The sequence below is a fragment of the Anaerovibrio lipolyticus genome (assembly GCF_021531495.1).
Taxonomy (GTDB): Bacteria; Bacillota; Negativicutes; order Selenomonadales; family Selenomonadaceae; genus Anaerovibrio.
In genome coordinates this window covers 1-50,574 of sequence record NZ_JADYTY010000016.1, presented here as the reverse complement: position 1 = coordinate 50,574, position 50,574 = coordinate 1, and the positions used below count along the sequence as shown (strand labels likewise).

At 42.2% G+C, this 50,574-nt stretch carries 40 protein-coding genes and 3 tRNA genes; 37 read left to right on the top strand and 6 right to left on the bottom strand.

What is annotated here, in order from left to right; genetic code table 11:
- Positions 1–196 precede the first annotated feature (196 nt).
- On the top strand, positions 197–1,219 hold the full coding sequence (locus I6E26_RS07040; protein ID WP_235321140.1) for an AAA family ATPase: 1,023 nt from the start codon (positions 197–199) through the stop codon (positions 1,217–1,219).
- On the top strand, positions 1,219–1,722 hold the full coding sequence (locus I6E26_RS07035; protein ID WP_235321139.1) for a hypothetical protein: 504 nt from the start codon (positions 1,219–1,221) through the stop codon (positions 1,720–1,722). Before I6E26_RS07040 ends, I6E26_RS07035 begins: the two co-directional genes overlap by 1 nt.
- Before the next feature lie 123 nt (positions 1,723–1,845).
- Here I6E26_RS07035 and I6E26_RS07030 read toward each other — a convergent pair whose 3' ends face one another.
- Genes I6E26_RS07030 through I6E26_RS07020 form a run of 3 tightly spaced genes read right to left on the bottom strand, consistent with a single transcriptional unit; the run spans position 1,846 to position 5,012 of the window.
- Complete coding sequence (locus tag I6E26_RS07030) at positions 1,846–3,351, bottom strand: BCCT family transporter (RefSeq protein ID WP_235321138.1); 1,506 nt, start codon at positions 3,349–3,351, stop codon at positions 1,846–1,848.
- Complete coding sequence (locus tag I6E26_RS07025; RefSeq protein ID WP_235321137.1) at positions 3,348–4,211, bottom strand: NTP transferase domain-containing protein; 864 nt, start codon at positions 4,209–4,211, stop codon at positions 3,348–3,350. The genes I6E26_RS07030 and I6E26_RS07025 overlap by 4 nt, the downstream gene beginning before the upstream one ends.
- 6 nt (positions 4,212–4,217) lie before the next feature.
- Complete coding sequence (locus tag I6E26_RS07020; protein ID WP_235321144.1) at positions 4,218–5,012, bottom strand: choline/ethanolamine kinase family protein; 795 nt, start codon at positions 5,010–5,012, stop codon at positions 4,218–4,220.
- Between the two features lie 520 nt (positions 5,013–5,532).
- On the opposite strand from I6E26_RS07020, the gene I6E26_RS07015 reads away from it, so the two are divergent.
- The 20 genes from I6E26_RS07015 to feoB all read left to right on the top strand — a co-directional run bounded on the left by I6E26_RS07015 (position 5,533) and on the right by feoB (position 33,687).
- Positions 5,533–7,431: a sulfatase-like hydrolase/transferase gene (locus tag I6E26_RS07015; protein WP_235321136.1), complete on the top strand. Its 1,899-nt coding sequence runs from the start codon at positions 5,533–5,535 to the stop codon at positions 7,429–7,431.
- Between the two features lie 214 nt (positions 7,432–7,645).
- Positions 7,646–8,965 (top strand): flagellin N-terminal helical domain-containing protein, encoded by a 1,320-nt coding sequence (locus I6E26_RS07010; protein ID WP_235321135.1) that lies wholly within the window; start codon positions 7,646–7,648, stop codon positions 8,963–8,965.
- A 172-nt stretch (positions 8,966–9,137) separates the two neighbouring features.
- The gene (gene ltrA / locus I6E26_RS07005) at positions 9,138–10,298 is read left to right on the top strand and encodes a group II intron reverse transcriptase/maturase (RefSeq protein ID WP_235321134.1); all 1,161 of its coding nucleotides are present in this window, start codon (positions 9,138–9,140) and stop codon (positions 10,296–10,298) included.
- A 133-nt stretch (positions 10,299–10,431) separates the two neighbouring features.
- On the top strand, positions 10,432–11,379 hold the full coding sequence (locus I6E26_RS07000) for a glycosyltransferase family 2 protein (RefSeq protein ID WP_235321133.1): 948 nt from the start codon (positions 10,432–10,434) through the stop codon (positions 11,377–11,379).
- Positions 11,380–11,448: 69 nt separating this feature from the next.
- Complete coding sequence (locus tag I6E26_RS06995) at positions 11,449–13,158, top strand: glycosyltransferase (RefSeq protein ID WP_235321132.1); 1,710 nt, start codon at positions 11,449–11,451, stop codon at positions 13,156–13,158.
- Entirely contained in the window at positions 13,155–14,675 is a 1,521-nt protein-coding gene (locus I6E26_RS06990; RefSeq protein ID WP_235321131.1) for a tetratricopeptide repeat-containing glycosyltransferase family 2 protein, read from the top strand. The genes I6E26_RS06995 and I6E26_RS06990 overlap by 4 nt, the downstream gene beginning before the upstream one ends.
- Positions 14,668–16,167 carry an O-linked N-acetylglucosamine transferase, SPINDLY family protein gene (locus I6E26_RS06985; protein ID WP_235321130.1) on the top strand — a complete coding sequence of 500 codons (1,500 nt, stop codon included), beginning with the start codon at positions 14,668–14,670 and terminating at the stop codon, positions 16,165–16,167. The genes I6E26_RS06990 and I6E26_RS06985 overlap by 8 nt, the downstream gene beginning before the upstream one ends.
- A gap of 3 nt (positions 16,168–16,170) precedes the next feature.
- Positions 16,171–18,396, top strand: coding sequence for a glycosyltransferase family 2 protein (locus I6E26_RS06980; protein WP_235321129.1), 2,226 nt, complete (start codon positions 16,171–16,173; stop codon positions 18,394–18,396).
- A gap of 14 nt (positions 18,397–18,410) precedes the next feature.
- Positions 18,411–19,112, top strand: a complete 702-nt coding sequence (locus tag I6E26_RS06975; protein WP_235321128.1) for a glycosyltransferase family protein — start codon at positions 18,411–18,413, stop codon at positions 19,110–19,112.
- Between the two features lie 23 nt (positions 19,113–19,135).
- A complete protein-coding gene (locus tag I6E26_RS06970; RefSeq protein WP_235321127.1) occupies positions 19,136–20,947 on the top strand; it encodes an O-linked N-acetylglucosamine transferase, SPINDLY family protein in 1,812 nt (603 codons plus the stop codon).
- On the top strand, positions 20,932–22,545 hold the full coding sequence (locus I6E26_RS06965) for an O-linked N-acetylglucosamine transferase, SPINDLY family protein (protein WP_235321126.1): 1,614 nt from the start codon (positions 20,932–20,934) through the stop codon (positions 22,543–22,545). The genes I6E26_RS06970 and I6E26_RS06965 overlap by 16 nt, the downstream gene beginning before the upstream one ends.
- Positions 22,546–22,782: 237 nt before the next feature.
- Positions 22,783–22,962 carry a hypothetical protein gene (locus tag I6E26_RS06960; RefSeq protein ID WP_235321125.1) on the top strand — a complete coding sequence of 60 codons (180 nt, stop codon included), beginning with the start codon at positions 22,783–22,785 and terminating at the stop codon, positions 22,960–22,962.
- 2 nt (positions 22,963–22,964) lie between these two features.
- Positions 22,965–23,915: a ComEC/Rec2 family competence protein gene (locus I6E26_RS06955; RefSeq protein ID WP_235321124.1), complete on the top strand. Its 951-nt coding sequence runs from the start codon at positions 22,965–22,967 to the stop codon at positions 23,913–23,915.
- A gap of 69 nt (positions 23,916–23,984) precedes the next feature.
- On the top strand, positions 23,985–24,185 hold the full coding sequence (locus I6E26_RS06950) for a DUF3006 domain-containing protein (protein WP_235321123.1): 201 nt from the start codon (positions 23,985–23,987) through the stop codon (positions 24,183–24,185).
- 12 nt (positions 24,186–24,197) lie between these two features.
- Positions 24,198–25,298, top strand: a complete 1,101-nt coding sequence (locus I6E26_RS06945; RefSeq protein WP_235321122.1) for an N-acetylmuramoyl-L-alanine amidase family protein — start codon at positions 24,198–24,200, stop codon at positions 25,296–25,298.
- 15 nt (positions 25,299–25,313) lie between these two features.
- A complete protein-coding gene (locus I6E26_RS06940; RefSeq protein ID WP_235321121.1) occupies positions 25,314–25,886 on the top strand; it encodes a GerMN domain-containing protein in 573 nt (190 codons plus the stop codon).
- A gap of 174 nt (positions 25,887–26,060) precedes the next feature.
- Positions 26,061–26,891: an undecaprenyl-diphosphate phosphatase gene (locus tag I6E26_RS06935; RefSeq protein ID WP_235321143.1), complete on the top strand. Its 831-nt coding sequence runs from the start codon at positions 26,061–26,063 to the stop codon at positions 26,889–26,891.
- A gap of 32 nt (positions 26,892–26,923) precedes the next feature.
- Positions 26,924–27,676 (top strand): exodeoxyribonuclease III, encoded by a 753-nt coding sequence (locus tag I6E26_RS06930; protein WP_235321120.1) that lies wholly within the window; start codon positions 26,924–26,926, stop codon positions 27,674–27,676.
- A gap of 356 nt (positions 27,677–28,032) precedes the next feature.
- Positions 28,033–31,155: an isoleucine--tRNA ligase gene (gene ileS / locus I6E26_RS06925; protein ID WP_235321119.1), complete on the top strand. Its 3,123-nt coding sequence runs from the start codon at positions 28,033–28,035 to the stop codon at positions 31,153–31,155.
- A gap of 147 nt (positions 31,156–31,302) precedes the next feature.
- Positions 31,303–33,687: a ferrous iron transport protein B gene (gene feoB, locus I6E26_RS06920; RefSeq protein ID WP_235321118.1), complete on the top strand. Its 2,385-nt coding sequence runs from the start codon at positions 31,303–31,305 to the stop codon at positions 33,685–33,687.
- A 78-nt stretch (positions 33,688–33,765) separates the two neighbouring features.
- Here feoB and I6E26_RS06915 read toward each other — a convergent pair whose 3' ends face one another.
- Positions 33,766–35,178, bottom strand: a complete 1,413-nt coding sequence (locus tag I6E26_RS06915) for an acetyl-CoA carboxylase biotin carboxylase subunit (protein ID WP_235321117.1) — start codon at positions 35,176–35,178, stop codon at positions 33,766–33,768.
- Between the two features lie 338 nt (positions 35,179–35,516).
- Positions 35,517–36,401, bottom strand: a complete 885-nt coding sequence (locus I6E26_RS06910; protein WP_235321116.1) for a LysR family transcriptional regulator — start codon at positions 36,399–36,401, stop codon at positions 35,517–35,519.
- A gap of 356 nt (positions 36,402–36,757) precedes the next feature.
- Here I6E26_RS06910 and I6E26_RS06905 point away from each other — a divergent pair, with 356 nt between their 5' ends.
- The 8 genes from I6E26_RS06905 (at position 36,758) to I6E26_RS06870 (ending at position 41,894) form a co-directional block, all read left to right on the top strand.
- Positions 36,758–38,242, top strand: coding sequence for an MFS transporter (locus I6E26_RS06905; RefSeq protein WP_235321115.1), 1,485 nt, complete (start codon positions 36,758–36,760; stop codon positions 38,240–38,242).
- A gap of 439 nt (positions 38,243–38,681) precedes the next feature.
- A tRNA-Asn gene (locus I6E26_RS06900) sits at positions 38,682–38,757 on the top strand.
- Between the two features lie 3 nt (positions 38,758–38,760).
- Positions 38,761–38,835, top strand: a tRNA-Glu gene (locus I6E26_RS06895).
- A 33-nt stretch (positions 38,836–38,868) separates the two neighbouring features.
- Positions 38,869–38,944: transfer RNA gene (locus I6E26_RS06890), tRNA-Val, on the top strand.
- 245 nt (positions 38,945–39,189) lie between these two features.
- Complete coding sequence (locus I6E26_RS06885) at positions 39,190–39,456, top strand: NfeD family protein (RefSeq protein ID WP_235321114.1); 267 nt, start codon at positions 39,190–39,192, stop codon at positions 39,454–39,456.
- 72 nt (positions 39,457–39,528) lie between these two features.
- The gene (floA, locus tag I6E26_RS06880) at positions 39,529–40,509 is read left to right on the top strand and encodes a flotillin-like protein FloA (RefSeq protein ID WP_235321142.1); all 981 of its coding nucleotides are present in this window, start codon (positions 39,529–39,531) and stop codon (positions 40,507–40,509) included.
- A gap of 12 nt (positions 40,510–40,521) precedes the next feature.
- Positions 40,522–40,959, top strand: a complete 438-nt coding sequence (locus tag I6E26_RS06875; protein ID WP_235321113.1) for a hypothetical protein — start codon at positions 40,522–40,524, stop codon at positions 40,957–40,959.
- The gene (locus I6E26_RS06870) at positions 40,956–41,894 is read left to right on the top strand and encodes a glycosyltransferase family 2 protein (protein ID WP_235321112.1); all 939 of its coding nucleotides are present in this window, start codon (positions 40,956–40,958) and stop codon (positions 41,892–41,894) included. The genes I6E26_RS06875 and I6E26_RS06870 overlap by 4 nt, the downstream gene beginning before the upstream one ends.
- 223 nt (positions 41,895–42,117) lie before the next feature.
- Here the strand turns inward: I6E26_RS06870 and I6E26_RS06865 are convergent, their stop codons facing one another.
- The gene (locus tag I6E26_RS06865; RefSeq protein ID WP_235321111.1) at positions 42,118–42,519 is read right to left on the bottom strand and encodes a GtrA family protein; all 402 of its coding nucleotides are present in this window, start codon (positions 42,517–42,519) and stop codon (positions 42,118–42,120) included.
- A gap of 195 nt (positions 42,520–42,714) precedes the next feature.
- On the opposite strand from I6E26_RS06865, the gene putP reads away from it, so the two are divergent.
- The 7 genes from putP (at position 42,715) to I6E26_RS06830 (ending at position 50,047) form a co-directional block, all read left to right on the top strand.
- Positions 42,715–44,190: a sodium/proline symporter PutP gene (gene putP / locus I6E26_RS06860; RefSeq protein WP_328228041.1), complete on the top strand. Its 1,476-nt coding sequence runs from the start codon at positions 42,715–42,717 to the stop codon at positions 44,188–44,190.
- Positions 44,191–44,338: 148 nt separating this feature from the next.
- Positions 44,339–45,193 carry a response regulator gene (locus I6E26_RS06855; RefSeq protein WP_235321110.1) on the top strand — a complete coding sequence of 285 codons (855 nt, stop codon included), beginning with the start codon at positions 44,339–44,341 and terminating at the stop codon, positions 45,191–45,193.
- Between the two features lie 2 nt (positions 45,194–45,195).
- A complete protein-coding gene (locus I6E26_RS06850; protein ID WP_235321109.1) occupies positions 45,196–45,654 on the top strand; it encodes a chemotaxis protein CheX in 459 nt (152 codons plus the stop codon).
- A gap of 243 nt (positions 45,655–45,897) precedes the next feature.
- Entirely contained in the window at positions 45,898–46,317 is a 420-nt protein-coding gene (locus I6E26_RS06845; protein ID WP_235321108.1) for a DUF1934 domain-containing protein, read from the top strand.
- 31 nt (positions 46,318–46,348) lie between these two features.
- Positions 46,349–48,010 (top strand): arginine--tRNA ligase, encoded by a 1,662-nt coding sequence (argS, locus tag I6E26_RS06840; RefSeq protein WP_235321107.1) that lies wholly within the window; start codon positions 46,349–46,351, stop codon positions 48,008–48,010.
- Positions 48,011–48,067: 57 nt separating this feature from the next.
- The gene (gene rpoE / locus I6E26_RS06835; protein WP_235321106.1) at positions 48,068–48,403 is read left to right on the top strand and encodes a DNA-directed RNA polymerase subunit delta; all 336 of its coding nucleotides are present in this window, start codon (positions 48,068–48,070) and stop codon (positions 48,401–48,403) included.
- A gap of 39 nt (positions 48,404–48,442) precedes the next feature.
- A complete protein-coding gene (locus I6E26_RS06830; protein ID WP_235321105.1) occupies positions 48,443–50,047 on the top strand; it encodes a CTP synthase in 1,605 nt (534 codons plus the stop codon).
- Positions 50,048–50,574 lie beyond the last annotated feature (527 nt).

Here is a 50,574-nt window from a genome sequence, read left to right as displayed (position 1 = left end):
AATTGTTTACCCCAGTATGGGGCATAAAATAAATCTGCGCAATTACTTTTTACACAAACTATTTTACACTCCCTGAACACATAGCTTTTGATATGTGTTAATTTTGTGCTATAATAAATTCATGGTTATGACTAGAATTTATTATAGCACTAGTTTGTTTACGTATATATGAAGTTTTGGGGAATGGAGGGATATAGTGTATCGGGTAGAGCAATTTTCGTTATCAAATTATGGAAAAATACAATGTTTAAATAATATAAAATGTTCTAATATTAATGTGATTTTAGGTGAAAATAGTACAGGTAAAACTTTTTTGCTAAAGGCGCTTTATGTGGCAATAAAATCCCAAGAAGATTATTTGCGTGGAGATGATACTAACTCGCTGGGAGATATTTTAGCAGAAAAAATAAAATGGACTTTTCAGGTGGAACGCCTTGGAGATTTGGTTACAAAAAACGCCAAAGAACCATTAGAATTTTCGATGGCTGCAAATAAGTCTAAAATGGAATTCAGATTTACCAAGGATGCAAATCGCAAAATTGTAAAGTTGTCTGGTGGTGTCAGCAAAGAGGGAAATTCAATATTTATTCCAGCCAAAGAAGTATTGTCATTGTATTCTATAATTTTGCAATCAAGGGAAATAAATAAAGTTTTTGGTTTTGATGATACTTATTATGATTTAGCAAAGGCTTTGCGAATTTCTCCATCAAGAGGAAAGAATTATTCCACTTTTGCGTATGCAAGGAAGAAAGTTAAAAGTATAATTGATGGTAGTATTGATTATGATGAGAGCAGCGGTAAGTGGTTTTATAAAAATTCCAATAGACAGAAATTTTCTATAGGTGCTACATCTGAAGGGATAAAAAAGATATCTATATTAGATAGATTGCTAGCAAATGGATATTTGACAAAAGAATCGGTTGTGTTGATTGATGAAATCGAGGCCGCATTGCATCCGCAAGCAATATGCGAATTTTTGGATATGATATATGATATATCTAAAAAAATGGGAATACAGTTTTTTATTACTACTCACTCATATTTTGTGATAAAAAAACTGTATTTGCTTGCTATGCTAGAACAAGGAATGGTAAATTGCATATCATTAGAAAATATAGGAAACAACTTTAATTGTGATTTATTCGATGGAATGCCACCAAATTCTATAATAAATACATCTGTAAATTTATATAGACAAGAAATAGATGAGGTGTTGTAATGGGAAAGATCTCTATCGAAGAATCAGGAATGAAATTCAGGGAATATGATGAACGGGATGTTTTTCACATTGAAACAAGCCAACAATATATTGAAACATTAAGGGATAGAGGCATAAAAATATGTGAGTTCTTACTATCTACAGGTAATAAAATTGTATTTGTAGAAGCAAAAACAAATTTTCCCAATCACCTCAATGTAAAAGATTACGAATGTTTCATAGGTGAAGTAGTGCAAAAGATGAGTCATTCATTATCACTGTATGGAAATATTTTATTGGGGCGTTATAGTGACGATGGCGTGCCGGAAAATTTATCAGGCAAGGCTTTTTTGAAGAAACATATCATATTTCTGTTATTGGTTAAAGAAGCAAAAGAAGAGTGGTTAATTAACGTTAGAGATGATTTGAACAGCCGTATGAATGACATTATGCGTATATGGAAAATTCAAAGAATCATGGTTCTTAACGAAGAAATGGCACGGCAGAAAAAATATATACAGTAGAAAATTGTATTTTTTAGTTATATCACTTCGTACGGACAGAATTCTTTGGTATTGTATATACTTTGAAATACCGTTCTTATTGGTTGTTGAAGTTATTGTAGATCTGCGTATGTCCGTAGCTAATTATGATAAATATTTATTCACATCTTTCCAAAAGCTCCAGATAATCATTAGCATAATTATCCCTATGGGAAAGGCGGCGATTATGCTGACGGTTTGGATATTGCTCATGGAGCTATCTGAGAATACCAATGCTGTTGGCAGTAGAATTAGGAGAATGCACCATAATAGCTGAATGGCTTTGTGAGGTGCTTCACCTGATTCTATTTTTTTATAGCTGTAGCATGAGGCGGTATAGGCTATGGAATCAAAGGATGTGGCATAAAAGAGAATCATGGTTGCCAGCACCCAGAGAGTAGCTAAATTAGCTAAAGGCAGGGTGTGAAGCATAGCAATGATTATGGCGTATATATCACCATGGGCAGCGTACTGGGCAATAAAATCAATTGTACCAGTGGTTTGCAAGCCCATACTATAATTTTCCAGAACAATAAAGCTGATTAATGTGGCGCCTACGCCGAAGAAATATCCTCCCGCTATAACCTGTCTGATAGTTCGACCACGGGATATATTGCCAATAAAAAAGGGAGCTGCCACACACCATACCATCCAGTAGGCCCAATAATATATGGTCAAATCCTGTGGAAAATTTGTTTCTCTTAGAGGATCTGTATATGTGGCAAGACTGATAAAGTTTTGCACCATGCGGCCAAAGGATTCCAGGCCTGTTTCTATAATATATTTGCTTTCACCACCGGCCAGTAGAACAAAAGCCACCAACCCACCAAACATATAAATACATAGTTTGGCCAGAATACTGATGCCCTTGAAGCCGTGAAGCAGGGAATAGGTGTAGATAGCACAAGTAAGGAAAATAATAGCAATAGTGATAATATTTCTATCCAAGGAAATTACCAATAGGTTTTGAATGATTATGGAGATCAGTGGGGTTGCTACGGAAAAGGTGGTGGCAGTGCCAGCTAAGAGAGCAAAGACCGCCAGCAGGTCAATCAACCTACCTGGAATACCATCTGCTTGTCTGCCTAGAATCGTCCTGCAAGCCTCCGAAAACCGCAGTCTTTTTCTTTGTCGTACATGAATCATAAAGCCAAAGGCCACGGCTAGAACTAGATAAAAGCTCCAAGGAATAAAGCTCCAATGAAAGAGGGGAAATACCCCTGCCCATGCCTGAATACTGCCTAATTGGGAGATATGGGGATTGGTAGCATATACAATCCATTCGGAAAAGGAATAAAATAAAATATCAGCGGCCAAGCCACAGGTGAACATCATGGAGCCCCAGGTAAAGAATGAGTACCGGGGCTTTTCCTTTTTATCTCCTAATACAATATTTCCGTAATGGGAACAGCAAAAATAAAGGGAGATGAAAAATATCCCCAAACCTATCACTAAATAATAAGTGCCCATAGTATCACCAAAGAAAAATCTAATGGAGCTTAGTACGCTATTGGATTCCTCTGGCATAATAAAAAACAAGGCACTTAGCCCTGAGATACTAAGCATGGGTAATAAGGTAATAACCCAATCAATTTTATGATGATTTATCACTTTACTTCCTCCAATTTCTGCGTTTCATACACATATTTGTATTTTTTGCTACATTCAAAAGTGAAGCCTATAGCAGCATTATTTTCATTCTTTATGGCCTTTATATTATGTATTTTGGCTTCTGTAATTCCTAAATCATGAGCTATATGTTTTAAAATATCAGACCGGGTATTATTCACATAGGATGTATCAAATTTACGCAGTTCATCCAGAGTGTCAAATTCGAAGATGAAATCAGCCGGATACTTTCGTATTTGCATAGGAAGTTCATGGATATGCTCAATATAAATATTTTCCCACAGCTTGTCCTTAGTTTCTCTTTGGTTGTATTCCTGCTGTAAAATAGAAAGAAATTTCTTACTAAAGGCCTCAGACCAAAAAACATGGCCTATCATAATCCAGCTATTGGCTCCACCTATATGCACAGCTTTTATCCAATTATTTTCCTCAGTAATGCACCATTCCGAGGTTTCTCCTTGGGCATAAATGGCAGAATAATAACTTTCCTCCACCTCTGCGGTAAAAGGATTCTTAATAAAATAGTTATCAGAGGAGCAGATATAGCTGTTTTTTAGATAATCTCTCACAGCATAGATGGAGGAGTGATTATTTCTTGTTAGATAATCTTGATTGTGGACAAGCACTACATTGTATTTATCTTTTAAATAAGCAAATGCCTGGGATTTGTAACCAGTGACAATAATGATTTCCGGGATGCCTGCTTCTTTTAGCTGTTTAATCTGCCGTTCAATAAGGACTTCTCCTTTTACTTCTACCAAGCCTTTAGGGATTTCGTAGGAAAGGGGAGCAAATCTGCTGGCTGTGCCAGCGGCTAGAATAATAGCGCTATCTACTTTCATTTGTGACTATCTCCTACATTGTAATTCGTTATGAACTATCTCATAGTATTCCTTGGCATATTCATATTGTCTGCGGGCATAGGTGCCAAATTTTATGCCTAATTTTCTCTTATATTCGCACCAGTTACTCCAAAGCAAACCGCCAGCAGCCATGTAGCAATAAATTTTTAATCTGGTGGCTCTATCACATTCCCCTTCAAAATACAAATCAATCAATACATCTGCTTCCTTTTGGGTATAAAAGGAATAAATGGCGAACATGGCAATATCCACATGGGGATCCTGCATACCAGCATATTCCCAATCTGTTAATTGAATATTATCTCCCGAAAAAAGAAAATTATCAGGTACGGCATCAATATGGGTGAGACAATATTGCTTTGATTGCTTGTCAATATAGGTCTGCAAAGAAAATACATTTTCCTTTACTTGCTGATAGTCAGGATAATGGGATGGAGTACCAGTCCATAGAGATTCATAAAAATCAATTTGCTTGAATATATCAAAGGTATGATTAACCTGCAGCTTCATATTATGAAGAGCATGTAATTTTTCCATACAGAGTTTAACATTCTGCAAATTGCTAGCGTTACAGGTTTTAACCTGTGGCAAGAATTCAGTGATTTTGTAACCATTCTGTGGATTGATGTAAATGGGATTATCGCACAGCCCTTTATCTTTTATGGTTTCATAAACATCAAATTCCTGCTGGCGATTAATAAGAAAGCCAGTGCCTTCTCCGGGGATGCGAATAATATATTTTTGGTTTTGACATGTAAATATAAAAGAGCGATTTGTCATGCCTTGTTTTAATACTCCAATGTTAGCAATTTCACTTTTCTTTGTCCTTAACACATCGCTAATGATGCCAAGAGCTTCCTCCGGTAAATTTTCGTACATAAATATGACCTTTCTATTATGATTGCAATCATTATCCTGTCTATTCTAGCATGAAATGAAGAAAAATACATAAAATAAATTTTGCTAGCAGATATACGGAAGAATATAGTTTTATATTATGCTTAAAAAATATAGCATATTGTTCGATTTATATAGTATCGGTTTAATGGGGGAATCCCGTAAATTTTAGCAATGGTGGTAGAGCATGAAAGAAAGAAAAATAAATGTGGCATTTTGGCCAGCCGAGGAAGTAGAAGGCTTGGCTTTATTTCGAAAGCTTCAGCAGAAGTGGGAGCAAAAGGATTTTGATGATGAATATTTGGCATTGTTAGCAGAATATAAGAAAAAATATCCAGAATCAGAGCATGTGGATATTTTTGCGGGATATTTTGCCCTACATTATGGAGAGGTCAAGGAAGCCTTGAAATATGCTGAAGCAGCTTGGCAAAAAAGAAAATATAATTTAATCATATGGAAGCTTCTTATAGAATGTTATGATAAATTGAATATGCTCATGAAAAAAATAAAATTTCAGGGATATTGCCGCAATGCCTATGATATAGAAATGAAGCTTCCATTTTGTACAGAAGAAATTGCACAAACTTTAACTATGTCTAATAATATTGGCGATTATGCACCATTTTTGATTGATAAGTTTACATTGAATGGCAATAAACTTGTTAGGGATGTGGCTTCTCTGGGAGGAGAATATGTTCCGTTGTCTGCAGATAAAGATGGGTATCAATATTGGGTAGGTGTTTTTGTAAATCAGGAACCTCTAAACAGTAAAGGAAGTTTGCTGTTTAGAGAGAAAGATATACCAGAATTTGCAAGTAGTTATGGGGCAGATATGGTATTTGATATTGTCAAATCAAAAACAGGCAAGAAGTTTAAATTTGATCCTCAAGGGAAAAAATATATAATTTCCTTGGCTGGTAGTGAAGCTAGTCAGGAAATTACCATTGCTTCTGGTAAAAAGGAGTATAATGTCATATTAGGGAATTGGGAATATAGCCACTATAGAATAGAGCAGCCTGTCGAAATTAAGGGGAAAAAAGAATTTTTCATGGGCAAACCGATTCTTTTAGAGCATAGTCCTAAGCGAAAAAAATTGGTATTGAATATTCTGGTAGATGCTTTAAGTTGGCAGGCAATGAAAGAGCAAAATTATGTTTTATTGCCAAATGTTATGAAGTTTTTTGCCAAGGGAGTAATATTTAACAACAACTTTTCCGTGGGAGAATTTACATATCCATCCATACATACCATTGAAACAGGTATGTATCCACATCATTCACAAATTTATAATGAGCATATCAATATGCCGTTATCTCCAGAATATATGGTTATATCAGAGCAGATGCAGAAATTGGGATATTATTGTGTTAACATAATGGGAAGTGGAGATGCTTTGTATACAGGGGGCTATAGGGGATATGATAGGCTGATAACCAATTCCTATGCTACCAGAGCTTATGAGGGGGTGGAGCGTACTATTCAGCATTTGGAAGCTTTTGGAGAATGCGATCAGTTTTTATTTATGCATATCATGGATGTGCATCCTTGGCAAATAAGCACCATAAGTATGCCATTAGCTACTCAGACCTGTTTGTCTTTGGAGGATCGACTGTGGCAAAATCAGGAAAAGGTAGCCAGTGTATATCTGAAATATTCACCTTTATACGCTCATGCCAATATGATGGGGATACAGAATACAGATCGCAGCTTGGGAATTTTATTCGACTATTTGGAATCACATTATAATGATGATGAATATGTAGTCCAACTGTATTCAGATCATGGTGCCTCCGTATATGATAATTATCCATATTTAATGAGCCGTTATCAAACTAGTGCGGCCTATATGGTGCGAGGAGCAGGGATACCTGCGTTAGGAATAGTTGATGAGTTAACCAGTGCAGTGGATATTTATAACGTTATGGCTAAGGTAAATGGTTTTGCGACTCCAGATTATGTAGATGGTAATTTGCCCAAAGCCTTGGGAGGTAAGGAGCGGGAATATACTATTAGTAATTCCATATTCCCTGGACAGACCTATAAGTTATGCATACGCACCAAGCAATATGAATTTCAATTAGAGTCTAAAGAGTTTGTGGATGTGGATGGTACCGTTGATCTGACAGGTGCTTCTATGTATATCTTAGATAGACGATATGAATGGCATCAATGCTATGATAGGAATTTGCTAGAATATTTTATGAATATTGCCAGAGAGCATACAAAATCCTTCTGTACATGGGGAAGAAATTGGCCTGAAATGCGAAAACTAAAGCCTAAATGGTTTGGGGAAGCGGAGTAGAGCTATAGATATTGTGCAATGAGAAATTTTTGATAAATTTTAATTTTTATTTAAGAAGGCTGAAATTTCTCACGATAATATATATGACAACGGCAAAGGACATATTTCAGGTGGCTAGCAACCCAGAAATACGTCAGATATTTGCAAAACAATTTTATACAGTTAGTGGCACGGATGCTACTAACCTTGTTGACAACCAAGGAGGAAAATTATTATGGCAATGGTAGTTAAAAACAACATGTCCGCCCTGTCCACCCTGAACACTCTGAACAAGAACACCAAGGCACTCTCCAAGAGTCTGCAGAAGGTTTCTTCCGGTATGAAGATCAACAGTGCTGCTGATGATGCTTCCGGCTATGCAATTTCCGAGCGTATGCGTGTACAGATCCGTTCTTTGGATCAGGCTAATAGCAACGCCCAGAACGGCGGCTCCATGATGAAGGTTGCTGAGGGTGCTGTAAGCTCCACTGTAGAGATCCTGAAGACTCTGAAGGAGAAGGCAGTAAACGCAGCCAACGATACCAATACTGATGCAGATCGTCAGACCATCCAGAAGGAGCTGGATCAGTCCATCGACCAGATCAACGATAATGCAAATGTTACTTTTAATGGCCAGTATCTGGTAGATGGCTCCAAAAATAGCGCAACTAAGGCTACTTGTACTGCCTTGACTAACCAGAGCTTGGCTGAGAGTACTGGTAGCGAAACTGCGCTGACTGACTTGAAGGCTCGTAATGGCGATAGCTTGAATATTCAGACTAGTGACACTATCACTGTATCTTGGGTAAAGGATGGTAAGACCTATACAGCTTCTACTAAGGTAGGGACTTTGACTTTGGATAGTGCTTTGAAAGCCATGAAGGATGGCTCTCAGACCTTGAGCACAGATATTTCACTTAGTGCAGGCAAAACTTCTTTCATCGCTGTTGATGGTTCCGGCAACAGTGTATATACTGCTTCTGGTGAGAGCTCTATTAGTGTTACTTCTGCAAAGAGTGGTATCGAGAATCAGATTTCTGGCTTTACCATCTCTATTACTGATAATACTGGTGCAGTTCGCAAGTCTGCTAATGCAGCTTTGGATGCTTTTGATGAGACTCTTCGTGCTCAGAACACGTCTGCGGATAATTCCATCAATCTGCAGATTGGTACCAAGGCCAACCAGACCATTAAGGTTGGCTTGACTGATATGAAGGCTCAGGCCCTTGGCCTCCAGGGTAAGAACAACGATACCATTCAGGTAGGTAATCAGGAGCAGGCTAATGCAGCTATCAATGTTCTGGATGCAGCTATTCAGAAGGCTTTGGATCAGCAGACCACTATCGGTGCTGTTCAGTCCCGTCTGGAATACACTCAGAGCAACTTGACTACTGCCAGCGAGAATGTAACTGCTGCAGAGTCCACTATCCGTGATGCTGATATGGCTAAGGAAATGACCGAGTACACCAAGAACAATGTTCTGATGCAGGCTGCCCAGTCCATGCTGGCTCAGGCAAATCAGAGCAGCTCCAATGTACTGTCTCTCCTCCAGTAATATCTGCTATTCCTTATAGGGATATTCAACTAAACAATATTAGAACCGTCCTTTGGGGCGGTTCTTTTATTGTTTGTGCGCCCAGCATGGGCGCACTCTAACGGGTGAAAGTCCCTAGTCAGCCCTAATAGCGGGAATGACATAGCTGAACACCAAGGGTGTCCATCGTGAGGTGGAATCTGAAGGAAGGTGTAGGCAAAACAAAGATACCCTGCTAAGTGAGTTATGGCTGGGCAAGTACAAGCCACAGCCCGTCCGCAGGGTAGAAATACCCAAGGAAGAAAAGGGAAAGGATCGCAAGCTGGGAATACCAACAGTGGTAGATAGGATGGTTCAGCAGGCAATAGCGCAGGTTCTGACACCAATCTACGAGCCGCAGTTTTCGGAAACCAGCTATGGATTCAGACCGAACCGCAGTGCCCATGATGCACTCAGGAAATGCCAGGAATATGCCAATGACGGATACCGCTATGTTGTGGATATGGATTTGGAGAAATTCTTCGATACCGTAAGTCAGAGCAAGCTTATAGAGGTACTGTCAAGAAGTATAAAAGACGGCAGGGTGCTGTCGCTGATTCACAGGTATCTCAATGCGGGAGTAATTCAGCATGGGGTATTTGAGAGGAGCGAAAAGGGAGTACCGCAGGGAGGTCCGCTCAGCCCTTTACTGAGCAACGTAATGCTGAACGAGCTTGACAAGGAACTGGAGAAGCGTGGGCACAAGTTTGTGAGATACGCTGATGACTGTATGATTCTGTGCAAAAGCAGGAGAAGTGCGGAAAGAACCATGTCGGGCATATCCAAGTTTATTGAGAGGAAGCTGTTCCTCAAGGTGAACAAGGAGAAAAGCGTTGTGGCATATATAAGCAAGGTAAAATTTCTAGGATATGGATTTTACATATTCAAGGGAAAATGCCGGTTCAAGCTTCACGAAAAGTCTGAGCGGAAGATGAAGCGCAGACTATGTGAAATACTCAACCGCAATAAAGGAATAAGTAATGAAGCACGTCAACGCAGATATATGCAATACATAAGAGGGTGGCTCCAATATTTCAAGCTTGCCGATATGAAAGCAATACTGAAGAACGTTGACGAATGGATAAGGCGCAGGGTAAGAGCGGTGTACTGGAAACAATGGAAGAAAGTAAAGACAAGATACCGTATGATAAGGCGGTATGGTATTCCAGAATGGAAGGTGCATGAAATGGCAAATTGCCGCAAAGGAGCATGGAGAGCGGCACTAATGCTAAACTCTGTTCTAACGAATAAAGAAATAGCCAGCCAAGGCTATATGCCTATGACCAGCTATTACCTGCAAATTTATAAAAACTAGAGAACCGCCGTGTACCGAACGGTACGCACGGTGGTGTGAGAGGTCGGGAGATTTCATAGAATCTCCCTCCTACTCGATATGTGTATTACTCAGCTTATGGCAGTTGGTAAGGAAAAGTGGAGTTGCAATAATAGTGAAAAATAAATTAGTTAACATTCAAGAAATAGATTCCTCTCATCCTTTAGTAAGTATTATGATACCAACCTATAATAGACCAGAACTATTTGAAAAGACTTTGCAAAGTGTATTGGCACAAAGCTATGATAATATAGAAGTACTGGTAAATGACAATAGCACTAACGAAGATACCAACTCATTAATAAGAAAATATGAATGTGATTCTAGATTAAAATATTATCGTAATATTAATGCCAAGTGCAAGGAAGATAATTTTAGACCTTTTGAACATATTGCAAAGGGAGAATATCTACAGTGGTGTATGGATGATGATGTTCTTCATAAGGATAAATTATCTATGATGGTATCAGTTATGATGTTAAATCCACATATAACATTAACGTCTTCACAACGTGGTTTTATAGATGAAAATGGTAATTTTTTAGAGCCTATGAGGGAAACTATTATTAAGGATGATGTTATAGGAAGGGGCTATAAAGGCAATGCCATTGGTAATTATATGCTAAAGGAGATTAGTAATCTAATTGGGGAGCCATCGGCAGCTCTATTTAGAAGGAGTGATTTAAAACATCATTATTGGCAGGCGGATTGTCGAGGATATAAAACTATTTCCGATGTGGTAATGTGGTTGGAACTGCTGGAAAAAGGAGATTTGTTTTTATTTAAGGAACCTCTAAGCTACTATCGTTGTCACAGTCAGCAGGAGGGACAGCAGCCAGAGATAATATTACTTAGCAGAGTGGAATGGTTGAAATTGTTGCAAGAATATTATGAAAGACATGTCTTTATTAGTAGAGATGACTATATTTACGGACTCCGTAAATTAAGGGAAAATTATCTAAGTATAAAGTATAATCAAAGGTATATGTCTGCGGCTAATTATTCTGCATACTGTGAATGTATGGAGCTGATACCAGAAATAATATTCAGTATAAACAAGTAAATTTAATATTTATGCTATGCTTTTCGATACTATACATAGGTAGTTTTGATGTAGTAAAGGCTGGCAATTATGAAGAAAAATAAATTTTATAAATCGGAAGCAAGTGAAGCTGCTTCCGATTTTTTTGGAATGGATAAGGCACAAGGGATAAGTGTATCTGCTTGTGCCATTATGAAAAATGAAATATCCCACGTGGAGGCTTGGCTGAATAATGTAAGAGTTTTTGCCCAGGAAATTATTGTGGTAGATACAGGCTCTACTGATGGTACTAATGAGTTTTTAGCCAAACAATTTGATGTGAAGCTAATTAGCTATGAATGGCAGCATGATTTTGCACAGGCTAAAAATGTAGCTTTGCAGGAGGCAACAGGGGATTGGCTGGTATTTACCGATGCAGATGAATGTTATTATCAACCGCAAAATATTATTGAATATCTAGAACAAATTGATAAAAAGTCAACTAGCATAGAGGCAATATTCTGCCCTATCGATAATATAGATGCAGATAACAATAATGAGATTATAAATTCTGATGTAGTGCCTAGAATTATAAGAAATCATGTAGGCATTAAATACATAGGGGCTGTACACGAACAGCTAACCAAGGGTAGGGAGCCTTGGCAGGACATAAAATATATTATGGCAGATAGAAATTTGGCAATTCGCCATTCAGGCTATTCTACTAAGATAATTTCTTTTAAGCATCAGCGTAATTATGAAATTTTGCGGCAGATTATGGAAAAAAGCCGTAAACCAGAGATGTATTATGGCTTTCTTAGTGAAAGCCTATTAGGGTTGGAAAAATATCAAGAAGCTCTAGAGTATGCTATTTTGGCTATGGAATCGACTTATCAGCCAGCTATTCAGAAGGAACGCTTTGCTCAGGTAGCTATAGAGTCCATGAATAATCTGGGATTGGCTATTAGTGATATATTTTCCCTGCAGCAGGCAGAAAAAATCTGTCAGACTATATTGAAGCGGAACAAATGGCATGTAGGAACCTTGTGTCAGTGGCTGGATATGAAATTTGCAGTTACTGAGAATGAGCATCAAGAGCAGATACAGAATATTATGCATAGCTTGCAGAATATTTATGGAGAAAATTTGCATGATATACAACAGCTGATTGCTTTGTTGGAGCAAAATGGCTATATTTATTTGGCTAAGGAATTTTCTGCTCATATGAATATAGAAAAAGAAAATCATTTAGAGGAAGTCTATCAACTTTTATACCAAAAGAACTTTGCCCAGTTGGAAAAGAAGATATTGCCACTAATGGCAGAGAATATCCAGCTTTTATTTGTGGCCTTACTAGGCTGTAATTATTCCTACGGCAACTGGTATCAGGAGAAATTACAGCTTTTACCACAGGCTCAGCAGGTACTGGTACAGCTTTATCATGGACAAGTACAAAATGTTGCCTTGGAGCCGGATGAATATATTACTATGCTGGATGGTATTATTCTTTATGGAAGTCAGGAAATGCTATTAAGTTATTTGCAACTGGCTCAGGGAATGCCAGGAAGCAAGTTAAAGAAAATAGGCCATCAGCTTGTAGTTAGGGAATATTATAGTGAGGCCGTGGGGATTTTGGCTCAAATTCAAGCTGAGGATGAGGCTGTGACAGAAGATTTTTGGTTTGACTGCGGTGTATGTTTATATTATTTGCAGGATTATATTAATGCCTTAGCAGCCTTGGAGAGGGCAGCTAGCATGGGGAGTAGCAATAAGGAGTTAGAATCATATATTGCTTGGTGTAAGGAGGCTGTGAAGATATGAAAATATCAGTCTGTGTAATTGTCAAGAATGAAGAAAAAAATATTGGTCAGTGGTTAAACAATATGCGGCAGATTGCTGACGAAATTATTGTAGTGGATACTGGCTCCACAGATAATACCCTAAATATATTAGAAAATGCTGGTATCACTCCTTATCATTTTACCTGGTGTAACGATTTTGCGGCTGCCAAAAATTATGCCATTCAGCAGGCTACAGGGGATTGGATTGTCTTTTTGGATGCTGACGAATATTTTGATGCATCAAGTGTAAAGCGATTTAGAACGGAAATGACTCGTTATCATGCTAATAAAAAAATTGGTGCTATTATGTGTCAGCTGGTTAATATTGATACAGATAATAGAAATAAAATTATTGATACCATGATACAGGTGCGAATTTTCCGGAATAGTAAGGATATTTATTATAAAAATCCAGTACATGAGCAGCTGGTTACTAAGCCTGGTAAGTATATTATGCAAAAATGCTTTGATTTGCAGATAATACATACAGGTTATAGTGCTGGTATTTTGCGCAAAAAGGCAGAACGGGATTTGCCTATTTTGCAGCAGCGGGAAAAGGAGGCCAAGACTCAGAAGGAGAGAGAGCAATTGTATGTATTCTTTATGGATGCCTATAATTGTCTGGGTGTTTTTGATAAGGTATTGTTGTATGCTCAAAAAGCAGTGAAGTCAAATATGAAAACCCTAGGTGGGGATATTCATGTTTATGAGTGTATGATATCTGCCATGATACATTTGGGCAAGGACGATAAGGAAATAATGGCTGTCATTACAGAGGCCAGAAAGAAATTTCCTCGGGAGGTTTTCTTTGCTGTTCAGCTGGGATATTATTATTATGTGGGCAGAGATTATTTACGGGCGGAGCAATATCTATTGGAGGCTCGCAGGTTAAGACAGTTTGCCGAAAAAGATATAAAGGCAGGCAAGGCAGTATCAGATACTTCTTTGAATCTGATGCCTATGCTTTATAGCAGCCTTGGGGATATCTATATACGCAAGGGACAAAAACAGCAGGCCTTGGAGACTTCTCTGGAAGGAATGGCGTATTATAAATATAGTCATTTATTGACAAAGGTATTATACAAATCCCTATTGGGGCGTCCTGTGGTAGAGATTATACAGATATTTGATTGTTTTTATGATAGGAAACAGGATGGGAATTTTCTTATGGAAGCCATAGGTTGGCAGGCAACTGGAGAATTTGCCGCCTATTATTATCCAACCAATGATATTAGGGATAAGGTAAAGCTTTATCTCAAGACAGGAAAGTTTCAAGGAGGCGCAGCTGTTGCGGGACAGCAACTGGATTTGCTAAATCACTCGGCCTTGGCTGAGGTCGTTGTCAAGCAGGAAAATGGAGAAGAGACTCTGCCTAGTGTTTTTGCTATTATGCCTGATAAATATCAAAAATTATCTATGTCTAAGGCAGAGTGCCAACAGGATGTAGATGGTAGAGCAGCTATCCGGCTGAGAAAGCAGATGAAATATTATGAATGAAATAAAAGAAATATTCCAGCTGATGGCCCAGGAGCGTATGGAAGAAGCTGTGCAGCGAGGAATAAAATATTTTCAGTTAAAATTTTCTACAGATGGCCTGGAGCTGGTGGTACCCGCTCAAAGTCCCATATGGAAGGTGGAGGCAGCTGATAGATTATATTTTTATAGTGTTGCAGAAGTGTACTATCAATACTTTGGACCACAGGTTTATGCTTGTGCCTTTTTTAAAGAGCTCTGGCAGTCTACAAAGGATTTGCCTATAAAATGGGAATACTACAGCAAATATCTTATGCAGTGCCATTATTTATTTATATCTAAGAATAGGTATTTTCAAGCACATCAATACTATAATAAATTATTTAAGGATATATGGCAATTTAACTACGACAAACAATTACATAGGCACCATTCTAAAATTCGCATAGGATATTTGTCTGCGGATTTTAATCGTTGCGTGTTGGAAGATTTTATGGGAGTTCTTACAGCTTGTTATAATCAAGCAGATTTTCAAGTATACTGCTTTGCCAATGGCAAAATAGATGATGTAACGGAATTTTATCAGAGCTGTCCTGTGGAATGGGTAGATATTACAGGTTTAAATGCTCCAGATACTGCCCGTGCCATCTATAATAGAGAAATAGATATTCTCTTTGATTTGGCAGGTCACACCCGCTATAATTTGCCTATTTTGGCATATAAGCCAGCTCCTGTACAGATGTGTGGGATTGGTTATTTTGCCACTACTGGGTTGGATCGAGTAGATTACTTTCTTACAGATAAGTATTTATGCCATGAGTATACAAGTAAATATTTTGTGGAAAAGCCATTGCCTATGCTGCAAAGTCATTTTTGCTATTGGCCTAAGGAGGAGATGCCCCAGGAAATTCACGGGGCACCTTGCAATGCAAAGGGATATATTACCTTTGGCAGCTTTAACGATCCGATAAAGGTTAATTCTACTGTATTGCAAACATGGCAAAGGATTTTGACAGCAGTGCCTAATTCCAGATTGCTGCTAAAAGGACGTATGTTTAATGCATATCAGGGTGTTGAGACTATGAAAAATATGCTGCTGAAGGCTGGTATTGAGCTGGACAGAGTGGAGCTGCGAGGCTTTAGCAAGGATTATCTTAGAGAATATTTGGATGTAGATATTGCCCTAGATACCTTTCCCTATCCCGGAGGTGGTACTACCTGTGCAGCTCTTTATATGGGGGTGCCAGTTATAACCTTGGGTGATGGCAGTCATGGGGGATATTTTGGTATCAGTATTTTGAAAAATATTGGCATGGAGGCTTGTTGCAGCTATAGTATGGATGAATATGTGAAAAAGGCTGTACTACTGGCTTCTGATTGGGCGCTTTTGCATGATTTGCACCTTCAGCTAAGAAATATTATGGAAGATTCTCCTCTGATGGATAAAGAAGGTTATATGAGAGATTTGGAAAATAATTATCGAAAAATCTGGCAGAATTATTTGCAGGAGGAATAAGATATGGGTAAGGCAGGGGCATTGAAAATTTCTGCCTGTTATATTGTGAAAAATGAAGCAGAAAATTTGGTGAAATCTATTAAAAGTCTGAAAAACCAAGTTAATGAGATTGTGGTGGTAGACACAGGCTCTACAGATAATACCATAGCCGTGGCTAGAAAATTAGGTGCTAAGGTATATAGCTTCCCCTGGCAGGATGATTTCAGCAAAGCCCGGAATTTTGCTTTAAGTAAGGCTAAGGGCGATTGGTTGGTGCTTCTGGATGCTGATGAATATTTTACTGCTAAAACTGCTGGTAATATCCGTCAGGTAATTCGTCAGGCCCAGCAGGCAGATGGACTTTTGATTCAGATGGTAAATTATGATGTGGATAAAGCAGAAATACAGGATTATTTTTATCAACTGCGGATAGTTCGCAATCAGCAGGGACTACACTATGAGGGAAAAATTCATGAAGAGCTGAAGTTATCTGAGGGCAAGTCAATGAAATTTCTTAGAGTTCTCCCAGAAATGTTGGAGATTTATCATACTGGTTATGCCAGTAGTGTTTCTAGGCAAAAGTTGGAAAGAAATCTCAAACTTTTGCATCAGGCTGTGGATAATGGGCAATCTGAGGCAGATTTGGCTAGATATTTTTGTGATTGCTATTTAGGTCTGGGTGATATGGAGAAATGTACCTATTATGGTTGGCTGGATGTAAAGAAGGGACGACAGTCGGTAAATTTCGGCAGTCGTTGTCATCGAGTGCTGATGGCCTATTATGGTGGTCGCAATGATGAGGAAAGTATTAGTAAAAGGCGGCAGCTGGCAGAAATTTCTACGGAGCAATATCCAGAGGTGCCGGATTTCTGGGCGGAATACAGTGAGTGTCTTTATCAGACTGGGGAATATGCTCAGGCTATAGCTGCCATGGAAAAGGCCTTGAAGCTGATGCAGGATTATCATGGTATGGAGCCTTCTATGCTGGTGGAAGGACATATGGCACCTCAGTTGGAGGCTAGATTACAGGTATTTCGTCAGGCACAGGCTAATTTAATTAATCAGGAAAAATCAACGATAAAACCTACAGAGGATAAATGCAATGGAGGTATTCAAATGGCTAGATTAAAGAACAAAATTAATAAAAATAGAATGAAGAAACGGAATAATCAGGCTAAGCAGGTATTGACCGGCTTGAAGCATGATATGCAGCAGTTTATGGAGACAGAGGATTATGCGGCAGCTATGGATGTTATGGCTGAAATGGCAGCTAATAAGCAGATGGATGGAGAAATCATGTATTGGGGTGCCCAATGCTATTTCTTCACTGGAGATTTTGAGCGAGCTGAAAAATGGGTGAATAATGCTTTAAATAATGGCTATAATGGCGTGGGCGTGAAGATGTTGCTGGCAACTCTGTGTATGACTGAGGAACGCAACAAGGATGCCTTCAAGCTGTGTGATGCAGTATTGACTGAAGGTATAGAGGGAATGTCCAAGCAGGATCAGGAAATATTTGATAACTTCATGGATAATATCAGCTATGGTTATGATGAGCTGGTGTCTGAATATCCTAAGATTAGTGAATATTTACAGAAGAAGCAGGCTGACAATGAGGCCAACTCCCCTGTAAATAAGTTGAAGCAGATCCTAAAAGGCAAGAAAATCGAAGAAGCCAAACCTCAGCAGGTAGACATACAGGAAGAGGTAAAGACTGAGCAGGAGGAAGCTCCTAGTGAAGATAAGGCTCAAGCAGCCTTGGCTCGTTTGAGACAATTGTTATCCAGGAATAAAGAGCAGGGTGTAGAAGAAAATAATGAGGTTCAAAAGCCAGTAGAAACTACTATTATTTCAGAGGCTGTTCAAGAGAAAGATGAAATTACACCTGAGATACAGCGAGTTGAGAAATCTCAGCCTATAGTGGAAGAATCTGATAATGTTCAGCAGAATGAGGTCGAAAAGGTAGATGTATCTGATACCTTGGCCAAGATTGCTGCTAAGGAGATTTCTTTGGTAGAAAAGGTACGCCTGATTAATATTTTTGCTGGAGTATGCTATCAGCATGGAGATTATCAGTCTGCCTTTGATTTATTGTCTGCTGCCTTGGAACTGGATGGTCAGGATGCAGCAACATTGAAAAATATTGCCTATACATGCCTGTCTGCTGGGGAGCAGGAACAGGCTATGTCTTTTGCTGCTAAGTTGCCAGTGGTAGATTTTGCTTTGCTTTATGCCCTTAAGCAAAATTAATCAGGAGTTATTTCATGCTTAACATAAATAAAGACCTTGATGATCATAGTATCTGTTTTATTAGTAATGTCAATAATGAAGCTGAATATGAAGGGGCTAAAAAGGCAATATTAGAGCTGGAAATACCCTCTGGTTATAAAGTAGAGATTTTAGGTGTTCGTAATGCTGCCTCTATGGCAGCTGGCTATCAGCAGGCTATGAATGCCTCTAATGCCAAATATAAAATATATTTACATCAGGATGTTTTTGTTATTAATCCAAGGTTAATAAGTAATATTTTGGAGATTTTTCAGGCTGATTCTAAGGTTGGTATGATAGGTGTAGCAGGTACAGTCAAATTGTTGCATGAGCACCCTGTGTGGTGGGATAGCCCATTAACATCTCTTTTTGGTACTTGTTATGCACGTTTATCTGAAAGTGAAATGGTAAGAAATTACTACGGTGAGGTTCCAGGTGGTCCAGGTGCCTATGTTCATGTGGCAGCTATAGATGGTTTATTTATGGCTACTCAATATGATTTGCCCTGGCGAGCAGATTTATTCCATGGTTGGCATTTCTATGATATTTCTCAAAGTCGGGAATTTATCAACGCTGGGTATAAGGTGGTAATACCACATCAGCAGGAGCCTTGGGTAATACATGATTGTGGATGCAAGCCTTTAGACAATTCTTACTATGAAAATATGAGAATTTTTAAAGAAAACTATAACTGGTAATATGTATATAGGATAGAGGGACAATGGATTGGCAGAATTTGGATAAGAAAATGAATAGCTTGCGGCGGTGCATGGATATGGGGGATTATGCCAAGGCCAGACCTCTCTATGAGCAGTTGCAGGCTGAATATAGTAGTAAGAATGACAGTGGTGTTGAATATAAGGCGATTGGTGGAGAGCTGGCGGAGATTTATGCAGCTATGGTGGTTGAAACCAATAGCCAGCAGGAGATTCCTGCAGCTATTGCTCAGTTGCAGGGGTTTGCAGGAGGGGCTTATCATGGTTTTTTGGTAGCTAGACTGTATTGGCAGGCCAAAAGGCATTTACAGGCTTTAGGGGTGCTGGAAAAACTTTGTCAATTAAGCTGGCAGGAAGATAAGCCGGTGATTCCTCAAGAAAATGATTTTTGGCAGGCTTCTCCTGGGGAAAAGGAAGTTATTCTCAATCTGCTGGGACAGGGATATAAGTATTTTGGCATGGCTCAGCAGGCGGCTCAGTGTTATCGCTTGGCTAGTGAAGTAGCTATTTATTTTCCTGTTCAGGCAGCGGATTACAGCAATTATGTGTTTACCCTGCATTATATTTTTATGCCACAATGGGAGTATGTTGAGGCTCACAGGGGGTATAATGCGCTTTATTCTGTGCTAAAGCCTTTTATCCATGACAGGCGACAGTTGAAGCGTCGGCAAAAAAAGCGAGGCAAGCTGAGAATTGGGTATATTTCTCCGGATTTCCGCCGTCATGTGGTGCTGTTGTTTATTTGGGTTATGGTTACCAAATACAATCGGCAGGATTTTGAGGTATATTGCTTTAGTAACTCCCCTACTGAGGATGAATATAGCAAATACATTCAGAAACAGGTGAATTTCTGGTGCAATATTTCCCAATTGCCTTTGCGGGATAAGGCTTTGTTGGTTTATCAGCAGGAGTTGGATATTCTGGTGGATTTGGCAGGTCATTCCCGGGATAATTGCTTGCCAGTGCTGGGGTATAAGCCAGCGCCGATTCAGATAAGCGGTATTGGCTATTTTGCTACGACGGGCTTGCAGACGGTGGATTATTTTCTGTCAGATAAATATTTAGCTGATGGCTGTGCCATGATTCCTGCTGAAAATAATCAGGTTATTGACGAGAATTTGCAGGCAACTGCCCTTGCCAGCAGTGAGAGTTTTACGGAGAAGCTGCTGGTATTGCCTCATTCTCATTTTTGTTATGTGCCTATTAAGGAAATGCCACCGGTACGGCAGGCCCCTTGTATGTCTAAGGGCTATATTACCTTTGGCAGTTTTAACAATCTTATCAAGGTGAATGATGTGGTGCTGGAGACTTGGGGAGCAATTCTTAGGCAGGTGCCGGAATCCAGACTTTTGCTGAAATGTGCCAGCTTGGATGATGCTGATATACAGGAACTGTTCCGGCAGAAGCTATTGTCCTTGGGGTTGCCAGAGGAGCGGTTCCAGCTTAGGGGATTTAGTGTAGATTATTTGCCGGAATATTATGAGATGGATATTGCTCTTGACACTTTTCCATATCCCGGTGGCGGTACTACCTGCGATGCTCTCTATATGGGAGTGCCAGTGGTGACCTTTGGGGATGGCAGTCATGGAGGAAATTTTGGTATTAGTCTGCTGAAGAATATAGGACTGGATTTTGCTTGCAGCTATTCAGTGGAGGAATATATTCAAAAGGCTCTCTTGCTGGCTCAGGATAAGGAGTTGCTGAATGCCTTGCATTTGGGTTTGCGTAATATGATGGAAAATTCTCCTGTTATGAATGAAAAGCAGTATATGCAGGAGCTGGAGCAGGGGTATAAGCGTATTTGGCAAGAACTTTAGTGGGAGAGTGGCTAATGCAGGAACAGTACAATAAGGCCTATGCATTGTATCAGGCTGGGAAATATAATGAGGCCTTGACTGCTTTGCAGGATCTGTTGGAGCTTTTGAAATCAGCAGAGAATGTACTTTGGCTGAGGCCTTGGCTATTGCAATGCTATATTCTTCGTAATCTGGATTGTCCAGTGCAGGAAATGGAAGTGCTGGAAGGCCTAGTGGAGAATCTGGCCGAGATTGATAACCTGTCCGATGGTGATAGACAGCTGGGGGCAGAGATTTATAGTTTGCTAGGAGAAGTGTGCTGTCGCTTAGGGGAGTGCTCCTTGGCTGTAGAGGCATTTTTGCAATCTGCCAACTGGGAGCAAGATAAAGCTCAAAAGCTGATAGAATACAGTAACGCTATTTTTACCACCAATTATTGTGATAATATTTCTCATAAGAGATGGCATAAGCTTTATGATGGCTATAGAAAGTTGTTGCAGAATATTCAGCCTTTAAATGCAAAGCCTAAGGACCATCAGAAAATACGGATTGGCTATTTGTCTGGGGATATTCGGCGGCATCCTGTGGCATATTTTCTGCGTCCTTTGCTGGAATATACCGATAGGGAGAGATTTGCTGTTTATCTTTATCAGACTAATCAGGGGCAGGACAGTTTGTCGGAGAAACTTCATGGCTGGGCAGATTGTGTCCGCATGGTTTCAGGCAGGTCTCATGAAGAAATTGCTGGATGTATAGCAGAGGATGAAATTGATATATTGGTGGACTTGTCCGGTCACACCTGTGACAATCACTTGCCGGTGCTGGCTTATAGGCCTGCTCCGGTGGAGATTTCCGCTATAGGGTATTTTAACAGTACAGGACTTTCCATTGATGGCTTTCTTTCGGATAAATATTGCAGTCCAAGTTCATACAATGAAGATTTTCAGGAGCCTTTACTGCAACTTCCTGATACGCATTTCTGTTACAGTCCGGATTTTGACTATCCTCAGATAAGTTTGCAATCTCCTTGGCAGAAAAATGGTTATATTACCTTTGGCTGTTATAATAATTTTAGCAAGGTTACAGATGAATCATTGCAGGTTTGGGCACAGATTTTACAGCAATGTCCTCAAAGCAGGCTTATTTTGAAGCATAAGCTATTTGACAGTGTAGAGGGCAGACAATGGACGGTAAGGCGACTGGAAAATTTGGCCTTGCCTGTGGAGAGAATAGAGTTGAGGGGATTTTCGGCAGATTATCTACAGCAATATAATGATGTGGATATTGCTCTGGATACTTATCCCTATACAGGAGGGATGACCACTATGGAGGCATTGCTTATGGGAGTGCCGGTGGTGAGTCGGTATGGCAGTAGGCATGGTACAAGATTTGGTCTTAGCTTTTTAAGTAATATAGGGTTGGATATGCTGGCAGCAGCTAATTGGCAGGAATATGTGCAAAAGACACTGCTGTTAGCGCAAAATCCGGAACTATTACAAGACCTACGCCACCAAATTCCTCAATTAGTAAAAAACTCCCCATTGATGGATGGAAGAAGTTACTGTCAGGCTGTGGAGAAACTATATATTCACTTGTATAAAAATAGAGGCTTGTCATAAAAAAATATGTCTGATAAGGGGCCATTATAGCTATTATCAGACATCTTTTTTATTGTGCCTATCAAGGCATAAGAAAAACCGCCTTAAGCTCCGAAACTTAGGCGGGTGTTTTCTTATTTTGCAGTGGCTAGGGTGCTGTCTTCAAATATGCTATATTGGTGGTGTATGTTCCTGTGGATTTGTGGTATAATATGACGAGATATTTCAGATACTAATCTTAATGAAAGGAGGATGTTTGTGAAGATAAAGGGCTTACAGCTAACGGATATTTTGATTATTGTGCTTATGAGTGCCGTTATTGGCTTGGATATGGATTTTGCCAAGCTGGATACCATAGATTATGTGTGCTTAGGGGCATTTGCTTTTTGGCTTTTGGCTTTGGTGGCCAGACTTTATATTGCTAATAGGAAGGACTAAAAATGAAAAAATATTTGCAGATTATCTGCGGTTTAATATTGTGCTGTACCATGCTGTTAACAGGCTGCGGTCAGAGCGGAGGGCAGTCCTCAGATACTGCTGCCAACAGCAAGGCTGAGGCCAAGGGCCAGCTAACCATTAGTATGCTGGATATTGATCAAGGGGATGCAGTGCTGATTCAGACTGGTGCCAAAAATATTCTCATTGACACCGGTGATGATAAATACTATGAGGATGGCAAAAAGGGCAAGGAAAACACTCAGTTGTTGATCGAGCTGCAGAAGCTGAAAATTGATCATATTGACACTTTGGTAATGACTCATGCCCATGCAGACCATATTGGCAAGGCTGACAAGGTTATTGCTCAATACGGTGTGAAGGAGCTGGTTTACAACGGTATTCCTTCTACCAGCAGGTATTTTATCAATGCTCTTAAGGCTGCCAAGGCCAATGGCACTCAGCAGGTAAAGGTAAAGGCTGGGGATGTGCTGGATTTTGGCAATGGTGTGTCCTTTGAGATTGTTTCCCCTAGTCAAAGCTTGATAGATGAAGATACAGCAGCTATTAAGGCTAAGAAAAAGGTGGATGTAAACAACGAATCTGTAGTAGGACGGTTGACCTTTGGTAATTTTGCCATGCTCTTTACGGGAGATGCCGAAGGGCCTGTGGAGAAAGATATGGTTGCTTCCTATGGCAAAAAGCTGAAATGCCAGGTGCTGAAGGCAGGCCATCACGGCAGTAAAACCTCCTCTACAGCAGAGTTTTTGAAGCTGGTACAGCCAGAAAGCGTGGTTATGTCTTTGGGGGTAAACAACCAATACGGACACCCTCATGAGGCATTGCTGAACAGATTGCAGAAGCAGGGTATCAAGAATATCTATCGTACTGATGTAAATGGCACCATTACCATTGTCAGCGATGGCAGCAGCTACAGTATAACCACGGAGAAATAAATCCCAAGGTTTTTGCTTCCAAGTTGTTGGGGAGTTTCTGCTTTGGGTTGCAATAAAGGGGTGCTGAAAATGATTTCAGGATATATTGATCGCATAGAGGAAGGCGTAGCGGTAATTCTCCTTAATGATGGAGATTACCAGCTGAATTATCCAGCAGAGCTTTTGCCTGAAAATCTAGGCGAGGGGGATTATATTAATCTTTCCATAGAAAAAGACGAGGAAAAACAGGAGGCAATGCTGCAGGAGGCATTGTCCCTAATGGATGACTAAGGAGATGTCGTAGTGCTTTTGAATTTGATTAGACAGAGGCTGTGGCAAATGACTATGGCCGTATTTTTGCTGGTGGGAATGCTGGTGGCTATACCTGGAGTCAATCAGGCTCAGGCGGCAGGAGCTCACGAATTAAATTATTTTAACTATGAAACCTATACCCATGAGGGGCGAAACTGGCTTCGCATAGAGTTGGGCCTTAAGGGTGGAGAGGTTAATTACACTACTAATGTAAGAGAGCTGACACCGAAACAGCTTCATGTAGTGCTGGAGGATACCAGTCGTGGCAAGGTAAAATCCGATATTTCTCTAGATAGAAAAATTGCCAAATACCTGACCATGCGTCAGGAGGGCAGTAACAATCTGGATGTAATGATTTCCTTGAATAAGCCAGTGGCAGACCAGGCCTACAAGGTGTATACTGCTGATAAGGACCGGAAGGCCAAGAAGCCTTATCGGCTGGTAATTGAAATTGCTGCGGACAAGCTGGCTTCTGAATATGAGGTGGAAAAGCCTCAGGTGGATGCTTTTGAGGGCTTGCAGGGACGGAAGATTGTGCTGGATCCAGGCCACGGCGGTAGTGATAGCGGCGCCATTGGCCCTAATGGTCTAAAGGAAAAGGATGCAGCCTTGGCTATTAGTCAGAATGTAGCCAATATCCTCCGCAATTCTGGTGCTATTGTAACCATGACCAGAGATACAGATGTGGATGTATATGGCCCTATGGCCAGCGACCGCAACGAGCTGCAGGCCAGAGTTGATGTAGGCAATCGGGATGCAGGGAATCAGATTTTTGTCAGCATTCACTGCAACGCTTTTACCTCACCTACAGCTCATGGCACAGGTACTTATTATTTTGCCAGCAGCTTCCGAGGTCAGCTTTTGGCCGAAAGCATTAACGATGCTATTGTGGCAGATACTGGCTTGGCAGATAGAGGCCCACAAACCGCTCGGTTCTATGTGCTGAAAAACTCCAATATGCCGGCTGTTCTGATAGAAACCGCTTTTATCAGCAATTATCAGGAGGAGGCCTTGCTGGGAGATGAGGAATTCCAGTACAAGATAGCAGCCGCTATCTGTAAGGGTATTAGTCAATATTTTAGAATGAAATAAAAAGGGGAGAGCAAGATGAAGTTAAAGAGTATTCTGGTTCTGGCACTGACTTTGCTATGTGCAATGGTGCTGGCGGGATGTGATGAACAAAAACAGGGAGAGGCTGGCAGTAAGACCGTGGTATCCAGTAGCTCTAGCTCTTCCTCCAGCAGTTCTTCTCAGAGCGGTTCCAAGGACCAGCTGGTTAATATCAAGGTGTATTATCCTGATGAAAATGCTACTGGCCTGGTGGCTGTAGAAAAGAGCATCAAGGACACAGATAATAAGTACCAGGCTGCTGTGGAGGCTCTTATGGCTGGTACTGAAAAAAAAGGCTTGGCCAATGTGTTCCCCAAGAAGGCAAAGCTGCTGCAGGTAACTGTTAGCGGCAAGGTAGCCAAGGTGAATTTCAGCCGTGAGCTGCAGAAGAATTTCGTAGGTGGCTCTACCGGTGAGGAAATGCTGGTAGGCTCTGTAGTCAACACATTGACGGAGTTCCCAGAAATCCAAAAGGTACAGATTCTGGTAGATGGTCAGGAGGTAGAAACCCTTTCCGGCCATATGGATCTTAGTCAGCCTTTGCCTCGCATGACTGAGCTGTTAAAGTAAATATTTGTGTAAAGGAGGCAGGACAATGGGACTGATTAAAGCAGCTTTAGGGGCGTTATGGCGGACTAGTGGAAGGAGTACATTAACCTATACTTTATATTTTGTGTTTAATATGATATACTAACTCTGCTTTTGTGTTGAAGATAAGGAGGATATAAAGTGGATCTTAGTATTATGGAGTTAATTAAAACAATAATCCTGGGTATAGTTGAAGGGTTGACAGAATGGCTGCCTATTAGCAGTACCGGTCATATGATTCTGGTAGATGAGTTTATTCAGCTGGATGTGTCCAAGGCTTTTATGGATATGTTCCTGGTGGTTATTCAGCTAGGTGCTATCTTGGCCGTTGTGGTGTTGAATTTTGAGAAGCTGAATCCTTTTTCTCATTGGAAAACCAAGCGGGAGAAGAAGGAAACCTTTCAGCTGTGGTATAAGGTTATTTTCGCCTGCATACCAGCTGCCGTAATCGGCCTTACCTTTAATCACTACATGGAGGAGCATTTTATGACTGCTCCCGTAGTGGCCTTTACCTTGATTTTCTACGGTGTAATGTTTATTTTAGTAGAGAATTACAATAAGAATCGTCGACCAGCAGTAAATGATTTGAATAAGCTGAGTTATAAAACAGCCTTTATTATCGGTCTGTTTCAGGTACTGTCTCTGGTGCCTGGTACCTCTCGTTCCGGCTCTACTATTCTGGGCGGTATTCTCTTTGGTGCTTCCCGCTATGTGGCGGCAGAATTTACTTTCTTCCTGGCAATTCCAGTTATGTTTGGTGCCAGCCTGCTGAAGCTGGTAAAATTCGGTTTTCACTACACTGGAGCAGAAATCTTTATTCTGGTGGTAGGTATGGCTACAGCCTTTGTGGTATCCATTATCTCCATCAAGTTCCTGCTGCAGTATATCAAGAACAATGATTTCAAGGCCTTTGGTTATTATCGTATTGTGCTGGGTATTATCGTTATTGCCTACCTGTTTTTGGTAGGAGATCCTACCTTGCAGTAAGCTGATAAAATGTGGTCTTAAGGAGTTTGCGTATGAGATTTGTATCATGGAATGTTAATGGGCTGAGGGCTTGCTTGACCAAGGGATTTATGGAGTCCTTTCGGGAGGTAGATGCGGATATTTTCTGCGTGCAGGAAACCAAGATGCAGCCGGGACAGGCTATTTTGGAACTGCCGGGATATAAGCAGTATTGGAATAGTGCGGAGAAAAAGGGCTATTCCGGTACTGCGGTCTTTAGCCGGGTAGAGCCTTTGAGTGTTTCCTATGGCTTGGGCATTGAGGAGCATGATCATGAGGGCCGGGTAATTACTCTGGAGCTGGAGGATTATTATCTGGTAACGGTTTACACCCCCAATTCCCAGAAGGAGCTGGCTCGCCTCAGCTACCGTATGGAGTGGGAGGTGGCTTTCCGTCAGTTCCTGCAGGAGCTGGATAAAAAGAAGCCGGTTATTGTCTGTGGTGATTTGAATGTGGCTCATACAGAAATTGATTTGAAGAATCCTCGTACCAATCACAAAAATGCAGGTTTTACGGACGAGGAAAGAGGCAAGTTTGAGGAGCTGTTGGCAGCAGGCTTTACAGATACCTTCCGTTACATTTATCCAGATGTAACCGGGGCTTATACCTGGTGGTCCTATCTCCGCAAGGCAAGAGCTAACAACTCTGGATGGCGGATTGACTATTTCCTGACCTCTAACCGTCTTCAGCCTCAGATAAAATCTGCTACTATCTACAATGAGATTTTTGGCAGTGACCATTGTCCGGTAGGTTTGGAACTGTCCTAAAGGACAAATGCTGGGGATATGTACAGGTTTACAGGATTTTGCTTGAAAATTTTTGTCTGCTGTGATACAATACATCGCAGTTGAATATATAAAGCGACGATAAAGAAAGTAGTCTGTGGTGAATACTCCCAGCGAGTCGGAGAGGGTGTGAGTCCGGCAGCAGTAGCGATAGATGAAAATCACTTTGGAGCTGCAGGTCGAGACCATTTTGGTGTTAGGCTGTGCCGGGCTCTCCCGTTATAGAGATAGTGTATGATGGTACATGAAATAGGTGGTTGCAAGGCACCCAATTTTGAATTTTAGCTCTTGTCCTATTTTGGGACAGGAGCTTTTTTATTTTGCAAGGAGGAAAGACTGTGTACAACAAAGTCGATACGAATCTGAACTTCGTGGATAGAGAAGCCGAAGTTCTGAAGTTTTGGAAGGAAAATGATATTGCTAACAAGTGTATCAGTAACCGTGAAGGCTGTGATACCTTTACCTTTTATGATGGCCCTCCTACTGCCAACGGCAAGCCTCACATCGGTCATGTGCTGACTCGTGTTATCAAGGATATGCTGCCTCGTTATCAGTCCATGAAGGGGAAGAAGGTTCTCCGCAAGGCTGGTTGGGATACCCACGGTCTGCCTGTTGAGCTAGAGGTAGAGAAGCTGCTGGGCCTGGATGGCAAGGAGCAGATTGAGAAGTACGGCATTGAGCCATTTATCAAGAAATGCCGTGAGTCTGTTTGGAAGTACAAGGGTATGTGGGAGGAATTCTCCGATGTAGTAGGCTTTTGGGCAGATATGGAGCATCCATATATTACCTACGAAAATGATTATATTGAGTCTGTATGGTGGGCACTGAATGAAATCTGGAAGAAGGGCCTGTTGTACAAGGGCCACAAGGTTGTACCTTATTGCCCTCGCTGTGGTACGCCTTTGTCCTCCCATGAGGTAGCTCAGGGCTATAAGGATGTTAAGGAACGCTCCGCTATGGTAAAATTCAAGGCTAAGGACGAGGACAATACCTACTTCCTGGCTTGGACTACTACCCCTTGGACTCTGCCTTCTAACCTGGGCTTGGTAGTAAATCCAGAGGTTGATTACGTAAAGGTTTCTTATGAAGGTCAGAACCTTATTATGGCTGAGGCTCTGGTGGAGTCTGTTTTTGCCAATAAGGAAGGAGAGCATCCTGTTCTGGAGCGCTTCAAGGGCAAGGCTTTGGAATATCGTGAGTATGAGCCTCTTTATCCATATGCAGAAGGTAAAATCAAGAAGAAGGCCTTCTATGTAATGTGCGATGGCTATGTAACCACCAGTGATGGTACTGGTATTGTTCATACTGCCCCAGCCTTTGGTGAGGACGATGCTAGAGTTTGTCGTGCATATGATATGCCTTTCGTGCAGTTTGTTGATGCCAAGGGCAATATGACTGAGGATACTGATTGGCCAGGCACCTTTGTTAAGGATGCAGATCCATTGATTCTGGATGATTTGAAGGCTGCTGGCAAGCTTTTCAAGGCACCAAAGTTTGAGCATAGCTATCCACACTGCTGGCGCTGTGATACTCCATTGATTTACTACGCTCGTGAATCCTGGTTTATCAAGATGACTGCTGTAAAGGAGCAGCTGATTGCCAACAACAATACCATTAATTGGATTCCAGATGCCATCGGCAAGGGCCGTTTTGGCGAGTGGTTGGAGCACGTACAGGATTGGGGCATCAGCCGTAACCGTTATTGGGGAACTCCGCTGAATGTTTGGGAGTGTTCCTGCGGTCATCAGCATTCCATTGGCTCTATTGCCGAGCTGAAGTCCATGTCTGATAACTGCCCAGAGGATATTGAGCTTCATCGTCCATATATTGATGCTGTTACCATTAAGTGCCCAGAGTGCGGCGGGGAAATGAAGCGTGTACCAGAGGTTATTGACTGCTGGTTTGATTCTGGCTCCATGCCTTTTGCTCAGTGGCATTATCCATTTGAGAACAAGGAGATTTTTGACGAGCGTTATCCTGCTGACTTTATCTCTGAAGCTGTAGATCAGACTCGTGGCTGGTTCTATTCTCTGCTGGCTATTTCCACCTTGCTCTTTGACAATGCTTCCTACAAGAATGTTATTGTCCTGGGCCATGTACAGGACAAGGATGGCAAGAAGATGAGTAAGTCCAAGGGTAATGCTGTAGACCCTATGGATGCTTTGAGAAAGCATGGCGCAGATGCTATTCGCTGGTATTTCTATGAAAACAGCGCTCCTTGGCTGCCAAATCGCTTCCATGATGATGCAGTGCAGGAGGGCCAGCGCAAGTTCATGGGAACTCTTTGGAATACCTATGCTTTCTATGTGCTTTATGCTAATATTGACAATTTTGATGCTACTAAATATGAGCTGGAATATGATAAGCTGTCCGTTATGGATAAATGGCTGTTGTCCCGCCTGAATACCTTGATTAAGGCTGTAGACAACAATCTGGCTAACTACAAGGTTACTGAGACTGCCAAGGTATTGCAGGACTTTGTTGATGAGCTGTCCAACTGGTATGTACGCCGCAGTCGTGAGCGCTTCTGGGGCAAGGATATGAATCAGGATAAGATTAATGCCTACATGACCTTGTACACTGCTCTTACTACTGTAGTGAAGCTGGCTGCTCCAATGGTGCCATTTATTACAGAGAGCATTTATCGCAATCTGGTTTGCAGTGTGGATGATAAGGCACCTATTTCGGTCCATCTTTGTGACTTCCCTGTAGCCAATGAGGCTTTCATTGATACTGAGCTGGAGGCAGAGATGGAGCTGGTACTGGAAATCGTTGTTCTGGGACGTGCTGCCCGTAACGCTTCCAATATCAAGAACCGTCAGCCTATTGGCAATATGTATGTAAAGGCTGACCGTCAGCTGGATGATTTCTTCAAGGAGATTGTAGCCAGCGAGCTGAATTTGAAAGCTGTATCCTTCAAGGATGATATGGAGGAATATCTCTCCTACAGCTTCAAGCCACAGTTCAAGGTACTTGGTCCAAAGGTTGGCAAACAGATTGGGGAGGTAAAGGCTGCTCTGGCTGGTATTAACGGCCATGCTGCCAAGGCTGAGCTGGAGTCTACCGGCAAGCTGAAGCTGACCTTGAAGTCTGGCGAAGTAGAGCTGCTGCCAGAGGATGTGGATATTACCATGTCTCAGACTGAGGGCTTTGCTACCCAGCGTTATGGCAACGTAACCATTGCTCTGGAGACTACTCTTAGCCAGGAGCTGATTGAGGAGGGCTTTGTCCGTGAAATCATCAGCAAGCTCCAGATCATGCGCAAGGAGAATGGCTTCCAGGTAGTAGACCATATTACTGTTTATGCTGCTGGCAATGATAAGCTGGTGGATATTATGAGCCGTAACGAGGACTTCCTGAAGAAGGTAGTTCTGGCTGATAAGGTGGTTTATGGTTCCACTGAGGGCTTTGTAAAGGAATGGAATATTAACGGTGAGGATATTACTCTGGCTGTTAAATAAGATTTAAGACAAAAAAGGGATTACTGGCTTGGCCGGTAGTCCCTTTTTGTTACACGGATTGTATACATGGTAAAAATTTGTCATACAAGTTTTTTTGTACTAAAATGAGAGATGTGTATATGTGGTTATGAATGGAGTGTTTGCTTTATGAATATGGATCAACTGCAATTGAAGCAGAGTGCATATATAAAAAAGGTAAATGGCACCGGCTCCCTGCGGCATCATCTCTTGGATATGGGACTTACCAAGGGAACAGAGGTTACTTTGCAAAAGATTGCCCCTATGGGAGATCCGATTCAGATTGAGGTGCGGGGGTATGAGCTAACCCTGCGCCTTGCTGAGGCAGCCTTGATAGAAATAGAAAATATTCATCAGCGGCAGCTGGTGGACAAGGTGGAGCCTGTTCGCTATGAGCCAGTGCCCCATCCTGGTATGGGTGAGCTGGGACAGGCAGAGAGCTATGAGGCTCATGCCAAGGCCCCTGTACTGCCCAAGGGCAAGAAGATTACCTTTGCTTTGGCTGGCAATCAGAACTGTGGTAAAACCACTCTTTTTAATCAGCTAACGGGAGCCAATCAGCATGTAGGTAATTTTCCTGGGGTAACAGTGGATAGAAAGGATGGTACTATCCGTAACCATCCAGAGGCTGTGGTAACGGATTTGCCGGGGATTTATTCTCTATCACCTTATTCCAGTGAGGAAATTGTTACCAGAGAATTTCTTTTGCAGGAAAAGCCTACAGGGATTATTAATATTGTGGATGCTTCTAATCTGGAGCGTAATCTCTGTCTGACCATGCAGCTGATGGAGCTGAATATTCCTATGGTGTTGGCCTTGAATATGATGGATGAGGTTCGTTCCAACGGTGGCAGTATTCGTATTAATATGCTGGAAAAAATGCTGGGCATACCAGTAGTGCCTATTTCTGCCGCCAAAAACGAGGGTATTGACGAGCTGGTTAGCCATGCTATTCATGTGGCACGTTATGGAGAGGTGCCTAGCAGAATTGATTTCTGCCCTGATGATGAGGGAGAGGGAGAGTCCTTAGGCGCTGTCCATCGTTGTATTCATGCAGTGGCCCATATGGTGGAAATGGAAGCCAATAATGCGGATTTGCCAGTGCGATTCTGTGCCACCAAGCTGATTGAAAAGGATGCTCCTATTGAGGAACAGTTGAATTTGCCAGCAGAGAAGCAGGAGGCCTTTGAGCATCTGGTTTCTATTTTGGAAACGGAAACTGGTCTGGATAGGGAAGAAGCCATTGCAGATATGCGGTTTAATTTCATTGAATCCCTTTGCAAAAAGACAGTGGTTCATCCTCATGAAAGCAAGGAGCACAAGCGCAGTGTTCAGATTGACCGTTTGCTGACAGGAAAGTACACAGCTATTCCCTGCTTTTTGGCTATTATGGCGGTGGTTTTCCTGATGACCTTTAATTTGCTGGGAGCTTGGCTCTCTGATTTAATGGAAATCGGTGTTGATGGCGTTATTAATCTGATTGATGCTGGACTGACAGCTTGGCAGATAAATCCGGTGGTTCATGCTATGGTGGTGGAAGGTGTTTGCAATGGTATTGGCAGTGTAATTAGCTTTTTGCCTACGATTGTTACTCTGTTTTTGTTTCTATCCATTATGGAGGACAGCGGTTATATGGCCAGAGTAGCCTTTGTTATGGACAAGCTGCTGCGAAAAATCGGCCTGTCTGGCCGCAGCTTTGTGCCTATGCTTATTGGCTTTGGCTGCAGTGTGCCTGCCATTATGTCCACTAGAACCCTATCCAGTGAACGGGATAGAAAAATGACCATATTGCTTACTCCCTTTATGAGCTGCAGCGCCAAATTGCCGATTTATACCCTGTTGATAGCGGCTTTTTTCCCCCGCGGCTATCAGGCTGTAGTTATGCTGGGATTGTATCTTTTAGGTATTATTTGCGCTATTGGCTATGCCTTGGTTTTGCAGAAAACCGTCTTTAAAGGGGAGCCGGTGCCTTTTGTCATGGAATTGCCCAACTATCGTATTCCTTCGGCCAAAAGCGTTGTGCGTTTGATTTGGGATAAGGCCAAGGGCTTTGTGCAAAAGGCCTTTACCATTATATTTGTAGCCTCTGTGCTGATATGGTTTATGGAAAACTTTGATATCAGGTTGAATCTGGCAGCTACCCCAGAGGATAGTTTGCTGGCTTTGTTGGGCAGTGTGGTGGCTCCAATTTTCAGTCCTTTAGGTTTTGGGGATTGGCGTATTTCCACCGCCTTGATTACGGGCTTTGCGGCTAAGGAAAGCGTGGTTTCTACCCTGACGGTATTGCTGGGGGGCAATGCAGACCAGGTAAATACCCTCTTTACGCCTTTTACCGCCATGATTTTCCTGATTTTTACCCTGCTGTACACCCCTTGTGTGGCAGCTATTTCTACCATTCGCAATGAAATGGGGGGCCGGGGAGCAGCCATAGCTGTGGTAGTGCTTCAATGCGTCATTGCCTGGTTTATAGCATTTTTGACTTATCAGCTGGGATTGCTATTGGGCTTAGCCTAAATTTTAACAAGAAAAAACTCCTAAGGCAAAGCTTTGGAAAAAGCTGGACTTAGGAGTTTTTATTTGGCCTAGAATTATTTAGTTGAGGTAATACATCATTTTATCTGCTTCCTGAGCGTATTTTTGCAGTTCCTTCAGGGAATGTTTTTTAGGAGGCATGGACTCATAGACATGGAGGCGGTTCTTGACAAACTGAGTATCAATATTGCCAGTGCGATAATAATCATCTTCCAAAATCCGTTGATGGAGGGAAATTGTGGTCTTGACTCCTTCAATCTGGAACTCCTGCAAAGCTCGTTCCATAATCTTGATGGCATCGCCGCGGGTTTTGCCATGGGTAATTACCTTGGCGATCAGGGAATCATAATATGGCTCAATGGACAAATCTCCGGTAAAGCCACTGTCGAAGCGAACTCTAGGTCCGCCTGGCTCATGCCATTTGGTGATTTTACCGGGAGATGGCATGAAATTGTGATTTGGATCTTCGGCGTTGATGCGGCATTCAATGGCATGACCGTGGAAGTGTACATCCCGTTGACAAATATCCAGAGGTTCTCCTGCAGCTATTTTTATCTGGGTACGCACCAAATCAATACCGGTAACAGCCTCCGTAATACCATGCTCTACCTGAACTCTTGGATTGATTTCCATAAAGTAGAATTTGTTATTGGACAAATCCAATAGGAACTCAACCGTACCAATATTAGTATAGTGAACGCTTTTGGCAGCCTTTACCGCCAGCAGACCTACTTCCTCCCGCATGGCCTCAGTCAAGGCAATGGAAGGGGATTCCTCCAGCAGCTTCTGATTTCGCCGCTGGATGGAGCATTCACGCTCTCCTAGATGAATAATGGAGCCATAGTTGTCGGCTACAATCTGTACCTCAATATGGCGGGAACGCTCAATATAATGTTCAAAATAGAATTTGGTTTTCACTAAATCTACTACTTGAAGAATTTCATGCAGTTCTTTAGAGTTGTGGGCTACATACATGCCCTTGCCACCGCCACCAGAAACAGGCTTGAGAATAACAGGATAGCCTACATCTTTGGCGGCCTCCATAGCCATTTCAATATCGATAAGAGGGTCGCTGCCCTTGGACATAGGTATGCCGGATGGCTCCATAGCAGCTCTGGCTACATCCTTGTCGCCTACCTGACGGATGGTAACAGCCAAGGGGCCTATCCAGGTCAAGCCGGCACGGGTGACCATATCGGCAAAATCTGCATTTTCTGAGAGAAAACCATAGCCGGGATGAATGGCATCCGCCCGGGATTCAATTGCGGCATTTAAAATGGCCTTCATATTCAGATAGCTTTCACTGGCATCTGCAGGGCCTACATTGTAAGCTAGGTCGGCTAGTTGGACATGCATGGCGTTGGCATCAGCATCAGAATAGATGGCAACGGTTTCGATATCCATTTCCTTGCAGGCTCGGATGATTCGCACAGCGATTTCGCCACGATTGGCAATAAGAATACGCTTAAACATAAGATGGTTCCCTCCTAAATGTTTATTCTCAAAGTATATTTGTATAACAAATTGACCTTCTAATCGATATTGTACTCTGAATTATGAGTTTAAGCAATAATATTATAGAAAATAAGCATAGTATTTTTCAATCTATTTAGGATGGAACAATAAATATAATTAATAATAAGGGGATGTTGTTCTTTTGTATTGTATTATTTTAAGAAAATAGTCCATATCTGTATAAGTTGTGTATATATTGAAAAATTGTTATGTTATTTGATAGCAAAAAAGCATGATGTCCTTGTTCAAATTCTGACAGGAACAACATGCTGATTTTTATCCTTTGTTAAAATTTTTTATGAATCCTGATGGATATATTGATTCAGAATGAATCTCTGGAAGATAGTGGCAGATTCAGAGAGAGGGGAAGCCGTATTCCAGGCTATGCCAATGGCTCTCTGGCAAACAGGGAAGGATATGGGCAGGAAAACCAGCTCTGGAGAGCAAAGGGCTGGTATCTTAGGCAGCAGGGTAATACCCAGCTTGGCTCTGACCAATCCGGCTACGGAGAATACATCTGCCCCTTCAAAGATAATATTAGGAGTAACGCCAGCCAAATCAAAGAACTGATCTGTTAATACCCGCAGGTTATATTGAGGCTCTAGCACAATAAATGGCTCCCCATCTATATCCTGTAGACTGATTTCCTGTCGAGAGGCCAACGGATGCTTGCGGTGCACCACTAGATAAAGCTCCTCGGAGCAAAGGTACATCCAGCCTACCCGCTCTACAGGCACCATAGCAGAGCAAAGGCATAGGTCGGTTTTGCCATCCCGCAGCTGCTCCCCCAGATTCATGGGATCATCCTGATTCAAGGAAAAGGAAATATTGGGATGCTCCTCTCGAAAGGCACAAAGGAGATTGGGCACAAAATATCCCCCCAGAGATTGGATAAAGGAAAGGCGGACAATGCCGTTATCCGGGGAGGAGGAGGTAATGGTACGACGGCCCAAATCTAATTGATGTAGTCCCTTTTCTACATAAAATAGAAATTTTTTGCCTTCGGCAGTCAGCTCCAGCTGCTTGTCACTGCGGTCAAAAAGCTGCACTCCTAATTCGGCCTCCAGCTTGGCAATGGAACGGCTGAGGGCAGGCTGAGAAACAGCTATGGCCTTAGAGGCATTGGTAAAATGCTTGATATGAGCCAGGGTGCGGAAATATTCTAATTGATGTAATTCCATTAAAGAAGGACTCCTTTTTGATGAGGTGAAAATTTTTGCAATTGACTTTAAAATAGAGAATTTTTCAAGAAATGATAACTTATTTCTATAAAGCCATAGTAGATTATAAACAAAGTTATTTGAAAAATCAATAATGCATTCCATGCAAGTTATAAATTAAACCTTATGCATGATAAACATAATGGTGAAAATATGAGCATTTTAGAAAATGGCTCAATAAAAGAGTAGTTGTGGGATAGCTAGGGATTTCCCTGTCCTTCTTCATGCATTTTCTGCATAAGAAAAAATGACCATTGACTATTAGACATTTTTTACGCCTGGGTTTACTATATGCAGCGAAAGGAGATAGATTCCCGATGAGACATAATGATATTGGTTTCATAACAGAGCTTTCTGAGGAAATGGGCATCACGCAGAGTGAGGCAGAAAGAATTGTTATGACACAGGGATTGGGCCAGCTTAACGAGTTGCGCCAAGAGGATGATATCGCCCAAATGAAAGGAGTGCACATAGAAATGTCCGTGGACAAACCGGTATTTAACACTGGTGCAGCTGAGAAAAAGGAAAATAATGCTATAGCTGCCAGCAACAATAATGGGGAAAAGCTTTGGACCCCCAGCTATATTTTTGATATTATTATTAACTTTTTGGTGTATGTAGTACACTTTCAGCTGATGCTCTGGTCTACCAGCTATGCCATCAGCAATTGGAATGTATCCATCAGCACTGCAGGTGCTGCTTCAGGCCTCTTTATTGTAGGTGCTCTTTTTGCCAGACTGCCAGCAGGCCGCTATATTGATTTGATTGGCCGTCGCAAGCTGTTCTTAGGTGGTACAGCTTCCTACTTCCTGATGGTTCTGCTGTATCTGCTGTGCCCTAATGTATATGTATTTATGGCAGTTCGTTTGCTGCATGGTATGGCCTTTGGTTCTACCTCCACTGCGGCCAGCACCATTGTAGCGGCTTTGGTACCTATTCACAAAATGGGTACTGGCATAGGTTACTTTACCTTGGGTGTAACTATGGCTTCTGCCGTAGGTCCATTCCTGGCCTTGACCTTTATTAATTCTGGTGATTTCACCATGAGCATTACTTTCTGTAGTGCTTTGACCTTGGTTATCTTTGTACTGTCCTGCCTGATTAAGGTGCCTGAGCGTACTTTGACTGAGCGGGAGGTGGAGCAGTTCCACACCTTCTCTTGGAGAGATTTTATTGCCAAGAATTCCGTAGGTATTTCCCTGGTAGCCTTTATCGGAGGTATCTGCTATTCCACTGTATTGAGCTATCTGGGTGAATATGCTTCTGCCAAGGGTATGGCAGAGCTGGGCGGTCAGCTTTTCTTTATCGCCTTTGCTGCTACCTCCTTCCTGAGCCGTCCTTTGACCGGCTGGCTCCTGGATAACAAGGGGGGGAATGTAGTGCTTTATCCATCTCTGGTACTGCTGATACTGTCTATGGCAACTATTGCCATTGCTGGTAATGATTATGTACTGTTGGCTGGCGGTCTGCTGCTGGGGGGCGGCTATGGTAGTATTACGGCTGCCTGCCATGCTTTGGCTGTACATTGCGCTCCATCCCGTCAGATTGGTGTAGCTACCTCTACCTACTTCGTACTGTTGGATTTGGGTATTGGTGTAGGCCCATATTGCATGGGTACTTTGGTGCCAGGCTTTGGCTTTGAGGCTGTATATGTGTGTGCCGCTGTGGTTTCCATCATTGGCTTGGGTGCATACTTCCTGTCTATGGGTAGATTCCAGCGCTTCTCCAGCAGCCGTATGGACAGAGAGAGACAGATTAAGGCTAACGCAGCTATGCGTCGTGCCGCAGCAGCCGCAGAGTAATTGCAACTATATCTGGCAATATATTCTTTAGCCGTTTCCTTAAATTAATATATATTTGATATTCAGTTGGATTTTCCCTATATAGATTCAACTGAAAAGCAGAAGGACAGGACTTCCCTTAATCCCAGGGACATAGGCCTGTCCTTTTGTATTTCCTGCAAGAATTATAACCCCTACATTATTCAAAGAAAATGCTTCTGCATTTTCTTTCAATGGGGTTTCGACGAGGGTGGAGATATTAGCTCCACCCTGTCATTAGCACAACCTCCGCCACCTATAGAGATAGGGGATATCGGACACCTCGTTATAGAAAAGAATAGTCGTAAAATAGGGGATTTTCTAGGTAATAAAAATTTTTTTGAAATTTTTTCAAAAAAAGCTTGCATTTATTTGCGACTTATCATATAATAACACTTGTCGACGTCATGTGACAAAACACTCCTCGATAGCTCAGTCGGTAGAGCACCTGACTGTTAATCAGGCTGTCGTAGGTTCGAATCCTACTCGAGGAGCCAAATGGCGCGTTGGTCAAGTGGTTAAGACACCGCCCTTTCACGGCGGCTTCACGGGTTCGAATCCCGTACGCGTCACCATCTTGATTTAACGGGGAGTAATCCCCTATATATGGGCGCTTAGCTCAGCTGGGAGAGCGTCTGCCTTACAAGCAGAATGTCAGCGGTTCGATCCCGTTAGCGCCCACCATATGTGAAATATAGAGATTGCAATATGCAGTCTCTTTTTGCTATATACAAGAAAATACCGAACATGGTATGACGAGGTGTCCGATGTCCCCTATCTCTATAGGTGGCGGAGGTTGTGCTAATGACAGGGGGGAGCTAATATCTTCACCCTCGTCGAAAATCCATTGAAAGAAAATGCAAAAGGCATTTTCTTTCAATAATATAGGGGTTATAATAGATAAAGACTTTGGAAAGGGAGTAATCACTATGGGCTTTTGGGCTAATCTATGGCACAGGATGATTCTGCGGGAGCAAACCTCTACCAAGGAAGGTTATATCAGTGCTCCAGAGCATCTGGATCTGGTTGGCAGACAGGGGATTGTTACCCGTGAGCTGCGTCCTGCCGGAACCATTGTTATAGATAATAATCCGATAGATGTGGTTTCTGAGGGTGATTATATTACCAAGGGCCACAAGGTAGTTGTTACTCAGGTTACAGGTAATCGCGTGGTAGTGCGCCCTGTAACGGAGTAATGTGTATAGTTGTTGGTAAAGGAAAGGATGAAGATAATGGAAGAATACGGATTGCTGGATTTGTTAAGCGATATGGGATTTTTCTGGGTTTTGCTGGTCATTGTATTTATCGGTCTGTTTTTGCATTTTGTACCCCTGAGATTGTGGATTGCGGCTAGAGCAGCCAATGTATCTCTGAATATTATTACCTTGGTGGGTATGAGAATGCGTCAGGTAGTACCTTCTAAGATTGTTTTGCCTCTGATTAAGGCCAATAAGGCTGGCCTTGATGTGGAGGTAAATCAGCTGGAGGCTCATTTCCTGGCTGGTGGTAATGTGGACAAGGTAGTAGATGCTTTGATTGCAGCTCATAGAGCCCAGATTCCTCTGCCTTTTGAGCGTTCTGCTGCTATAGATTTGGCGGGCCGTGATGTGCTGGAAGCAGTACAGATGAGTGTTAATCCTAAGGTTATAGAAACTCCGGTGGTATCTGCTGTGGCTCGCAATGGTATTGAGCTGAAGATTAAGGCTAGGGTAACTGTCCGTGCCAATATTGACCGTCTGGTAGGTGGTGCAGGAGAGCCTACGATTATTGCCCGTGTTGGTGAGGGTATTGTTACCACTGTTGGTTCCTCTGACAGCCACAATGATGTATTGGCTAACCCAGATGATATTTCCAAGACTGTGTTGGGCAAGGGCCTGGATGCAGGTACTGCCTTTGAGATTTTGTCCATTGATATTGCCGATGTGGATGTAGGCCGTAATATTGGTGCGGAGCTGCAGACGGATCAGGCTGAGGCAGACAAGCGTATTGCCCAGGCCAAGGCTGAGGAGCGTCGTGCTATGGCTGTAGCCAAGGAGCAGGAAATGAAGGCCTATACCCAGGAAATGGAGGCCAAGGTAGTGGAAGCACAGGCCGAGGTGCCTCATGCTATGGCAGAAGCCTTCCGCAAGGGTAATATGGGGGTTATGGACTATTATAATCTGAAGAATATTCAGGCTGATACAGAAATGCGGGACAGCATTAGCAAAAGCACTGGAGATAGTCAGCTGACACCTCCAGCCATCAAGTAAGTTGGTGAGAATATGGATTTATTTGACAAGCTAGGAAGCATACTGCCCTTTCTTATCTTTGCTCTGATTACCATATTAGGGAATCTGGGGGACAAGAAAAAGCCTAAGGTGAAAGTGAAAACCAAGCCTTTTCCCAAGGGACAGAAGCTGCCGGATATTAAGCCTCCTGCCTCCAAGGAGCAGGATAGCATTCAGCTAAAGGTACATAATCCTTATCAGAGCTATCTGGAGAAGAAATATCATCAGGAGGATTTGGCTCAGTCTGAGACATTGAAGGCGGCTGAAGGGGATAACCAGCTGGGACAGGAAAAAACTAAGCAGGGTGGCAAGCTCATGGGGGTGGAGAATTTGTCTCTGGCACAGGCTATTTTGTCAGCAGAGATATTGGGCCAGCCTCGTTGCCGGGAAATTATTTTATTGCAAAAAAAGAAAAGACTGGTGTATAAATGAAATTAGTATCTATTGTGGTACCTGTGTTTAACGAGGAGGATAATATCCAGCACTTTTATGAAAGTGTTTGTGAAAACATGGCACCACTACCTTATGATTTTGAATTAGTGTTTGTAGATGATGGCTCCAAGGATAGAAGCCGGGAAATTCTTCGTTCTCTGGAACAAAAGGATAAACGAGTACAATCTATTTTTTTGGCCAGAAACTCCGGTCATCAGCTGGCTCTTACCTGTGGTCTGGATCATGCTGATGGAGATGCTGTTATTACTATGGATGGTGATATGCAGCATCCACCAGAGCTGATACCTGTCCTGCTGAAAAAGTGGGAGGAAGGCTATGAGGTGGTACAGACCATCCGCAAAACAACTCAGGGTGTTTCTGCTATGAAGAAGCTCACCTCCTATTATTACTACAAGGTGCTGAATATGCTGTCCAATGTGCATATTCAGGAGGGAGGCTCTGATTTCCGCCTAATGGACAAGGTGGTAGTAAAGGCTTTCCGCCGTTATAGAGAGCATGCCAGATTTATCCGTGGCATGATTGGTGCTATGGGCTTTCGTCAGGTGCAGATTGAATTTGTGGCTCCTAAGCGCTATGCTGGTGTTTCCAAGTTCTCACCTCGCAAGATGCTGAATTTTGCCATTGATGGGGTGTTGGCCTATTCTGTTATTCCTTTAAGGCTGGGATTGTATATTGGTACCCTTTGCGGTATTATCAGCCTGTTGATGATTATTCATGTGCTGATCGCCAAATTTATCCTCAATGATGCCGTGGCTGGCTGGGCTACCATTACGGCCTGCATTTTGTTCTTCGGCGGTATGCAGATGATGGTGCTGGGAATTTTGGGGGAATATTTAGGCAGAGTTTTTGAGGAGGTTAAGCAGCGTCCTCTTTATCTTATTGCCAGAGGCAAGCCTAAAGATGAGGAATTTTGAAACACGGCTTCTAGGGAATAGATAGGGTTCTTTTTAGCTGTTACAAAAAAATGAGAAAAATTCTCAAATTCTATTTGAAAATGATTATCAATTGTGGTATATTATATTTGAGCTTGAGGAAAGCTAAAATCCAAAAAGCTAACTCTCCTAAATATAATACACACTAAAAAAGCCTCTCCGCTCATGAGAGGTTTTTTTAGTGGCTGAAATAGCGATAGGTATTTTATTTGCGGCCAAAGGCAAAAATTTTCACCATTAGGAAGGTTACAGGTATGCCCAGCACTGCTGCCAGCAGATAGCTGAATACTGGTGGGAAGTGAAGCATATTGTAGAAGATAATTACGATTACATTTTGAATAATGTAGTTAGGAATATAGGAAATGAAGAATTTTACATATCTGTGCAGGCTTAGATTCTCATGGAAAATAATCCGGCTGTTCATCCAGTAGGCGATGATGTTGCCTATGATATAGCCAATATTAAAGTTTAGATTGTTATAAGGGCTAAGATAGGAACAGAGCCAGGCTATAAAGGTGCCATTAAAGGTGTTGATACAGCCGATAATGAGAAAGAGGAAAAATTCCTTAGTAAGAAAATGATGCTTTGCTTTGTTGATAATATCCATAGGTAATCATGGTCATAATGCCGATGGCCTATGACCTGTACTCCTTTCAATTTAAATATTGCTAGTTCATCATAGCATTTTACAGTCAAAGGGGCAAATCTTTTGGAAATGATGTATACATTGCATATATCATTTGCAAAAAATTTCATTCTTTAATATAATTGTATTTGTATTTTTTTATAGGAGGCATAACACGTGGATAATATCTCAGTAATTATAGCATTTGTCTTGTATCTGGGCCTGATGATGGCCATAGGAATTTATTATTATCGCAAGACTAATAGCATGGATGACTATATTATTGGCAACCGCAAGCTGGGAGCCTGGGTAACGGCTATGAGTGCCGAGGCTTCGGATATGAGTGGCTGGATGATGATGGGTGTACCAGGAGCTGCCTATTTGGCAGGCTTTAGCTCAGCCTGGATAGCTGTAGGTCTTGGCCTTGGCACCTGGGCCAATTGGCATTTTGTAGCCAAGAGATTGCGTCGTTATACAGAAATGGCCAATAATTCCCTTACCTTGCCAGACTTTTTTCAGAATCGATTTAACGATAGGAGCAATCTATTGAGGATTGTGCCGGCCATATTTATTGTTATTTTCTTCGTTATTTATACCAGCTCCGGCTTTGTCAGCGGCGGCAAGCTATTTAGTACCCTTTTTGGTCTTGATTATACTACAGCAGTGCTGATTGGCGCCTTTGTAGTAGTATTCTATACTCTGACTGGTGGATTTATGGCGGTATGCTGGACGGACTTTATTCAGGGCATTATGATGTTCTTTGCCATTGTTATTGTGCCAGCCTTTGCCATGTATGTAATGGGTGGTGTGGAAACATCTCTGAATGCCATTGATATTGTGAATCCTACCTTTTTCAATCCTTTCATGAATCCTGATGGCAGTACCATTTCCTTTATTGCCTTTATTTCTCTCATGGGCTGGGGTTTAGGATATTTTGGTCAGCCTCATATTTTGGTAAGATTTATGGCTATTAGCTCCACCAGTGAGTTGAAGCGCTCCAAGCGAATTGCCGTAGGCTGGTATTCTATTTCTATGATTGCCGCCGTATTTGTAGGTATGGTAGGTAATGTTTATCTTACTGAGCCGTTGAACGGCCCTGATGTAGAAAAGGTTTTACTGATTATGACAGAGAAGCTTTTTGATCCATTTGTGGGAGGTTTGATTCTCTCTGCTGTTTTGGCAGCCATTATGAGTACCGCATCCTCTCAGCTTTTGGTAGCTGCTTCTGCCTTCTCTCAGGACTTTTATCGTTCTGTTATTCGTCAGGATGCCAGCCATACAGAATTGGTATGGGTTAGCCGGGCCGCAGTATTGATTATTTCCGCTATGGCTATTTCCTTAGCCATGAATCCTAATAGTTTTATTCTGGAAATGGTAGCCTATGCCTGGGCGGGCTTTGCGGCAACCTTTGGCCCAGCAGTGCTGATGTCCCTTTTCTGGCGCCGTACCACTCGCAACGGTGTGCTGGCTGGTATCGTAGTAGGCGGTGTTACTGTTCTGGTATGGAAGCAACTGGCTTTGTTCGGTCTTTATGAAATTATACCAGGCTTTTTCTTTGGCCTTTTGGCTATTTATATTGTCAGCCTATTGGATAAAGAACCAAGTAAAGAAATTACGGATTTGTTTGACGCAGTAGAGCGTTCTAATATATAATATAGGAAAACAGTGATTATTCCCCCTCAACGGCTGTTGGGGGGGATTTTCAAGATACATGACTTTTTTACCACATAAAAAGGATTTTGCGATTTTGTGGCGAATTTATTAACTAGATGTTATAGATAGAAAAGTGCAGGTGATTTTTGTGGAAAAAGTTAGGGTTATGGTGGTAGATGACTCCAAGATTAGTCGCATGATGATTAGCTCTATGCTGGCTAAAACAAATTTTGAAGTATGTGCCATGGCGGAAAATGCAGCTGCAGCAATTGATTTGTACGCTAAAACCAGACCAGATGTAGTAACAATGGATATGAATCTTCCGGATGCTGATGGCGTTGAGTGCAGCAGACGGATTCATGCCATAGACTCTAACTGTCGTATTGTCATGATTAGTGCTATGAAGGATGCTAAGCTCATCATGCATGGACGTCTGGCAGGAATTAGTTCCTTTTTGCAGAAGCCTATCAGCACCAATGAACTGTTGGATACGCTGATGATTTTGTGCCAGGACAAGGTGGGAATTAATACAGTATACCGTGATTCCTATGTAACTACCTATGCCAAGGCATTTGCTGATGGTTTGAGCCAGATTGGAGGCCTGGAATCTGAGATTGAGATTCAGGAGGAAGATGTTGGTGCTCTGAATTTGGATGGCGTGGCTGTTATTATTGGTATTGTAGGAGAGCCTCGGGGCAGAGTAGCATTCTATATGGATACAGAAACTATGCTAAAATTTGCCAGCAGGATTCTGCAGGAAGATACAGTTTCTGAGTTTGAGGCTCAGGCGGCTGTAGAGGAAACTGGCAATATTATTGCTGGTCATGGTATTTCACGCATTAATGATGTTATTAAGGACAGAGAAATGCGTCTGACGCCACCAGGGATTATTAGCGGTGTCAACATTAAGCTATCCAATCCAGATTTGATTGCTTTCAACATAAAGGCCAAAACCGAGCTGGGTAATATCTTTATGAATGTCGGTTTTGCAAGGAGTGTGTGAACATGGATGTAAAATTGGTAAATCCATTTATAGATGCCTTTACTACAGTGTTGCCCCAGATGGGTTTTCCCACACCTGAACGCACCGGCATGGGAGTACAGGACAAGCATATCAACAGCCGCGGTGTTGCTGTGTTGGTAGGCTTTACCAAGGAAATCCGGGGAAATGTAGTATACAATATGGACGAGGAGACAGCAAAATTTATTGCCTCCACCATGATGATGGGCATGCCTGTGGCTGATTTTGATGAAATGGCCCAGAGTGCCATCTCTGAAATGTCCAATATGCTTACAGCTACAGCCGCTACCAATTTGGCTTCCTTGGGCCGGGAAGTGGATATTTCCACCCCTAGCCTGACCGTAGGTGCAGGTGCCGGTATTCGTATTAGCGGCGGTCAGTTTTTGACTGTTACTATGGATATGGGCGGCCATATTGTAGAGATAGATATTGCTGTAGAATAAAAGCAAGGGAATCGCATTTTGAATTGTACTTCAATGGAAGCTGTCAACAGATTTTTCATTTAGACTGTACCTCAATTGCGATTCCTTTTTTATGTTTTTTATCCTAACTGTGCAGAAAATTCCTTTCAGGAAACTCCCCACAATAACATTGACTCCAAATAATTTAGGAGTTATAATAATGTATAGTTTTGTTCGAAACCAAAATACAGAACATGAGTGTTTTTTATAAGGAGCTTTGCAGGATTGGATAGTGTAGAAATTATCATCAGGGCCAAGCAAAAGGACCTGAATGGCAAGGTGGAAATTGTGGAGCACAAGGCTCAGGGAAGCTATGGCTGCAAGGGTGGCAAGCATTATATCCGTTATATGGATAAGCATTTATCTCCCAAGGAGCAGGTGCCAACAGTTATTAAATTAGGAGATAGGGAGTTGACTATCATCCGTCAGGGATTGGTTAGCTCAAGACAAAGTTTTATTTTGCAGGGAGAAACTAGGGCGGATTATCATACCCCCTATGGTACAATGGAACTTGTAATGCATACCCATGAGCTAAGCTCAGAGTTTCAAGAAAATCAGGGAAGTATTCATCTGGTGTATTCTCTGGAGGCCAATGGTGCAGCTGTAGGTCATTATGATTTGGAAATAAGGTTTACTGCTACTTAACAGGGCAGACATAAATAGGGAGGCTTTTCTATTGGATATTAAAGAAACACTATTACATAGTATTGAAGCGGCTGCGGAAGCTGCCATTAAGGATGGAGTTTTTCCAGAGGCTCAGCTGCCTAAAATCGTATTGGAGGTTCCGCCTAAGAAGGAATTAGGCGATTTTGCTACAAATGTAGCTATGCAGTCTGCCAAGGCCTTTCATATGAATCCTCGTATGATTGCTCAGGAGCTTCAGAAGCGTATTCAGGGTGAATGGCTGGATAAGATTGAGATTGCAGGACCAGGCTTTATTAATTTTTACTTAAAGTCCAATGTGCTTTACGATGGTCTGGCAGATATTATTGCTAGAGGCGATAGCTTTGGTCAGCTGCCTGCCAAGGATGCTGAGCCGATTCAGATAGAGTATGTTAGTGCGAACCCAACAGGCCCTCTCCATGTAGGTCATGGCCGTGGCGCAGCTGCAGGCAGTGCTTTGGTAAATGTTATGCGGGCTGCTGGTTATAATGTAAGCAGTGAGTATTATATTAATGATGCCGGCAACCAGATTAATAATTTGGCTCGTTCCGTAAATCATCGTTATTTAGAGCTTTTGGGCAAGGCTCAGGAAGCAGATTTCCCAGAGGACGGCTATCACGGTGCAGATATTATTGATACTGCTCAGCGGATTATCAATAAGGATGGGGAAAAATACCTGCATATGTCCGAGGATGAAAGAATGGGTATCTTCAAGGAGCTGGCTCTTAAGGAGAAGCTGGCAGCCTTGAAGGAGGATTTGGAAGCTTTTAACTGTACCTTTGATGTATGGTTTAGTGAGCGTACTCTTCATCCAGATAAGGTAAAGGCTGCTTGTCAGCAGCTGCAGGAGAATGGCAAAATCTATGAGCAGGATGGTGCTTTGTGGCTGAAGTCTACCGATTATGGTGATGATAAGGACAGAGTAGTTATTCGTGATAACGGTGTTCCTACCTATTTGGCTGCTGATATTGCTTATCACAAGGACAAGCTGGACAGAGGCTTTGGCCGTTTAATTAATATCTGGGGTGCAGACCATCATGGTTATATCTGCCGTGTCAAGGCTGCTATCAGCGCTATGGGCTATGATGCAGAAAAGCTGGATGTTCTGCTTTTGCAGATGGTTCGTCTTCTGCGGGGCGGTCAGATGGTGAAGCTGAGCAAGCGTACTGGTCAGACTGTTACCTTGGCAGAGCTGATTGAAGAAGTAGGTACGGATGCAGCTAGATATTTCTTCATTATGCGTTCCATGGATAGCCAGTTGGATTTCGATTTGGATTTGGCTAAGAGCCGTTCCAACGAAAATCCAGTTTATTATATCCAGTATGCCCATGCTAGAATTTGCAGTATTTTCCGTCAGGCTGCTGAGAATGGTCTGTCTGTAGGAGAGGCTCCAGAGCTTTCCCTGCTGCAGGATGATACTGAGGTGGCTATTATCAATAAGCTGCAGGAGTATGAGGAGGAGATTGATAGAGCAGCGGCAGAGTATGCGCCACAGCGTATTGCCCGCTATGCTTATGAGTTGGCAGGCTGTTTCCATAGCTTCTACAATCAGTGCCGTATTCTGGGCGTTGATGATAAGCTGGCAGAGGCACGTCTGGCCTTGGTTAATGTTACAGCTCATACAATTCGTCATGCTTTGGGAATTCTTGGTGTATCTGCGCCAGAAAAGATGTAAAATAGAAATAGCATAGATGTAATGTGATTTTATATGGCTTTGAGAGGAGATTTACAAGTGGATTTTTTGAAAAGCTCTGATGTAGAGGTTGCAGCTTATATTCTGCACGAAAGCAAGGTTCCTATGTATTACAAGGATCTGATTATGGAGGTGCTGGAGAAGCGCCAGAAGAATATTCAGGCTTTGGCAGAGGCTATTTCTGAGGTTTATACCCAGATAAATATGGACAGTCGCTTCCATTATGCTGGTGATGGCAAATGGGGTCTGACTGAGTGGAATCCTCCAGAAACAAAGCGTTCCTCCCGTGGTGCCCGCTCTGCGTCTATCAACAGGGCCAAGAACGCTCGTCAGCGTGAGGAAAAGCTCTTTGAGGGCATTCAGGAAGACAATTAATAGAGATTGATTATAGATAGTTAAAGCAGGAGGCAGAATATGGCAAAGTATATTTTCGTTACTGGCGGCGTGGTTTCTTCCTTGGGCAAGGGCATTACAGCAGCTTCTCTGGGACGTCTGTTAAAGAATCGTGGTATTAAGGTTACTATTCAGAAGTTTGATCCATATATTAATATTGATCCAGGTACTATGAGCCCTTATCAGCATGGCGAGGTTTTTGTTACTGATGATGGTGCTGAGACTGATTTGGATTTGGGCCATTATGAGCGTTTCATTGATATTAATCTGACCAAGGGCTCTAATATTACCACTGGTAAGGTTTATTGGAATGTTCTTAACAAGGAGCGCCGTGGTGATTATCTGGGCAAGACTGTCCAGGTTATTCCTCATATCACCAATGAGATTAAGCAGCGTGTTTATGATGTGGCTGCCAGCGATGGTGCAGACGTAGTTATTACCGAAATCGGTGGCACTGTAGGTGATATTGAGTCCCTGCCATTTATGGAGGCTATTCGCCAGGTCAAGAAGGAAGTTGGCCGTAACGATGTACTGTACATTCATGTTACTCTGGTTCCTTATATTTCTGCCGCTGGCGAGCTTAAGACTAAGCCAACCCAGCACAGTGTAAAGGAACTGCGGGGCATTGGTATTCAGCCAGATATTCTGGTATGCCGTGCTGAGAAGCCTTTGACTAAGGATATGAAGCAGAAGCTGGCTTTGTTCTGCGATGTAGAGGAAAAGGCTGTTATTGAGAATCTGACTGCTGACACCATTTATGAGGTTCCTCTGATGATGCAGGAGGAAGGCCTGGATCGCATTGTTCTGGAGAAGCTGGGTATGGATTACAGTCCTGTAAATATGGAGGACTGGGCCCAGATGGTCAACAAGATTAAGAATCCTCAGAAGAAGGTAAAGGTGGCTGTAGTTGGTAAGTATGTAGAGCTGCCAGATGCTTATATTTCTGTAACTGAGGCTCTCCACCATGCAGGTATTGCCAATGATGCTGCTGTTAAGATTCACTGGGTAAATTCCGAGGAGATTGAGAACTCTGCTTTGGATCTGGATGAGGAATTTGCTGGCTGCAAGGGTATTCTGGTACCTGGCGGCTTTGGTGATCGCGGTGTTGAGGGCAAGATTAAGGCTATTCAGTATGCTCGTGAGCACAAGATTCCATTCCTGGGCCTGTGCCTTGGTATGCAGTGTGCAGTTATTGAATTTGCCCGCCACGTATGCGGCATGACTGATGCTCACAGCACCGAGTTTAATTCCGAGACTGACCATCCAGTTATTGACCTGATGGCTTCTCAGGTAGATGTAGATAAGAAGGGCGGCACCATGCGCCTTGGTGCATATCCTTGCAAGGTACAGAAGGACACCAAGACCTATGCAGCTTATGGCTCTGAGGAGATTAGCGAGCGTCACCGTCATCGTTACGAGTTTAACAATGACTTCCGTCAGCAGCTTTCTAAGGCTGGCATGGTGATTGCTGGTACCCTGCCTGATGACAGCCTGGTAGAGATTGTAGAGGTAAAGGATCATCCTTGGTTCGTGGCTTCTCAGTTCCATCCAGAGCTGAAGTCCCGTCCTAACCATCCACATCCACTGTTTAAGGACTTCGTAACTGCTGCTCTTAACGTAAAGTAATTTTTGATACTTTCAAAGCTGCCACTTTGTTGTATAATAGGTTTCTTCCCTTCAAAATATTGATTTGTGTTGTTTTGCCGCATAAATGGTTAGGTATTTATGCGGCTTTTCTTTTGTCCTTAATCGGAGCAAGTGTAGGAGGATAAATTTTGATTTATTGAGTTACCTCTCTCCTCAAATATTGTAAATGAAAGTCGTTATGTCCGTGGGTTCTCGAAATACAGCCTGCGGTCATAACGACTTTTGCTCTGTCCGACTTAATGGCCCTACCTGAGGGGTTATACTGACGCAGTAATACCGCTTGTCGCTGAGCCAATTCACAGAGGCCGTAATGACAGAGATAGCCACCGGGGCCACTTTTGCTGCGCAAAAGCAGGAGTCTCCCGACGCAAAAGTGTCATGCCCCTCCGGCTGTGTCGAATCATTCTGCCTTTACTGTACCTAATAGCCACATCTGAGATAGTACCCACGAAAACCCGCTCTCGCTCCTAGCTAAGCCTAGCGGATGCTAAATTCCTTCTGCGCCT

What these genes read in the sequence shown, in the direction of transcription:
- I6E26_RS07035 (WP_235321139.1), top strand. Translation starts at nt 1,219, where the DNA reads ATGGGAAAGATCTCTATCGAAGAATCAGGAATGAAATTCAGGGAATAT.
- I6E26_RS07025 (WP_235321137.1), bottom strand. Translation starts at nt 4,211, where the DNA reads ATGAAAGTAGATAGCGCTATTATTCTAGCCGCTGGCACAGCCAGCAGA.
- I6E26_RS07020 (WP_235321144.1), bottom strand. Translation starts at nt 5,012, where the DNA reads ATGACAAATCGCTCTTTTATATTTACATGTCAAAACCAAAAATATATT.
- I6E26_RS07010 (WP_235321135.1), top strand. Translation starts at nt 7,646, where the DNA reads ATGGCAATGGTAGTTAAAAACAACATGTCCGCCCTGTCCACCCTGAAC.
- I6E26_RS06995 (WP_235321132.1), top strand. Translation starts at nt 11,449, where the DNA reads ATGAAGAAAAATAAATTTTATAAATCGGAAGCAAGTGAAGCTGCTTCC.
- I6E26_RS06990 (WP_235321131.1), top strand. Translation starts at nt 13,155, where the DNA reads ATGAAAATATCAGTCTGTGTAATTGTCAAGAATGAAGAAAAAAATATT.
- I6E26_RS06985 (WP_235321130.1), top strand. Translation starts at nt 14,668, where the DNA reads ATGAATGAAATAAAAGAAATATTCCAGCTGATGGCCCAGGAGCGTATG.
- I6E26_RS06980 (WP_235321129.1), top strand. Translation starts at nt 16,171, where the DNA reads ATGGGTAAGGCAGGGGCATTGAAAATTTCTGCCTGTTATATTGTGAAA.
- I6E26_RS06975 (WP_235321128.1), top strand. Translation starts at nt 18,411, where the DNA reads ATGCTTAACATAAATAAAGACCTTGATGATCATAGTATCTGTTTTATT.
- I6E26_RS06970 (WP_235321127.1), top strand. Translation starts at nt 19,136, where the DNA reads ATGGATTGGCAGAATTTGGATAAGAAAATGAATAGCTTGCGGCGGTGC.
- I6E26_RS06955 (WP_235321124.1), top strand. Translation starts at nt 22,965, where the DNA reads ATGAAAAAATATTTGCAGATTATCTGCGGTTTAATATTGTGCTGTACC.
- I6E26_RS06950 (WP_235321123.1), top strand. Translation starts at nt 23,985, where the DNA reads ATGATTTCAGGATATATTGATCGCATAGAGGAAGGCGTAGCGGTAATT.
- I6E26_RS06940 (WP_235321121.1), top strand. Translation starts at nt 25,314, where the DNA reads ATGAAGTTAAAGAGTATTCTGGTTCTGGCACTGACTTTGCTATGTGCA.
- I6E26_RS06935 (WP_235321143.1), top strand. Translation starts at nt 26,061, where the DNA reads ATGGAGTTAATTAAAACAATAATCCTGGGTATAGTTGAAGGGTTGACA.
- I6E26_RS06930 (WP_235321120.1), top strand. Translation starts at nt 26,924, where the DNA reads ATGAGATTTGTATCATGGAATGTTAATGGGCTGAGGGCTTGCTTGACC.
- feoB (WP_235321118.1), top strand. Translation starts at nt 31,303, where the DNA reads ATGAATATGGATCAACTGCAATTGAAGCAGAGTGCATATATAAAAAAG.
- I6E26_RS06915 (WP_235321117.1), bottom strand. Translation starts at nt 35,178, where the DNA reads ATGTTTAAGCGTATTCTTATTGCCAATCGTGGCGAAATCGCTGTGCGA.
- I6E26_RS06910 (WP_235321116.1), bottom strand. Translation starts at nt 36,401, where the DNA reads ATGGAATTACATCAATTAGAATATTTCCGCACCCTGGCTCATATCAAG.
- I6E26_RS06905 (WP_235321115.1), top strand. Translation starts at nt 36,758, where the DNA reads ATGAGACATAATGATATTGGTTTCATAACAGAGCTTTCTGAGGAAATG.
- I6E26_RS06885 (WP_235321114.1), top strand. Translation starts at nt 39,190, where the DNA reads ATGGGCTTTTGGGCTAATCTATGGCACAGGATGATTCTGCGGGAGCAA.
- floA (WP_235321142.1), top strand. Translation starts at nt 39,529, where the DNA reads ATGGGATTTTTCTGGGTTTTGCTGGTCATTGTATTTATCGGTCTGTTT.
- I6E26_RS06875 (WP_235321113.1), top strand. Translation starts at nt 40,522, where the DNA reads ATGGATTTATTTGACAAGCTAGGAAGCATACTGCCCTTTCTTATCTTT.
- I6E26_RS06870 (WP_235321112.1), top strand. Translation starts at nt 40,956, where the DNA reads ATGAAATTAGTATCTATTGTGGTACCTGTGTTTAACGAGGAGGATAAT.
- I6E26_RS06865 (WP_235321111.1), bottom strand. Translation starts at nt 42,519, where the DNA reads ATGGATATTATCAACAAAGCAAAGCATCATTTTCTTACTAAGGAATTT.
- I6E26_RS06850 (WP_235321109.1), top strand. Translation starts at nt 45,196, where the DNA reads ATGGATGTAAAATTGGTAAATCCATTTATAGATGCCTTTACTACAGTG.
- I6E26_RS06830 (WP_235321105.1), top strand. Translation starts at nt 48,443, where the DNA reads ATGGCAAAGTATATTTTCGTTACTGGCGGCGTGGTTTCTTCCTTGGGC.